Origin of the sequence: Listeria costaricensis, assembly GCF_900183385.1 — a bacterium.
In the GTDB taxonomy this organism is placed as follows: domain Bacteria; phylum Bacillota; class Bacilli; order Lactobacillales; family Listeriaceae; genus Listeria; species Listeria costaricensis.
Window position 1 is genome coordinate 1 of record NZ_FXUT01000017.1, and the last position, 53756, is coordinate 53756.

The window sequence follows — 53756 nt, forward strand, 5'->3', positions numbered from 1 at the left end:
GTCACATACGGAAACTGCTGCAATATAATTTGAAACAAAAAGTCTTTTTTTGTTTTATTAAACATTTTTTGTAAAATAAATATATTTTATTTGTTGTATAAATTATACGAAAATAAAATATGTTAGGATATATCATATAAGGTGTAGGAAATGCGCAAGAACTGTATCTAAGAGTTAATTTAGAATGTAATAGCAAGGGAAGTATTAGTAAAACCTCAAAATTAGTAAAATCATAAAGTTAAAATTAGGATGGTTGTTATGAAAAAAAGAGTCATTATTTTCAGTTGCATATGTTTTAGTGGAAATCTACTTTTGTATCTATTATATATAACTAGTTTTAGCATGAGTTTATTGTTTAGTGTGATTATGAACGTGCTGTTAATAACTGCTCTACTAACAGCACTCTATGTACTCATTGATTTTATTATCTGTCTAATATATCGGAAAATGAAAAAGCGAACAAAATCTTTCTAACGAGCTTTGTGTGGTTTTTGATATGCCCAAAGTATGGACTAGAAAAGTAAGCTTTGTCGTACGTATCTAAGCGAGACCAAATACCAATCAGATTTTTCTGGTCGGCATTTGGTCTCGCTATTTTTTTGTGTATTTTTATACAGGCTAAACTTATTGTTTAGTGCTTATTCAGGACTTTTTTCTGTTTGAAAAGGCTATTTAAGTTGAAATATGGAAAAATGGTGACAAAATCATATTATATATGTATATTTAATGTTTATATAATGGGGAATTCTTTTTTTATACGTATAAATAGTTAAAAGTGATTAAATCATTTGTGGAAAATCATTCGAAATATTAGAATATCGTATTTTTTTACTGTGATTTATAAGGGCTTTAAGACTGTATTGGTTATACAAGATACAGATATGTTAAAATAAATGAAACAACATAGAAAGAGGGACAAATAGGAAAAAGTCTTCATCTTTTTGTTAACGTTTGCATTTTGTGATTACGGGAGTTAAAACGATTAATAATACTAGCGATGTATTTAATTGTAAAAATAAAAGTCATACTAAAAGCTCCATTCGATGGGAAAAGATTCACTACTAGTTTAAATAAGGAGGACAACATGATGGAATGGATAATGCCTTATGTACCAATCGTTTTAGAAGTAGCGCTCGTTGCGGGATTAGTATTCATCGGATTGAAAATTTTTAAGAAATTCCAGTTATCAAAAAAGTAATTTTAGCAGAAAATGTGTAACTAAATTCATTTGACAAAATAAAATGAATTCATACGACGGTTTTGACTGAGTATAACACGAGGTCAAGCCGTCGTATTTTTATGCATTTAGGCGTAGTGCCCGACTTTTTTAGCCATTTTAAATGCTTTCTAAATCATCTAGCGTTATCAAGATTTCATCACACAAACATTCATACCATCACACAGGAAGTACCAGCAAAACGTCCAAATCAGCAAAACCGATTCCAAAAATTTTATCACTAGAACAGTTTTTTGAAAAAGTATTGCAACCGCTTTCTTAGCGTGCTAACATTGAATTAGATTCACAAGGATTGTTACCATTCGTTGGGCAAAACCTAAGTTGATCAGAGGGACACGTGTGTACTTTTGTACCGCTCGTCTTTGGATAAGCTTAGGTTTTTCTATTGCCCAAAAAACAAACAGAAAGAAGGGGTAAGGATGAATTATGAACCACTAGCAAGGGACATTCTAAAAAATGTCGGCGGGAAAGAAAATGTAGCAAGTGTTTTTCACTGTGTCACACGATTGCGATTTAAACTGAAAAATGAGAAGATTGCGAACTCGGAAGCGCTTGAAAAAATGGATGGCGTCATTTCGGTTATCAAAAGTGGTGGCCAGTATCAAGTCGTCATCGGCAATCATGTTCCAGATGTTTATAAAGCCGTTTTAGAAGTGGGTGGCCTTTCAGCTGAAGGAAGTTCAGAAGACGAAGCGACTTCCGGTGGCAATATTTTTAACCGTTTTATTGATATGATTTCTGGAATTTTCACACCGATTCTGGGTTTGCTCGCTGCGACAGGGATGATCAAAGGGTTTGCCGCCATGTTTGCGGCGTTCGGTTGGCTTTCAACGACTTCTGGAACCTATCAGATTTTATATGCAGCTGGGGACTGTTTGTTCTTCTTCCTGCCGATTTTCCTAGGCTATACGGCAGCCAAAAAATTCAAAGGCACGCCGTTCATTGGGATGGCGATTGGGGCGGCTCTCGTATATCCGGCACTTGCAGGACTCAGAGCGACTGAACCGCTTTACACCTTGTTCGACGGGACCATTTTCCAATCTCCTATTCATATTACCTTCTTAGGGCTTCCTGTGATCTTGATGACCTATTCCTCTTCCGTCATCCCGATTATTGCAGCAGCTTGGTTCGCCTCGAAAGTAGAAAAATGGCTACGCGGCATCATTCCTGATGTGGTCAAAACCTTCCTGATTCCTTTCTTTACACTACTGATCGTCATTCCGCTGACCTTCCTTTTAATAGGGCCTATTGCTACATGGGCAGGTCAATTGCTGGGAGCAGGGGTTATGTGGGTCTACAATTTAAGCCCAATGATCGCTGGGGTATTCCTCGGGGCTTTCTGGCAAGTATTTGTCATCTTCGGCCTTCACTGGGGACTTATTCCGATTGCGATCAACAATTTGACGACACTGGGATACGACCCGGTTCTCACCATGACATTTGCCGCTTCTTTTGCACAAATCGGGGCTGTACTGGCTGTCATGATCAAAACGAAAAACAAAAAACTCAAATCGCTCAGCGTACCAGCTTTCATTTCCGGCATCTTTGGTGTAACGGAGCCGGCGATTTACGGGGTCACTTTGCCACTTAAAAAACCGTTTATCATGAGCTGTATTGCAGCAGGTGTCGGCGGCGGGATCATTGGTTTTATTGGCGTGAAAAAATATATCATGGGTGGACTTGGCGTCTTTGGTATTCCGAATTTCATCAAGCCAGGCGCTGCAATTGAACCGGCATTCTGGTGGATTCTTGCGGCGATTGCGATTGCTTTCGTACTAGCCTTTGTACTTGTCATGGTAACAGGTTTCAAAGATAAGGAAGAAGCAAGCAACGAACCAGCACCGCAAATTCCGACAACGGAAACACTGATCGAGCGGGAAGTGATTTTGAGCCCAGTATCCGGTGAAGTCATTTCTCTCACCAATATCAAAGATGAAGCCTTTTCTTCCGGTGCATTAGGCCGCGGAATTGCGGTTCTTCCAACTGAAGGAAAACTATTCGCCCCAGTATCAGGAACTATTTCGATGATTTTTCCAACAGGCCATGCGGTGGGGATCACGACAAACGATGGGGCAGAAATTTTAATCCATGTGGGCATGGACACGGTGCAACTTAAAGGGAAGTATTTTACCGTACATGTGGCGCAAGGGGATAAAATTGAAGTCGGGCAGCTGCTGACAGAATTTGATATGGAAGAAATCACTCAAGCAGGTTATGATATGACGACGCCGATCGTGGTGACAAACTCGGAGCAATATTTAGATGTCCTGATCATCGATGAAAAGACAGTCAAAGCTTTTGACCGCCTCATCACCTTGGTCATTTAAATTTTACGGAAAAATAAAAAGAAGCCGAAAACTAGCATGCCCATTTCTACAAGGCAGCCAGCATTTCGGCTTCTTTATGATTATACGCGAAGTGCGCGAACTTTTTCTTCTTCCGGTGTCACGAAATAGGTGGTCTGGTTATCATAGGTCACATAGCCTGGCTTAGCGCCGTTTGGTTTCTTGACATGTTTGATAAGCGTGGCATCTACCGGGACACTGGCCGACAGGCGGGCTTTGGAGAAGTAGGCAGCGATCATTGCAGCTTCCAGAATGCTGGTTTCATCCGGGTCGCCAGATTCAATCACGACATGCGAGCCGGGAAGATCTTTGACGTGGAACCAGAGATAATGATTTTTTGCCCATTTATTCGTCAGATACTCATTTTGCTTGTTGTTTTTTCCGACAAGAATCGTTTGTCCGGTGCTAGAGCGATATTTTTCTAGTTTCGGAGCACTGTTTTTCTTGCGCATGCCTTTTTTCTGCCGATAACGCATGTAGCCCTGTTCGCCCAGCTCCTGCCGAATTTCTTCAATATCTTCCGTGCTGGCGGTATCAAGCTGTGCCTCAATGCCTTCAATATAGCGAATCTCTTCTTTCGTGAGGGCGATTTGTTCCTCAACAAAGTGGACGGCATTTCGCAATTTTTGATAGCGATTGAAGTAGCTCTGCGCATTTTGCGAAGGCGTCTTCCGCGTGTCAAGTGGAATCGTGACTTTGGCTAGCGCCTCATCGTAAAAATTCTCCACGGTGATTTCTTTCAGCCCTTTTTCCATTTGATAAAGGTTGGCTGTCAAAAGTTCCCCTTTTATCCGGTAATCATCGGCTTTTTCAGATTCAAGCAGCGTATTTTCCAGCTTTTCGATTTTCAAAAGATTTCTGGCACGTTCATTGGCCAACAATCGTTCCAGATCATGGGCAAGCTGATGAACGCGGTCACGTCTGGCTTTTCCAAGATAAAAGTGGTCGAGCAGCGCACTCAAATCAGTCGCCGTCTCGGCATCCGGATAAGTAACGAGCGGCATAAAGGTATAATCTTCACGATCCGCTTCTTGTAAATATTGGGGCAGCGGTTCTTGCGTATACGTCCGCACCTTGTCGAGCGTTTCAAAAAAAGCATTCGGCAGTGTCAGCGGCCCGGCCTCACCAGCTCTCGCCACAATCTCCTTTGCAATCAGCGGACTAAAGCCAGCAAAAGCCCGAACTAGCTGCTTGTCGACCTGCCCCGCCGAAAAATCAATGACAGAAAGCAGTGTCGTTTTGTCGGTCTGGAACGGATCCAGCTTATCTGCTTGCGGCGGCAGAATATAACTTGCACCAGGCAAAAGCGTCCGGTAACTGTTTTGCGCCGGCGAAACGTGCTTGATACAGTCGACGATCGTCTGCTTTTCCTGATCAACCAGCGTGATGTTGCTGTGGCGGCCCATGATTTCAATATAAAGGGTCGAACGGCGGTTTTCACCAATATCATCTTTGCCGCGAATATGGAACAGCAGCACCCGTTCATTTGGAATCTGCTCGATTTCTTCAATAATAGCGCCTTCCAAATATTTCCGCAGCAGCATGCAGAACATTGGCGGCTGAACGGGGTTTTCAGGTATGTCGCTAGTCCACTGAACGCGGGCATAGCTTGGATGTGCGGAAATCAGTAGCCGTTTATTTTCACGATTTTTTCGGATATAAAGGACCAGCTCATGTGAGAAAGGCTGGTGGATTTTCATTATTCGGCCACTTTCAGCAGAATTTTTTAATTCCGGCAAAAGGGCTGTCAAAAACATTGCATCAAAAGCCATTTTTTTCTTCTCCTTTAGGGTTCATCCTTTTATTTTAGCACGTCTTAAGGGATCCTCCAAATCAGATTTGACGAAACTTTCAGAATCACGCTAAAATGAATGGGAAAAGAAGGGAGCCGGACAGATGAAAGTGCTGATAGCGGATGACAATGCCTTTATTACAGGCGGACTTGAAATCATTTTAAATAGGGAAGAAGATATTGAAGTGGTCGGAATTGTGCAAAATGGGGAGGAAGCGGTCGACTTTTGCCAGACGGAGCCTGTGGATATTGCGCTTCTTGATATCCGCATGCCTAAAATGGACGGCGTGGAAGCGACAAAACGAATCACCGAAACGTCCTGCACCAAGGTGATTATTCTGACGACGTTTGACGATGACGCCTACATTATCAGCGCCATTCAAAATGGGGCGAAGGGCTATCTGCTGAAAAATAATGACCCGGCACGGATCATTCAGGCGCTGCGAAGTGTCAGCCAAAATCAAAGCATCGTTCAAGAAGAAATCTGGCTGAAAATGAAGGACTCACTTTCGGGACGGACAGATTACGCGGCAGTCATGGAACGGCTAGGCTTGACGAACCGCGAAAAAGACATCATGGCAGCAGTGGCGAAAGGATACAGCAACAAAGAAATCGCTCGTCTGCTTTTCCTATCAGAAGGAACCGTCGCCAACCATATCTCGACACTTCTTGGTAAGCTTGGACTGGAACACCGCACGCAACTAGCGATTCTTTACCTGACAGGAAAGGCGGGAGGCGAGACATGAATGAAAAAATCGGTCTCGATACGATCAGCGCGATTTTTCTAATGTGGTTGGTCTTTTTAGAGATTCCCAACCTGTTTACCTTTACGCTTTATTTAATTATCACGCTGTTTTATCTGGCGGCCCAAATCTTCCTGTCACTCTGGCGGCATGTGCAGCTAGTCGGCAGTTTGTTGGTTACAATGGGGCTACTATGGCTGATTGTCGCTGGGTTTTCACTGCTTTTCTTCCTGTTGCCGTTTGCAGCGGCTGGTTGTTTGTATGCCTTAGACATCCCGCGGCTTCGTTACCAGTTTGGGCTGTTTGCTGCGTGTCTGTTGCCCGCTTTTTTTGCGAAAGATCATTTGGCGACAATGGGGTATGCGCTTGTGACAGGTCTCGTTTTTCTATGCACGCATTATTTTTTGGAATTGCAACAGCTGCGGCAAATTCGCGCAGAGGAAACGATACGGCTGGAAGGAAGTCTCTATCAACTTGCACGGAAACATGAAACGATGGAACGCGGCTTTTTGACGCAGATTCATTTGCTCCGTTTGGAAGAACGCAATCAACTAAGCCATAAAATCCATGATCAGCTCGGGCACTCTTTGACAGGCGGCTTGTTGCAGCTTGAAGCCGCGAAAACGTTACTTCAAACAGATCCCCAAAAGGCCGGGCAACTGCTCGATAATGCCATCAAAATCAGTCAAGAGGGGATCGAGCAGATCAGGCTGACATTAAAGGAGACCAAGCCGGAGCAGGAAAGTCTGGCGCTCGATCGGCTCAAATTTCAGCTGGAAGAATTTGAACAAAAAGCAAGTAAGCGGACAATGCTTCAAATCAGTGGGAACCTAAGCCGCATCACGCAGGAAATCTGGTATGTGATCAGTCAAAATCTGACGGAAGGATTAACGAATATTCTCAAATACAGCGAGGCGACCAACGTCCAAATTGGGCTGGAAGTTTTCAATCAATTCATCCGCTTTGAAATCAAGGATAACGGCATTGGCGTGCGGAAACTTGAAAAGAGTCTCGGCTTGATCGGTATAGAAGAACGAACGGCAGCGCTCGGCGGGCAAACGACATTTAATCATCGAACGGGTTTTGCCATCGTGATGATTTTCCCGATAAAACATGAGAATTTCACGGTCAAAAAGTGAGGAATTGCACTGGGAGCAGCCTCGCTTTTTTATTATACTGAACCTATCAATTAAAAAAGGAGCGGGAAAAATGAAAATCGTAGAAATTCGTCAATTAGTGAAAAAGTTTGATCAGACGATTGCTGTAGATCATTTGGATTTAACGATTGAGTCCGGTCAGATTTTTGGACTGCTCGGCCCAAATGGTGCGGGGAAAAGTACGGCAATCAGTATTATTTGCGGACTTTTGCGCCCAACTGACGGTACCGTGCGCTTATTTGGAGAAGAAAGCAACGGACAGAATACCGCCCATAAAGCAAGAATCGGGCTGGTCCCACAAGAGATTGCGCTTTATCCCGATTTATCCGCCTATGAAAATGTGCGCTTTTTTGCCGGCCTATATGGCTTGCGCGGCGAGGCGCTTGAACAGGCTGTGCAGCAAGCATTGAAGTTTGTCGGCTTGGAAGAAAAGGCCAAACTGCGCCCGAAAACCTTTTCCGGCGGGATGAAAAGGAGGCTCAATATTGCCTGCGCGATTGCCCACCAGCCGTCGCTAATCATTATGGATGAACCAACTGTCGGCATTGATCCGCAATCACGCAACTATATTTTAGCCTCTATTCGTCGCCTGAATCAGGAAGGAGCAACGATTATCTACACTAGCCACTATATGGAAGAAGTGGAGGAGCTCTGTGATCAGATAGCCATCATTGACCAGGGACGTGTGATCGCTGAGGGCAGCAAAGAAGCGCTGATTGGCCTTGTGACAGACGTGAAGGAAACCATCATCACAGTGGCTAATGCAGAAAAGGTTGATAAAGAAGCCTTGCTGGCGATTCGCGGGACAGTGGCCGTTCAGATGGAGGAAAATACCATTCGGCTGACCACGAAAGCAGAAATCAATCAATTGAATGACATGCTTGCCTATTTGCTTGCACATGACATTGAAATATTGACAGTGGAGCAGCAGAACTTGAATCTCGAAACAGTCTTTTTGAATTTAACCGGCCGTTTGCTGCGGGATTAGGGAGGAGGCTTTTATGAAACTATTTCAAATCGCATGGAAGGAATTCAAGCTGAGCCTGCGCGACCGCCAATTTTTCATCTATTCGCTGCTTTTTCCAATTGCGCTCATTTTTGTTCTGGGCAGCGTGCTCCAAAATGCTTTTGATGATGACATGACCTTTGAAAAAGTAGATGCCGCCTATACCCTTCAAACGGACAAGGAAAGTGCAGCGGCTTTTCAAAATTTTGCCAAACAGGCAGATGGAGAGCTGATTCATTTTACAAAGATTGATCAGGAAAAAGAGGGACGAGACTTAGTGGCACACGGAAAAAAAGATGCCCTTATTATCATTGATGATCAAAAAATCCAAGTGGTCACCAACATGCCGGATAAAGTGACCAAAACCGTGTTGGACAACTATATCCAAGCCTTTTCCAGTCAATACCAGCTGGCGGCAGGAATTGCTCAAGTCGATCCGACCCAAGTCCAGCCGGCTCTACAGAAAGCCTATTCGGAGAGTGCAAAAATCACGACAGCCAAGCCGCCTTCCGGGAATCAGGTCACCTCTTTTCAATATTATGCGATTGCTTTGATCGCCATGGCAATGATGTTCGGCGTCATGAACGGGGCCAATACGTTCCGAATCGAAAAAACGCTACACACCTATACACGTCTGCAAATTGCCCCTGTTTCCAAGATGACCGTGCTCGGCGGGAATTTCCTCGGGACACTGGGCGTCAATACCTGCGCCCTACTCATTCTCATGCTTTTTTCCGGTTTGTTCTTTGATGTCGACTGGGGAAGACATGCCGGCTTTATTTTCTGCATCTATTTATCCCTGCTACTCTTCTCCGTTGCCCTCGGGATACTGCTGGACATTGTTTCGGATAATAATCCAGCCGTTCTAGGCGCCGGAAACCTGCTCGTCCAAGTATTTTGTTTTCTTGGCGGCGCTTATTATCCAATGGTCGGGGAGATCATGCCGCGTTTTTCGCCGGTCGGCTGGTTGAATATCGGCGTGCGCAATCTGCTTTATCAGAACGAATGGCAAGATGCGGCACTGGCACTTGCAGGGAACCTTATCTTTACAGCCCTCTTTATCGGCATCTCACTGATTTTGATCAGACGAAAGGAAGTGTATTGAGATGAAACAGATCGGCTGGTTATTTCACCATCATTTCACCACTCTGCGCTCCAATAAATTCAAACTAATCACGATACTTTTTTTCCCGATTCTAAGCATTCTCATCTACTTCTTCGCCTATGATCTGCAAGGAGATACGTCAGGCGCCTCGATTCGCGTTGCTAATGACGATGCCGGCACCTATACGACAGCGCTTGTTTCAATGCTGGAAGAAAAGGGCATCCAGTCTGTTTCAGTGGAAAAAGGGAAGCAGCAGCTTGAGAGCAGTCAGATCGACGCCCTGATTCTTCTTCAAAAAGGCAGCAATCAAAGCCTGAAAGAAGGAACCCCCGCCCATTTTCAAATCGAGTCCATGCAGGGGGAAGATGTGGTCAAAACGGTGAAGATGACCTTGCAGGCAACAATCGCCCAGGTGGAAGCTTTGCTAGCAGCTGGCGGCCCTGATCAATTCGCCACCTATCAGGCATCCTATCTGTCGGCAGCCCTTCCCGTGGAAAATGTCAGCTTGAATGACAAAACCGACCTGGCCAAAATGATGAGCGCACAAATCCTCGGCTTTCTATGCATGATGCTTCTTTATGCCGCCGGGAATGTCGGTGAACTGATTTTACAAGAAAAAGAAGACCGGACCTATCAGCGTCTGATGAGCACACCACTGTCGGCCAACCAGTATTTGATCGGTAGCAGCCTGTTCGGCTATCTAGTCGTCCTTTTTGAAGTTTTTGTCTGTCTGATCGCGATGAAATTCATCTTCCAGATTGACCCGGGAACTTCCTATCTGGCACTTTTTAGCATCATGAGCCTGTTTTCTCTGATGGCCATTTTCCTGTCACTGGCATTTGGCTTTGCGGCGAAAAGCAGACGCAGTATTAGCGCCCTGCAAATGATTATTTTCACACTGTCGACTCTTCTGTCCGGCGCCCTGATTCCGATCGCAATCATGCCCGACATCATGCAGAAGGTGGCTCATTTTATGCCGCAATATTGGGTGATGCACGCCATCAGCATCTTGCAAAATGGCGGCGGACTGGCAGAACTTTTCAGCTCAATCGCCGTGCTGCTCGGCTTCACCGTCCTTTTTGCCAGCATCGCCATCTTCCAGTACCGCAAAAAAGAACAAGAAACCGTATTTATGTAAGAAAAGGAATGAAGAGGCTTGAGGATATGCCTGCCGCGCCCGGAAACCATGTTTGTCCAGCGGCATGTGGCAGCTCCTCTCAAACCTCTTTTTTCTTTTTTCATAAAAATGGCTGTATTTTTAGCCAAGATTTGCTATAATGATTAGATGAAATCGTGATTCGAGGTGTCTTGTAATGGTAAAAAGCATGACCGGATTTGGACGTGCCAGTCAGGAAACGGCAGATTTTAAAGTAACCGTCGAACTGAAAGCCGTCAATCATCGCTACTTAGAATGTCTATTTCGGATGCCAAGGCAGTTTAACTTTTTAGAAGGCAGCATGAAAAAAATGATCGCAAGCGTGATTCGGCGCGGCCGGGTCGAGTGCTTTTTCTCTGTAGAGGGCACACATATCGCCAAACAATCGCTCGTTGTGGATTGGGATCTGGCCGATCATTATTATCGCTTTTTGAAAAAGGCCAAGGCACGTTATTCCTTTGAATCTGAGCCCACCATGCAGGATTTTCTGACGGACGCTGCCTATTTGGAAGTAAAAGAAGCACAAGAAGTCAGTCCTGAACTGGAGCCACTTTTTCTGAAAGCCTTGGAGAAAGCAGTGAAACGGCTGGATGATATGCGGCAAACAGAAGGGAACGAACTCGCCCTCCATTTTAAGACGCATGTCACAACCTTGCAGCAGGCGCTTCTAGTGGTGGAAGAAGAGCTCCCGAAAAATCGGCTTTATTTTGAAGAAAAGTTGCGTTCTCGACTGGAACAGCTTGCGGGAACTGAGTTTGATCAGCATCTACTTTTTTCAGAACTGGCGCTTTTACTAGAAAAAGCGGACATCAACGAAGAAATTGAGCGGCTTGGAAGTCATATCAAGCAATTTGAGAGCATCCTTCTGAAAGAGGAGCCCATCGGTCGCAAACTCGATTTTCTCATTCAAGAAATGAACCGTGAAGTCAACACGATCGGTTCAAAAGCCCAAATGCTCACCATTACTGAAAAAGTGGTCGAAATGAAGACAACACTTGAAAAAATTCGCGAACAAGTACAAAATGTGGAATAAGAGAAATGAGGGAAATAAATGTCAGAACGAGGACTGTTGATCGTTTTATCCGGCCCTTCAGGCGTGGGGAAAGGAACCGTTCGAAGCGCCATTTTTGCCGATCCGGAAACGAATTTTGATTATTCGATTTCGATGACAACAAGAAGCCCGCGGGAAGGCGAACAAGACGGAATCGATTATTATTTCCGCAGCCGCGAGGAATTTGAAACCGCAATCCATGCGGGTCAAATGCTCGAATACGCGGAATATGTCGGCAACTACTACGGTACGCCGCTAGAATACGTGGAAGAAAAGCTCGCTCAAGGCATTGATGTTTTTCTTGAAATCGAAGTGCAGGGCGCTCTCCAAGTGAAGGAACGGATGCCGGAAGGAGTTTTTATTTTCCTGACACCGCCAGATCTTTCCGAGCTGAAAAATCGGATTATCGGGCGTGGAACAGAATCAATGGAAGTCGTGAATGAGCGGATGGAAACCGCCCGCAAGGAAATCGAACTGATGACAAGCTATGATTATGCCGTCGTCAATGACTTGGTACCTGAGGCAGTCCGCAAAATCAAAGGAATTATAGAAACAGAACATTTAAAAACGGAGCGAGTCGTACATCGCTACCAAAAAATGCTGGAGGGATTAAAATGATGTTATATCCATCAATTGACAACCTATTACTAAAAATCGATTCAAAATATTCACTGGTAACAGTGGCAGCAGGACGTGCTCGCAACATGCAAGCGACGGATTCAAAAGGAACACTTCCAAGCTATGAATCGCACAAGTATGTTGGGAAGGCACTAGAAGAAATCTATGCCGGCAAACTTGTCATTGAAAAATAAGCTGACTTTGAGCGCAAAGAAGCTCTGTTTAAAGCGGGAAACCAGCTTTAAGCAGAGTTTTTTTATACCGAAAGCATGAATTCCAAAGCCGTTCTATTGTATAATAAAAACAGATGCACGCGGAGCCTGTATCCATTTTTACGCAAACCGCTCCAACAAAAGTGATTGAGGTGAAAAACATGCAAGGAAAAAATATTTTACTGGCCGTCTCAGGCGGGATCGCCGTTTATAAAGCGGTCGCACTGACCAGTAAACTCACACAAAAAGGCGCAAATGTCAAAGTCATGATGACTGAGCACGCCACGCAGTTTGTTCCGCCGCTTTCTTTTCAAGTCCTTTCCCGAAATGATGTTTATACAGATACTTTTGATGAAAAAGAGTCGAAAGTTGTTGCACATATTAATCTAGCCGACTGGGCAGACCTCGTCATCGTAGCCCCTGCAACGGCCAACCTGATCGGCAAAATGGCGAACGGAATAGCAGATGATATGGTTACGACCACATTGCTTGCAACAGAAGCGCCTGTCTGGGTAGCGCCAGCCATGAATGTTCATATGATCAGCCATCCGGCAGTCGTCCGCAACATTGAGCGGCTATATCAAGACGGCATCCGTTTTATCGAACCGGACGAAGGCTATCTGGCTTGCGGCTATGTAGGTCGAGGTCGCTTGGAAGAACCAGAGAAAATCGCCGCACGAATCGAAGAATTTTTTAGAGAAGATCAGACGGAACTTGCCGGCAAAAAAGTGCTCATCACAGCAGGCGGTACACGTGAAAAACTAGACCCAGTCCGCTATTTTACCAACCGTTCGAGCGGTAAGATGGGTTTTCAGATTGCCGAACAAGCCATGCTAAAAGGTGCCGACGTGACCCTTGTGACCACCACGCGTGAACTACCCGTCCCGCCTAATATGAAAGCCGTCTATGTCGACTCAGCCGAAGAGATGTATCAAGCCGTGACAAGTGTCAAAGAGCAGCAGGATGCCTTTGTTATGGCAGCAGCCGTCGCCGACTATACACCTGTCGAAGTGCACGCGCATAAAATCAAAAAACAGCCCGGCGATCTGACCATTCAACTGAAACGAACCAAAGATATCCTGCTTTCTGTCGGAGAAACCAAACGTCCTGATCAAGTGGTTGTCGGCTTTGCCGCGGAAACGCAAAATGTGGCCGAAAATGCCCGCGCCAAACTGCACAAAAAACACGCCGATCTCATCGTTGCCAATAATGTCGCAGAGCAAGGGGCAGGCTTTGGCGTTGATACCAATATCGTCACCTTCTATTTCGCAGATGACCAAGAAATCGCTCTACCACTTTTGGATAAACGCGACGTGGCCGCACGAATCACGACGGAAATCAGCCGCGTACTGGAAGCCAAGCACAATGGTTAATGTCGCAGAAGTGATCGTCGATGTCCCGGCCATGCAAGTGGACCGACCGTTCGACTATCTGATTCCAGAAGAGTTGACCGACGTCGTAACAGCCGGCATGCGCGTGATCGTGCCATTTGGACCGCGCACCGTTCAGGGATTTGTCATTCAAACCAAAGTGACCCCCGACAATCATAAACTAAAGCCAATTCGTGAAGTTATGGATCTTTTGCCCGTCCTAAGTACCGAACTTTTAGCGCTGGGTGACTGGCTGGCAAAAGAAACGCTATCGTTCAAGGTTTCAGCCTATCAGGCCATGCTGCCGGCACTTCTCCGCGCCAAATATGAAAAATATTTTGTCCGCCTAGACGAAGAGGACGCAGAGCTTGAAGCGCTTTTTGAAGGCTATGAAACACTCGACTGGAAAAAAGCCGAAGCAAACGGACTCCTCAAAGTCATTCAAAAATACCTGAAAAACGGTCAAGCAGAAGTCATTTACCAGGTGAAAAATAAGATTACCAAAAAGAAAGCTCGCTACGTTCATTTGAAAAAGGATCCAGTCCAACTGGAAGAGGCCCTGCTCGATTTGCCTAAAAGCGCCAAAGCACAGCAAAAAGTTTTACGTTATTTTATGCAGACAGGCGAAACCAAAATCACCCAAAAAGCCCTGCAGGAAAGAGCGGGAGTCACGACTGAACCAATCAAAAAACTTGCCCAAGTCGGCATTTTGAAAATTGTCGATCAGGAAGTGGCACGCGATCCCTATCAAGGACGGGTTTTTGAAAAAACGACCGCACTGCCGCTTCTTGACGGGCAGAAACAAGCTTGTGACCAAATCATCGAGGCGGTCGAACAAAACCGAGCTGAGACCTTTCTGCTTCATGGGGTGACGGGCAGCGGGAAAACTGAAATCTACCTGCAAACCATCGAACACGTCTTAAAGAAGGGGCAGGAAGCGATCGTACTCGTACCGGAAATCTCCCTGACCCCACAAATGGTGAATCGCTTCAAAAGCCGTTTTGGCGATGAAGTGGCCGTGCTGCATAGTGCCTTGTCCTCCGGTGAAAAGTATGACGAATGGCGCCGAATTGAGAAAAAAGAAGCCCATGTGGTCGTCGGTGCCCGTTCAGCCGTTTTCGCTCCTTTTGAAAATTTAGGCATGATCATCATTGACGAGGAGCACGAGGCCACCTATAAACAAGAAGACAATCCGCGGTATCATGCACGTGACGTAGCCATCTGGCGTGCGGCCCGTGCGAATATCCCCGTTGTTCTGGGCAGCGCGACCCCCTCCATGGAATCCTTTGCCCGCGCCAAAAAAAATGTCTATACACTGCTTTCACTGCCCGATCGAGTCAATCAGCAAGACCTGCCCGAAGTCCACGTTGTCGATATGCGCGATGAACTCAGACAGCAGAACAGGACCGAGTTTTCACGCATCCTGCTCGAAAAAATGAAAGACCGGCTGGCAAAAGGCGAGCAAACCGTCCTTCTGCTCAATAAACGCGGCTATGCGTCCTTTGTGATGTGCCGTGACTGCGGCTATGTCGTCGAGTGCCCCAACTGTGATATTTCTCTGACCTACCATCAGGCGACTCACAAGATGAAGTGCCATTATTGCGGTCACGAGGAAGCCGTTCCGAATCACTGCCCATCCTGCGAAAGCGAGCATATCCGCTATTTCGGCACCGGTACGCAAAAAGTCGAGGAGAGCCTGACCAAGCTGCTACCAGAAGCACGAATTATTCGCATGGATGTCGACACGACCCGGACAAAAGGAGCCCATGAGAAGCTCCTGCAACGTTTTGCTAATCATGAAGCCGACATTTTGCTCGGGACACAAATGATTGCCAAAGGACTGGATTTTCCGGACATCACGCTAGTTGGTGTTTTAAATGCCGATACAATGCTATTTTTGCCAGACTTCCGTTCAGCCGAGCGGACCTTCCAGCTACTCACTCAGGTCAGCGGACGAGCTGGACGACACGAACTCACCGGGGAAGTCATTGTGCAAAGCTATACACCCGAGCACTACAGCATTCAGTACGCCAAAAAGCATGACTATCTGGGCTTTTATGAACATGAAATGCAGATGCGTTATCGCTATCAATATCCACCGTTTTACTATTTGACGCTGATCGGGGTCAGTCATGAAGATGAAATGACCGTCATCCGAACGATTCGACAAATTGCCGACTATCTGCGTTCCAAGCTGCATCAAAATGCGCTGATACTCGGCCCCGTACCCAGCACGATCAGCCGGATCAAGAATAAATACCGCTACCAATGCATGATCAAATATAAAGTCGAGCCTGAACTGCAGGCCGAATTAAAAAGCATTTTGGAACACTATCAAAAAGACCAGCAAAAAGGACTCACGATCTCGATCGACGTGCAGCCCTATGTGCTGATGTAAGAAGGAGAACACATGAAAAAAATTCTATTTATGGGCACACCCGAATTTTCCGTTCCGATTTTAGAACGCCTGGCGAAAGACTATCAGGTCATCGGCGTCGTCACCCAGCCAGATCGCCCCGTTGGCAGAAAACGCGTTTTAACCCCGCCACCAGTAAAAAAGAAAGCACTTGAACTAGGATTAAACGTCTACCAGCCGGAGAAACTTCGCGATTCAGCAGAACTGGCAGAACTAGTCGAGTTAGACATGGACCTGCTCGTAACCGCTGCCTATGGTCAAATTTTGCCCGTTTCATTATTAGAAGCACCGCGATTTGGCTCAATTAATGTTCATGCATCGCTACTGCCAGCATATCGCGGCGGCGCACCCGTGCATTATGCCGTGCTTGACGGACAGCCGGAAACCGGTGTGACAATCATGTATATGGTCAAGCAACTGGATGCCGGCGATATGCTTGCCCAAAGAAAAATACCGATTACAGATCAAGATGACACTGGCACCATGTTTGATAAACTAAGCCAGCTTGGGGCAGAACTCTTGATGGATACTCTGCCTGAACTTTTTGCCGGCCATCTGGAAGCCGTTCCGCAAGATGCTGAAAAGGTGACCTTTGCCCGCAATATCAGCCGAGAACAGGAGAAAATCGACTGGAACAAAACCGCCCGTGAAGTATTCAATCAGGTTCGTGGCCTGAGCCCGTGGCCTGTTGCCTATACAACTTTGACCGAAAAGCCGTTTAAAATTTGGCAGGCAAAACTCACAGAAGAAACGAGCGCAGATCCTGCCGGAAGTTTTTATCCACTTGGAAAAAATCGACTAGGCATTACAGCAGGAGATGGAAAAGTTGTCGAGCTGCTCGAGGTACAACCGGCCGGAAAGCCCAAAATGCCCACTGCAAGCTTTATGCAAGGAGCAGGACGCACTCTAAATGAAAAAACAAGGTTTGGTGATTAAATGAAAACTGTGCGTGAATTAGCACTTGAATCGATCCAGAAAATCGAAAAAAACGGCTCCTACAGCCATTTGCTTATTAATGAAGTCTTAAAAGGCCAAAATATCAAGCCTGTTGACAAAGCCCTCCTGACCGAGCTGGTTTATGGTACGATCCAGCGCAAGTTGACGCTTGATTTTTACCTGTCGCCATTTTTGAAAAAGGAACCAGAAGACTGGGTGCGCAATCTTTTACGCCTGTCCGTCTATCAAATGGTCTACTTAGATAAAATTCCCGCCCATGCGATCTTACATGAAGCAGGAGAAATCACGAAAACAAGAGGGCACCAAGGAATCACGAAATTTGTCAACGGCGTCCTCCGCAATATCGAACGGAAAGGACTGCCGGCATTCAGCACGATCCAAGACCCGGTCAAACGTCTGGCCATCCAGGCGAGCCTTCCAGAGTGGCTGGCAGAGCGCTGGATCCATCAATATGGTCCTGAAAAAGCAGCCGCCATTGGGGAAGCTTTTCTCACACCGCCGCATCAAAGTATCCGCGTCAACAAGTGGCGCACCAGTCGTGAAGCCGTCCAAAAGGAACTGGCAGAAGCGGGTATTGAGACCACACCCTCTGCCTATATTGAAGAAGCCCTCCTAGTCGACCACGGTACGATTGCAGAAACGCCTCTTTTTAAAGACGGCCTTATCAGCATTCAAGACGAAAGCTCGATGCTTGTTGCTCATGCACTCCGACTGGAAGAAGGCTTGCAGGTTCTGGATGCCTGTGCAGCGCCCGGCGGAAAAACGACCCATATTGCCGAAAAAATGCGAAATACCGGCCAGGTAACAGCACTCGACATCCACGCCCATAAAACCAAGCTAATCCGTCAAGCCGTCAAGCGAATCGGCCTGCGGAACGTCCAAACGAAAGAAATAGATGCAAGAACGGCCAGCCGCCATTTTGAGCCTGCCAGTTTTGATCGCGTCCTTGTCGATGCCCCGTGTACTGGATTTGGCGTCCTGCGCCGCAAGCCGGATATTAAATATCAAAAAACGGCAGAGGATATTCACCGCTTGCATGATATCCAACTTGCGATTTTAGCTGATGTTAGCCAACTTGTAAAAGATAATGGTATATTAGTATATAGCACATGCACGATCGATCAAGAGGAAAATCGCCAAGTGGCAGAAGCCTTTCTAGCGGCCCACCCATCCTTTGAATTAATTGATGTGGCGCTCCCTGAGAAAATCGCGCATCTGCAAAAAAATGGTTATCTGGAACTTTTACCGACGGACATAGATAGCGACGGATTTTTTGTCGCGAGTTTCCAAAAACGCAGTTAAGAAATGGAGAGATGTACCCGATGCATGCAGAATTCCGAACAGACCGAGGTCGAATCAGACATCATAATGAAGATAATGGCGGCGTATTTGAAAATAAGACCGGCGACCCGATCGTAATCGTAGCAGATGGCATGGGTGGTCATAGAGCCGGAGATGTCGCTTCTGAAATGGCCGTCCGCCTTTTAAGCGAAGCGTGGCAGGAAACCGAAGCCTTTTTACTTACGGAAGATATCGAAAATTGGTTGAAAGAAAACATTCAAAGAGTCAATCGCCAAATGGTCGAATATGCCACTGAGAATGCTCAGGATTTAAAAGGAATGGGCACGACACTTGTCACAGCCGTTTTCACACGTAGTCAGGTCGTAGTGGCCAATGTGGGCGACAGTCGCGGATACCTACTCAAAAATGGCGAACTGCTGCAAATCACAGAAGATCACTCACTTGTCAATGAACTTTTACGCAAGGGGGAGATTTCTAAAGAAGCGGCCCAAAACCACCCACGAAAAAACATTTTGCTTCGGGCGCTAGGCGTGGAGGGCAAGGTGGAGAGCGATACCTTCACACTTTCATTTAGTACGGGGGATCAGCTGCTGCTTTGTTCAGACGGCTTGACCAACATGGTGCCAGAAGAAGAAATGCGGGCTATTTTAAATAGTAAACGAACGCTTGCCGAAAAAGCAGATGCCTTTATAAGTAAAGCCAATGCATACGGCGGCGAAGATAATATTACCGTACTCCTGCTGGAAAGAAGTATTGGAAACAAGAGGGGGAATGAAGCATGATGATTGGTAAGCGGCTAAGCGGTCGTTATAAAATTATTAGTCCAATCGGCGGCGGAGGCATGGCAAATGTTTTTCTGGCGCGCGACATGATTTTAGATCGCGATGTTGCCGTCAAAATTTTACGCATCGATCTGGCTGATGAAAGCAATCTGATCCGCCGTTTCCAGCGTGAGGCGCAGTCAGCAACCAGCCTCGTTCACCCGAATATCGTCAGCATTTATGATATTGGCGAAGAAAATGACCTGCACTATATCGTCATGGAATATGTAGAAGGCATGGACTTAAAACAATATATCCAAGAAAATCATCCGATCCCGTTTGACAAAGCAGTGGATATTATGAGCCAGATCGTCTCGGCGATTTCTGCGGCCCATCAGCATCACATTATTCACCGGGACGTCAAGCCGCAGAACATTCTGATCGATCATGAAGGTATCGTGAAAATTACAGATTTTGGGATTGCAATGGCACTATCTGAAACGTCAATTACCCAAACAAACTCCCTGCTTGGATCGGTTCACTATTTATCACCGGAACAAGCGCGCGGCGGTATGGCCACACAGAAATCCGATATTTATTCGCTGGGAATTGTTTTTTATGAACTTTTGAGCGGCAGCGTTCCCCATGACGGTGAATCGGCCGTATCGATTGCCATTAAACATCTGCAAGCGGAAATTCCATCCGTGCGTGCGCAAAATCCCAATATCCCACAAAGTTTGGAAAATATTATTATTCGAGCCACAGCGAAGGATCCCTTTCAGCGCTATCAATCAGCTGATGAAATGGAAGCAGACCTCAAAACCTGCCTAAATCCAGAACGACTGAATGAACCCAAATATGAACTGAATGGGGACGATGGCGATACAAAAACGATCCCCGTCATCAATTCTAAAAATACCTTGCGCAATTTAGATGAAACCATGGTGCCGGAAACTAGTGTGGTAGCAGAAGAAGCGGTGGAGGAAAACAAGAATAATGACCCTAAAAAGAAGAAAAAAAGCAAGAAAAAGAAAGTCATTTGGATCGTCTCCATCGTGATTTTACTCTTTGCCGCGCTCATCATTGGACTATGGCTATTAGGCAAATCACCTGATGAAATCAAAGTGCCTGATGTGACAGGCAAAACAGAATCGCAAGCACTCAGCATTCTACAAAAAGAAGGCTTCAACATCGGTAAAACGATCGAGACCAACAGCGATACAGTGGCAGAAGGAAAAGTGATCAAAAGTAATCCAGAAGCCGGTGAAATGAAAGAAAAAGGCTCCAAAGTCAATCTTTACATCAGCATCGGCTCCAAAATGATCAAAATGGACGACTACACCGGTCGCAGTTATGATGAGACGGCTGCCACGCTCAAAGATCAGGGCTTTAAATCTGTCAAAAAAGAAGAAAGTTACAGCAGTACCGTTTCAGAAGGTATGATCATTTCACAAGATCCTGGTGCTGGAGATGAGGTCGTCGCCAAAGATACCGTTGTGACATTGACCGTCAGCAAAGGAACAGAACCCGTCACCGTCAAAGATCTGAGCGGTTATAATGAACGAGCATTAGAAGATTACTCCAGCAGTACAGGGCTCGTCATCAATAAGACCGAAGAAAACTCAGATACCGTTGAAAAAGGCCAAGTCATTCGCCAATCACCAGCTGCCGGCACGGAAGTTAGCCCAGGCAGTACCGTGAATGTGGTGATTTCGAGCGGGCCGAAAGAAAAAGAAGTAAAAAGTGTTAAAAAGACGTTCGACATTCCGTATCAAAAACCGGATGACAGCAGTCAAACAACCACGAATCATATCAAAATCTATATTCAAGATAAGAATCACAGCATGACATCTCCTTATCGTGAAATGGATATTAGTAAAGATACCACCGAAACGATCACATTTGAAATTGAGGAAGGCACAGAAGGCGGCTATAAAATCATGCGCGATAATACCGTCATTGATGAAGGAACCGTCGCCTATCCGAATTAAAGAAAGGAAGAGGCGCTCTGGAAGGTCAAATTATCAAAGCACTAAGCGGCTTTTATTACTGCTACCATGAGGGGAAAGTCTACCAATGCCGGGCACGCGGCAATTTTCGAAAACGCAAGCTGACACCGCTTGTTGGTGACGATGTAGTTTTTCAAGCTGAAAATGAAACAGACGGTTACATTATGGAGATCCTTCCGCGGGAAAATGCCTTAGTGCGGCCGCCCGTCGCCAATATCGACATTGCCATCCTTGTTTTTTCAGCAGTCGAACCAGCTTTTTCCACCAATTTGGCCGATCGCTTCCTGGTCGCCATCGAACATGAGGATATCCGCCCAGTGATCTGCATCAGCAAAATGGATCTGGCGGATGAAGCGGAAACGGAAAATATTCTTCAACTAGTCGACATTTACCGGGCAATCGGCTATGAAGTCTTTTTAACCAGCAGGGAAGTCGATAAAGAGTCACTGATCGAGCGGATTGAAGGAAAGACAGCCGTCATCGCCGGACAAAGCGGTGTCGGCAAGTCCACCCTGCTCAATCAACTCAATCCGAATCTATCACTTGAAACAGGCGCCATATCGGATGCGCTGGGACGAGGCCGCCACACCACCCGCCACGTCGAGCTGCTCCCAATTGGCGCGGGCTTCATTGCGGACACGCCGGGCTTCAGCTCCATCGAGTGGACCACAATCGAAGCGGCAGAACTCCAATTCAGCTTTCCAGAAATCGAAGACCGGCGCAGTGGCTGCAAATTCCGCGGCTGTCTGCACGAAAATGAACCTTCCTGTGCCGTAAAAGTAGCCGTTCAGGAAGGCGAAATTGCATCATTCCGTTATGAACATTACCTGCAAATTTTGACAGAAATCAAAAATAGAAAGCCGAGGTATTAAAAATGGGAAAAATTGCACCATCGATTTTAAGCGCAGACTTTGCGAATCTTGCCAGAGATATCAAGGAAGTGGAACAGCTTGGCGCCGATTATCTGCATGTGGACGTCATGGACGGACATTTCGTTCCAAATATTACGTTTGGCCCCGACACCGTTAAGGCGATCCGGCCCAACACCAAGATGCCAATCGATGTCCATCTGATGATTGAAGATCCAGATGCCTACATTCCGCAATTTGCACGAGCAGGTGCCGACTATATTTCCGTTCACGTGGAAACATGCAGACATCTGCACCGCACCTTGCAACATATCCGCTCATTCGATGTGAAAGCAGGGGCGGTGCTCAATCCAGCCACACCGATCGACACGATTCAACATGTGCTCTCTGAACTGGATCTCGTGCTCTTTATGACCGTCAACCCAGGCTTCGGCGGGCAATCCTTCATCCCCGAAGTGACAGAAAAGATTGCCGCTTTCAGAAAAATCGTGGACGAACGCGATTTGAAAATTGAAATCGAAGTGGACGGCGGCATCAATCATGAGACCGCTAAGCTCTGCCTAGATGCAGGTGCAGACGTTTTTGTTGCCGGCAGCTATATTTACGGCAGTAAAAATCGGGCGACACCGATCGACAAACTGCGTCACGTGATTGGCGAATAACGGATGGCAGAAAGACTTGGCCGTGCACTTTTCCAAGTCTTTTTAAGGAGTGAAAAAAATGATAGTCATTCATATTATGGTTGGCGGGCCGGAAACCGAACTGCCCGACTTGACACCTTATCAAAACGAAGCGGCCATCTGGCTAGGCGTCGACCGAGGGGCAATTAGGCTCTTAAAGCGAAGCATCACACCAGACAAGGCGATGGGCGACTTTGATTCAATCACCAAGGCTGAACTGGCGGATTTGAAGAAAAAGGTAGCAGACGTCGAGCTTTTCCCCGCCGAAAAAGACGAAACCGACACCGAGATCGGCCTTGGCTGGGCGCTTAAACAAGCTCCCGACAAGATTCGGATTTTCGGTGCTACAGGCGGGCGAATCGACCATCTGCTTGTGAATTTGATGATGCTTTTGAAGCCAAGATTTAAGCAGGCCATCCCACTTGTTGAAATCATTGACCGTTATAACTATATCCGCATGTACGAGCCGGGCACTTATCAGGTTCAAAAACGCCCCGAAATGAAATATGTCGCTTTTACAACGATGACCGATGTGACCGGCCTCACCCTGCGTGGCTTTAAATATCCGCTGGAAGAGGCAGACTATCCCGCCGGCTCACCGCTTTCAAGCAATGAATTTACAGAAACGGAAGGCCTCTTTTCATTTAAAAGTGGACTGATCTTGTATACAGAAAGTCGAGATTAGGATGGCGTATACATGCAAAAATCCCCCAAACAGCAAACGAATGCCAAGCTGTTTGGGGGATTTTTTGTAAAGAAAAAATGCACCGAATCAAAATGATCGCTGCATTTGCTTCTTATGATTAAATTAAACACGTTCAACTTTACCAGATTTAAGCGCGCGAGTAGAAACCCAAACTCTTTTAGGTTTACCGTTAACAAGAATCCGCACTTTTTGCAGGTTAGCTTTCCAAGTACGTTTGCTGTAGTTCATCGCGTGGGAACGTTTGTTACCAGAACGTGATTTACGACCTGTGATTACACATTCTTTTGCCATCTATAACCCCTCCTTACAAGGCTTTCTCGAAAAGAACTTAAACCTTAAGTTCCATTTCTTATTTCATACACTAGATTAATTTATCATACCTCGAACGCTATTGCAAGTCTATCAGCGAAATTCCTGCAAAGAATTTTTCCTTGACAGTATAATAAAGGCGGGAGTAGGCGAGACAATTAAAAACTTTTCATCCTTTAGATAGTATAGTAAAATAAAAGGGAATGGTTAAAAACAACCTGAGAGAAACGATAGTGAAAATGGCTCAGAATTGTACTAAGGAGGAACCAATATGTCACTTGAAATAGAAACAAAACATGGCAAAGTCGATATTACCAATGAAGTGATTGCAACGATCGCAGGCGGGGCAGCCGAAGAAAATTTTGGTATCGTCGGTATGGCGAGCCAGCATCAAATCCGTGATGGCTTGACCGATATCCTGCGTCGCGAAAATTTTACAAAAGGTGTGATTGTCCGCCAAGAAGAAGACGGCTTGCACATTGATATGTATATTATCGTAAGCTTTGGAACAAAAATTTCAGAAGTCGCACATAACGTGCAAGAACGTGTCAAATACACACTTGAAAAAACACTTGGACTTTCCGTTGAAACGGTCAATATCTACGTTCAAGGTGTCAAAGTACTGAAGGAAGCATAAGGAGGATTATTTGACTTGGAAACTTATCAGTTAAATGGCGAAAAATGGGCAGCGATGATTACACAAGGAGCAGAGAACTTAACGAGAAACGCTGATTTCGTTGATTCCCTCAATGTTTTCCCCGTCCCGGACGGTGACACTGGAACGAATATGAATCTTTCAATGACAAGCGGTGCCAAAGAAGTGGCAAGTTTTGACGCGAGTTCTGTCGGCGAAGTAAGTGCCTATTTGGCGAAAGGCCTTTTGATGGGGGCACGCGGCAACTCAGGTGTCATCCTTTCACAGCTTTTCCGTGGCTTTAGTAAAGCAGTCAGCGGTAAGGCAACACTAACACCAGCTGAACTAGCTGAAGCTTTCAGAAAAGGCGTTGAAACGGCCTATCAAGCAGTGATGAAGCCAGTTGAAGGAACAATTTTGACGGTTGCACGTGAAGCCGCCAAAGCTGGACTTGAAGCCGCCAAAAACGAAGACGCAACGATCGAAAGTGTCATGGGTGCGGTTCTTGAGCAAGGCAAGATCGCTCTTGAAAAAACTCCCGAGCAGCTGCCGGTTTTAAAAGAAGTAGGCGTTGTTGATAGCGGTGGTCAAGGCCTGATCATTATTTATGAAGGCTTTTACGGCGAGCTGACTGGCGAAATGGAATTACCGGACTATATGAAATCCATGAATGAACTCGTTCAGGCGGAACATCACCGTCACGTACAAGACTTCATGTCGACAGAAGATATCACATTCGGCTATTGTACGGAAATCATGGTACGCATTAATGAAACAAAGCCCGGACTAAAACCGTTCGATGAAGAAGTCTTCCGTGATGATCTTAGCAAAATGGGCGATTCCCTTCTCGTTGTAGCAGATGACGAAGTGGCTAAAGTCCATGTGCATACGGAACATCCTGGTGACGTTTTTAATTACGGTCAGCAATATGGCAGCCTGATCAAGATGAAAGTAGAAAATATGCGTGAACAGCATGATAATATTGTGAACAAGCCAGAAGAAGCAGTCGGACCGGAAACAGAATTCGGAATTGTGACAGTTTCAGCTGGTGCCGGACTTGAAAAACTTTTCAAGAGTATGGGTGCGACCGTTGTCCTATCAGGCGGTCAAACGATGAATCCAAGCACGGAAGATATCGTAAGTGCAATAAAAGAAGCCAATGCCAAACAGGTTTTCGTGCTTCCGAACAATAAGAATATTTTGATGGCGGCTGAACAAGCTGCGGCGATTCTAGGGGAGGAAAAAGTACAGATCAACCCGACAAAGACGATCCCACAAGGACTTACGGCACTGCTTGCTTTTCGGGCGGATCACGATTTTGCCGCCAATACAGCTGGAATGTCTTCAGCAATCGGCGATGTCGAAAGTGCACAGATTACAACCGCTGTGCGTGATACGACCGTCGAAGGGGTTACCATCCAAAAAGACGACTATATCGGCATGATTGAAGGCAAAATTAAGGTGGCGGAAAAAACGCTCGAACAGGCTGCAGTCCATACTTTGCAGACAATGCTCGATGAAGATAGCGAAATCGTCACGATCATCTTTGGCGAAGGGGCTTCCCAAGAATCAGCTGAAAGTTTGGCCGAACAAATCGAAGTAGATTTCCCAGATGTTGAATTTGAGATTCATGAAGGCAACCAACCCGTTTATCCGTATATTTTTGCCGTAGAATAAGGACGGCTAGGCAGTAAGGAAGAAAGGATGAAGTGAAATGAAGTATAGCAGTGTTTTTGATATCATCGGGCCGGTGATGATCGGACCTTCCAGTTCCCATACAGCAGGTGCGAGCAAAATCGGCAAGATTGCCAGAGACGTATTCAATGACGTACCTTCGCAGGTGGACATTCATCTTTATGGTTCCTTCGCCAAAACTTACAAAGGACACGGAACAGATGTGGCGCTGATCGGCGGACTTTTGGGCTTTGAACCAGATGATCCGCGCATGAAAGAATCGCCTGAGCTTGCTCAAAAAGCGGGCATTCATATTCAATTTATCGAAGAAGAGGAAGAAGCACCCCATCCGAATACCGTCAAAGTCGTGCTGAAAAAAGGCATGACCCAGACCACGCTGATTGGCGCTTCGATTGGCGGTGGAAAAGTCGAAATCATCCGTCTGAACGAGTTTGAACTTGAATTTACCGGTACGGCACCAGCTTTGATTATTCTGCACCGTGACCGTTTCGGCATGATCGCTTCTGTATCGCGAATTATTGCCGACAACAAAATCAATATCGGACAAATGAAAGTATCCAGAAAAGTCCGTGGGGATGAGGCGCTGATGGTCATTGAGGTTGACCAGACTGTCGAGCAGTCGCTTCTTGATGAAATCAGCCAGATCCCGGATGTTTATCAGGCAGCCAGCATCACAATTTAAGATGCTGCTGCTTTTAATAGAAAGTGAGTGAACGTCATGTTTCGTACTGTTAGTGAACTGGTTGATCTAGCAACACGTGAAAATAGAAAAATCTCGGACATCATGATCGAACGAGAAATGAAAGTCTCCGGTTCGTCGCGCGAGGAAATTATCGGCGTAATGGCCCGCAATCTGGAAGTCATGGAAGAAGCCATTCTAAAAGGTGAAGCAGGCGTCCAGTCGACCACTGGATTAACCGGTGGCGATGCAGCCTTAATGAAAGCCTACATTGCAGAAGGGCGTTTTCTGTCAGGGGAAGTCCTACTCGAAGCCGTCACAAAAGCAATTGCAACGAATGAAGTGAATGCAGCGATGGGCATCATCTGTGCCACTCCGACAGCAGGAAGTGCGGGAGTTGTGCCAGGTGTGCTTTTTGCTGTCAAAGAGCAGCTCGGTTTATCCAAAGAAGCCATGATCGACTTTTTATTTACGGCAGGGGCATTCGGTTTTGTTGTCGCCAATCAAGCCTTTATCAGTGGGGCGGCTGGCGGTTGTCAAGCAGAAATCGGCTCAGCCAGTGCGATGGCCTCAGCAGCCGTTGTAGAAGCAGCAGGTGGAACGCCCGAACAAGCGGCCCATGCGATGGCGATGACCATGAAGAACATGCTAGGCCTCGTCTGCGATCCAGTGGCCGGCCTTGTAGAAGTTCCTTGTGTGAAACGCAATGCACTGGGGGCGTCTCAGGCGATCATTTCAGCCGATATGGCGCTTGCCGGTGTCAAAAGCCGCATTCCGTGTGATGAAGTCATTGAAGCCATGTACCGAGTAGGGCTGCAAATGCCTAGCAGCCTGCGAGAAACAGCAGAAGGAGGATTGGCCGCAACCCCAACAGGCAGAGCAATCCAAGCGAAAATCTTTGGGCTCGCGCCAGAGAATCCAAGTGAACACGAATCTTAATACACTGCCCGTCACGTCTATCAAAGGTATTGGCGGGGAAACGGCTAAGACACTGAAAGAACTCTCGATCGAGACCGTCTACGATTTATTGTGGGACTTCCCGTACCGCTACGAAGATTATCGATTGAAAGACTTAACGGAAGTAGAGACAGGCGAACGGATTACGGTGGTAGGGGAAGCTCTTACCGAACCAACCGTTGCCTATTACGGACGCAAAAAGTCAAAGCTGTCGTTCCGTCTTTCAGCGGCTGGTCAAATCTTGAAAATTGATTTTTTCAATCAGCCTTATCTAAAAAGTAAATTGAACATTGGTGATACGGTGACTATTTCCGGGAAATGGGACCTGAATCGTGCCCAAATTACAGCCACGAAATTTCAACTAGGTGAAAAGTCAAATGAAGAAGCGCTGGAAGGTGTTTATCGACTAAAAGGCAATCTGCGTAATAAAACGATGCAAAAATATGTCCGGCAGGCTTTTGAAACCTATCAAGATGCGATCGAAGAAGTAATTCCGGAAACCTTACTGGAAAAATATCAGCTGGTCAGCCGCAAAGAAGCCGTCCGCATGTTGCATTTCCCGAAAGAAGATCAGGAACTGAAAGCAGCTAGACGACGTATGGTCTATGAGGAATTTTTGCTTTTCCAATTGAAAATGCAGTTTTTCCGGAAAATCGAACGCGAAAAATCCGGTGGCATTTCAATCGACTACGATGTGCAGGAGCTGCGTGCTTATATTGACAAGCTGCCGTTTCCGCTTACAGATGCTCAAAAGCGCGTGGTCAATGAAATCTGCGGGGATATGAAAAGTCACTTCCATATGAACCGACTCTTACAAGGGGACGTTGGCTCAGGTAAAACCGTTGTGGCGTCGATCGCCATGTTTGCAGCAGCCAGAAGCGGCTTTCAGAGTGCCCTCATGGTACCAACCGAAATTCTAGCCGAACAACATGCAGACTCTCTTGTCGAACTGCTCAGCCCATTTGGCATCACAGTTGGCCTCCTGACGAGTTCCGTCAAAGGCAAGCGGCGCCGTGAACTCCTCGCACTCCTTGAAGATGGACAGGTGGATGTCCTTGTCGGCACGCACGCCCTGATTCAGGATGAAGTCATCTATCATAAGCTTGGCCTGGTGATTACAGATGAACAGCACCGCTTTGGTGTTGGACAGCGTCGGATCCTCCGTGAAAAGGGCGACTATCCGGATGTCCTCTTTATGACCGCCACGCCAATCCCGCGGACCCTGGCGATTACCGCTTTTGGAGAAATGGACGTTTCGATCATTGATGAAATGCCCGCTGGTCGAAAAGAAATTGAAACCTTTTGGGTGAAACATGACATGCTTGATCGTGTCATCCGTTTTATAGAAAAAGAAATCGAAAAAGGGCATCAGGCTTATGTCATCTGTCCGCTCATCGAAGAAAGTGAAAAACTAGATGTGCAAAATGCCGTTGATTTTTACAATATTCTGCTGCAAAAATGGCAAGGGCGATTTACACCAGGGCTCATGCACGGCAAACTGCTGCCGCAAGATAAAGACGAACTGATGCGCGCATTTAACCGCCATGAAATCGACTGTCTCGTTTCCACAACCGTTGTGGAGGTTGGAGTGAATGTGCCCAATGCGACCATGATGGTGATCTATGATGCCGACCGCTTTGGACTGGCACAGCTTCATCAGTTGAGAGGGCGGGTTGGCCGGGGAAGTGATCAGTCTTACTGTATTCTGATTGCCGACCCTAAAACAGAAGTCGGAAAAGAACGGATGTCGATCATGACAGAGACCGGCGACGGTTTTCTGCTCAGTGAACGCGATCTTGAACTGCGCGGCCCGGGAGACTTTTTCGGCAAAAAACAAAGCGGGATTCCAGAATTCAAAGTAGCCGATATGGTGCATGACTACCGCGTGCTGGAAGTGGCCCGCCAAGATGCTGCACACCTCATTTTTGAAGACAACCTGCTGGAAAACGAATCACTTGCCAAACTGCGTGATTTATTGGAACAAAATGGCGTTTTCAGCGAGCAGAAGTTGGACTGATCAAGAGGAAAAAACTTGCAACAAACCTTATTTTTTTATAACATAAAAAGAGCGAGCATGAAAAATCTTTAGGCAAACGTTACAGGAATCAGCACAACATAAAGAGGCTCAGCTCTTTTTTTAGCTGAGATTTAGTAGCTGGTACTAGTAGCGACTTTAAACGGAAAGATGGGAATTGGTATGAAAAAATATCCAAAAAAGGAACGTCAGATCAGGCTGCAAGCGGCAATTGAAGAAAATCCTTTTACAACAGACGAACAACTCGCAGAGAAATTTGCCGTTAGTGTCCAAACGATTCGACTAGACCGGGTGGCTCTCTCCATTCCTGAGCTTCGCGAACGCATCAAGCATGTGGCAAGCGAAAACTATGCAGACGCCGTGAAAAGTTTGCCAATTGATGAAGTCATCGGAGAAATTATCGACATTCAGCCAGGGAAAAGTGCCATCTCGTTATTTGATGTCAGCCCGGAGCATGTCTTTAAACGCAACAAGATCGCTCGAGGGCACCATTTGTTTGCCCAAGCGAATTCTCTTGCAACAGCCGTCATCCCAAATGAACTGGCACTGACCACCCAATCGACTGTCCGCTTTGTTCGCTCAGTTCGAGAAGGGGAACGAGTTGTCGCCAAAGCAAAAGTTCGTCCAAAAACGGACACACGAGCCATCACCGTCGTGGATATCAAAAGTTATGTCGGTGATGAAATCGTCTTAAAAGGAAAGTTTGAGATGTATCATGCCACGGAAAAAAGTAAAAAGGACTGACAAAAATGAAAATAGCGATTGATGCCATGGGCGGCGATCATGCACCAAAAGAAATCGTCGAAGGTGTGATGAAAGCAGCAGCCCAGTTTAAAGATATTGAATTTCTGCTCTTCGGTAAAGAAAGTGCCATTCGTGAATATCTCACAGATGAAACCAGAATCAACATCATACATACAGATGAAAAAATCGAAAGCGACGACGAACCAGTCCGAGCGGTCAAACGTAAAAAACAGGCATCCATGGTTCTCGCTGCACAGGCCGTAAAAGACGGCTTGGCAGATGCTTGCATTTCAGCCGGCAATACAGGTGCGCTCATGTCGACAGGACTTTTTGTTGTCGGTCGTATCAAGGGAATTGCCCGTCCGGCACTCGCTCCAACGCTGCCAACAATCAGCGGTAAAGGCTTTGTCATGCTGGATCTTGGTGCCAATTCTGATGCCAAGCCCGAGCACCTGCTACAATTTGGGCTGATGGGTTCGATCTATGCAGAAAAAGTACGAAAAATCGAAAAACCACGAGTGGCTCTCCTTAACATTGGCACAGAAGAAACCAAAGGGAACGAGCTGACGAAAAAAGCCTACCATTTGATGAAGGAGCAAGATGCGTTTCATTTTATCGGCAATATCGAATCGCGCGACCTTCTGATGGACGTGGCCGATGTGGTGGTCACAGACGGCTTTACTGGCAATATGGTGCTCAAGAGTCTGGAAGGAACCGGCGCAGCCTTTTTCTCCATGCTTAAAATGAGCCTTCTTAGCGGCTTTAAAAATAAACTGGCGGCCAGTTTCCTGAAAAAAGACTTGATGGAACTGAAAAGCAAAATGGATTACAGTGAATATGGCGGTGCCTGCTTGTTTGGCGTTAGCGCACCAGTGATCAAAGCACACGGTTCATCAAATGCTTTCGGGATTTTCACGACGATCCGCCAAGCACGCGACATGGTTGAAAAACAAGTCGTTGGCACAATCAAAGATGAAATTGATAATGGAAAATTAGGAGGAACAAGCACTCATGAGTAAAATAGCCTTTATATTCCCCGGTCAGGGTTCGCAAAAAGTTGGAATGGGACAAGATGTCAAAGAAACTTATCCAGAAGCAGCAGCCGTCTATCAAGCAGCTGACGAACGCCTAGGTTTTTCACTCACGAATCTGATTACAGAAGGCCCAATCGAAACATTGACGAAATCTGAAAATGCACAGCCGGCACTTGTCGCAACAAGTGTGGCAATTTTGCGCGCACTGGAAGCGGCCGGAATTCAAGCGGATTATGTAGCAGGACATTCCCTAGGTGAATATAGCGCCTTAGTGGCTGGCGGATTTTTGCGTGTAGAGGATGCCGTCTATCTAGTACACCGTCGCGGTCAGTTGATGGAAGCCGCCGTACCAAATGGAGCGGGCGCCATGTCGGCCGTCCTTGGAAGTGATGCAGAAACAATCACAGCGGTCACAGAAGAAGTATCGGCCAATGGGGAAGCCGTCCAAATCGCCAACTACAACTGCCCAGGACAAATCGTCATTTCCGGCACCAAAGAAGGCGTCCAGCAGGCAACAGAAAAACTCAAAGAAGCAGGCGTCAAACGGATCCTACCGCTTGCAGTGAGCGGTCCTTTCCATTCTGAATTAATGCGTCCAGCAGCCGAACAATTTGCGGACGTCCTGAATGAAATCACTTTCCAAGATGGCGAGGTGCCGATTGTCAATAATGCCGATGTCGCTTTCACAGAAAAAGCCGCAGATTTGCCGGAAAAACTAATCAAACAAATCTATTCACCAGTTCGATTTGAACAAACCGTGAACGCACTTATCGAAAAAGGGGTCGACACATTTGTTGAAATCGGTGCAGGAAAAGTATTGTCCGGCCTCGTTAAAAAAATCGACCGCAATGTGACAATCCTTTCCGCAAGTGATACCGCTTCGATCGGCTCAGTCATCGAAGCCCTAAAGGAGGAAAACTAAATGGCGACATTAACAGGAAAAGTAGCCGTCGTAACAGGTGGCTCACGCGGCATTGGTCGTGAGATTGCGCTGAAATTGGCAAAAGAAGGCGCGAATATTTTCTTCAATTATGGTGGTCGTGCCGATGCAGCTAAAGAAACACTCGATCTTTTATCAGAAATCGGTGTGGAAGCAGAAGCAATGAAAGCCGATGTGTCCAGCGAAGAAGATGTGACCGCTTTTTTCAAAGAAGTCATGAACCGCTTCGGCCGGATCGACATTCTGGTCAACAATGCCGGAATCACGCGTGACAACCTTCTCATGCGCATGAAAGTCGATGAGTGGGATGACGTTATCAATATTAATTTAAAAGGAACATTCCTGTGCACCAAAGCTGTTTCACGGACGATGATGAAACAGCGCGCTGGGAAAATTATCAATATGGCGTCCGTTGTTGGCCTAATTGGCAATGCCGGACAAGCAAACTATGTGGCCAGTAAAGCAGGCATGATCGGTCTGACAAAAACGACTGCTCGTGAACTTGCACCGCGCGGCATCAACGTCAATGCAGTGGCACCGGGCTTTATCCAAACGGAAATGACCGATCAACTGGATGAAGCAACCAAAGAAGCCATGCTCGCTCAAATTCCGCTCGGCAGCTACGGAAAAACAGAAGATATCGCGAACGCCGTGGCCTTTTTGGCAAGTGATGCAGCAAGCTATATCACGGGGCAAACCCTCTCCGTTGACGGCGGTATGAGTATGATTTAAATTTTTGTTTACTCGGGACCGATAATCCTATATAATACTTGGAGGGAGGTGAAGTAAAAATGGCAGAAGTATTAGAAAAAGTTACAAAAATCATCGTTGACCGTTTAGGCGTCGAAGAATCTAAAGTAACTTTGGAAGCTTCCTTCAAAGATGATCTAGGTGCTGATTCTCTAGACGTCGTTGAACTTGTAATGGAACTTGAAGATGAGTTTGGTGTTGAAATCTCTGATGACGATGCTGCTGAAATCGCAACAGTTGGTGATGCAGTGAAGTACATAGAGGAAAATGCCTAATAAAAATGTGACAAGAATAAATGAGGGTGTCCGTTCGCTTTGTTCGGCAGTGTCTGCAAAAGACTTTGAACAAAGCGGTAGACAGCCTCTTTTTCAACATTTCTCAAAAAAAGCACAGTTCATTTTCTAAGCATCTCGACTCTGGGCTGTTTAGAAAATGAACTTGTCAGCCTTTTAACTTGAAAGGAGCAAGGAAAATGAATCAATGGGAAGAACTAGAAGAAAGCGTCGGCTATACGTTTTCAGATCTTGAACTATTAAAAACAGCCTTTACACATTCCTCTTATGTGAATGAACATCGTCATGAAAAGGTCCGTGACAACGAGCGGCTCGAATTTCTCGGAGACGCAGTTTTAGAATTAACCGTTTCAGACTATCTTTTCAATAAATATCCAGACATGGCGGAAGGCCAAATGACCAAAATGCGGGCAGCAATCGTCTGCGAACCTTCCCTAGTGGAATTTGCCGATGCCGTCCATTTCTCCAAATACGTCCGTCTCGGAAAAGGGGAAGAAAAAGCGGGAGGCAGAACCCGACCAGCGCTCCTTGCCGACGTGTTTGAATCGTTTATTGGAGCTCTCTATCTGGATCAGGGACTGCCAAAAGTCATCCATTTCCTAAAACGCGTCGTCTTTCCTAAAATCGATGCAGGCGCATTTTTAGAAACAGTGGATTATAAAACACAATTGCAAGAAATTGTTCAGCGCGATCGAGATGTGCTGATTCAGTACGATATTTTGGGTGAAACGGGCCCTGCGCACAGCAAAGCCTTTGAAGCCCAAGTCGTCGTAAACGGCCAAGTACTCGGAAAAGGCGCCGGCCGAACCAAAAAACAAGCAGAACAAAACGCGGCTGAGTATGCCGTTCGACATATTTTCCACAAGTAACCGAACGAAAAGGAGGTGCCGGACTTGCTACTAAAACGACTCGAAATGAATGGTTTCAAATCTTTTGCTGATAAAGTTGCAATTGATTTTGTGCCGGGCATGACAGCAGTTGTAGGACCAAACGGCAGCGGTAAGAGTAACATCACCGAAGCGATTCGCTGGGTACTAGGCGAACAATCCGCCAAAAGTCTCCGCGGTGGACGAATGGGCGATGTCATCTTTGCCGGAAGCGACACGAGAAAACCCATCAACTTTGCCGAAGTGTCCCTCGTTCTAGAAAATGAGGACCATTTCCTACCAGTTGATTACACAGAAGTTTATGTAACAAGACGGATCTACCGAAATGGCGACAGTGAATTTCTCATCAATAAACAAAGCTGTCGACTAAAAGATATCGTCGACCTATTTATGGATTCAGGCCTCGGTCGAGAATCATTTTCCATCATTTCACAAGGAAAGATTGATGAGATCCTAAACAGTAAGCCAGAAGAACGCCGCTCTATTTTTGAAGAAGCAGCGGGGGTACTCAAATATAAGCATCGCAAGAAACAGGCAGAGAATAAATTATTTGAAACCGAAGAAAATCTCAATCGTGTCAGCGATATTTTATATGAACTGGAAGATCAGTTGGAGCCGCTTGAAATTCAGGCTTCCATCGCCAAGGATTATCTCTATCAACAGGAAGAGCTGGAAAAGTTTGAAGTCAGCCTGCTTGCCAGTGAAATCGAGCAGATCCACGAAAAACTCGAGGACGACCGCCGGACATTTGGCGAGCACCAGACAGCGCTGATTGCTATCCGCGAACAGGTTAGCACGCTTGAAAGCAAGACCGCAGAGAAAAAACGACTTTTGACAGAAACAGACGCTGAGCTCGATTTATTACGCAACAAGCTTCTAAGCGAAACCGAACGACTCGAACAGCTGGAAGGCGAACGCAACCTCGTCCTGGAACGGAAAAAGCACGGCAATGAAAATGAACAAGCCTTACGTGAAACCTTGCAGATCCTTGACGAAAAAATTGCCCACTTATCCGAGCAGAAGAAGAGCCTCGAGACCGACTATCGGCAAAAAGAGGCAAACCTGATTGTCACAAAGAAAAGCGTTGACGAACTGACTGAGAAGCTTGCTCGCTATGAAGACCTATCCGAAGCAGCGATTGAAAACAAAAAAAGTGACTATATCGAGCTGCGTCACGAACAGACAACCGTCAGTAATGACCTCGGCTATATCGACCGCCAGCTCGCGCAAAACCAGCACCGCATGACAAAACTGGAGCAGGATAACAGCCAATACGTCCATGAACGCAAGGACCTGAGCGAAACCATCCAGCTGACCGAAAACCATTTGGAAGAGCTAACGAAGCAACTCGAAGAACAACGTGAAATTTACAGCGAGGCCAAAACGATCCTCGAAAAGAAAAGTCAGGTCTTTGAAAAAGAAGAACGCGATCTTTATCGACACTATGAGAAAGTTCAGCAGCTCAAATCGCGCAAAGACACACTGGAAGAACTAGCCGATGACTATGCCGGCTTTTTCCAAGGTGTCCGCGAAGTGTTGAAAGCGAAGGACCAGATTGGCGGCATTCATGGTGCCTTTATCGAGCTAATCCAAATACCTGAACAATATCAGAAGGCTATGGAGATTGCCCTAGGTGCCTCTGCGCAGCATGTTGTGACAGAAGATGACCAAGCTGCCAGACGAGCCATTGAATTCCTGAAAAAAGCACGTGCCGGTCGGGCCACCTTTTTGCCACTTACGACCATCCAGCCACGCGTAATGCAGACGGCGACACGTAATACGCTGCAAAATCAACCGGCCTTCATCGCGATGGCCAGCGAAGTTGTCGCCTTTCCAGCAGCAATCGAGCCGGTCGTCATGAATGTACTCGGAACGACCATCCTTGCCAAGGACTTAAAAGGGGCGACCAGTCTGGCGAAGCTAGTAGGCTACCGCTACCGGGTCGTCACACTTGATGGCGATGTCGTCAATGCTGGCGGTTCGATGACAGGTGGGGCCGCTAAACAAGGACAAAGCTCAATCATGACCCGTAAAGCAGAACTGGAACGACTGAAAAAAGAATTGACACAATTAGATGAGCAAACCAACCAGTTTGAAATTCAAGTTAAAAAAGCCAAAGAAGGCCTTGCACTGAAACGAGCAGAACTTGAAGAAGCGCGAGTCGTCGGCGAAGAACTCCGCGTCCGCGAGCAGGAGCTAATCGGCAAACGGACACGTGAACAAGAAGCCCTCGACCGTGTCAATAAGCAATTGTCGCTATATGACCTTGAAAAAGAAGAACATCTTGAAGAAGTCACGCGGCTTGAAGAACGAAAAGCTGCCTTGCAGACAAAAAATAGCGAACTAGAAGAGCTGCTCACCAAAACCGACGAAGAAATTACCGCCATGACGACGGAATCAAAAGCGCTTGAAAGTAAGCTGAAAGCCGATGAAGAAGCCCTCGCAGAACGAAAAACAGAACTTCTCATCCAAAAAGAAAAGCTTCAGACAGCCAAACAAGAAATGATGCGCGTCGACGAAGTTTTACAAGAAAATTATCTTCAAAAAGAAACGACCGAAGAAAAAATCACGGCCCTTACGACCAATCTGACCGCCGTCCATACAAGCGAAGAAGAGACCAGTGCCTACATTGAAGAGATGCGCCAGTCGAAAGAAGAAACGACACGCTTACTGGAAGAAGCCGGTCAAAAACGTAGTGAGCTGACGGCCCAAATTGATACACTGGAACAAGAATTAACGCAAAAAAACAACCAAGCAAGTTTCTATTTAGAACAAAAAAATACGGCTGAGATCGCAATCGGCAAAAGTGAAGTGGACCTAAAAAATCGTACCGAGCGATTAAGTGAAGCTTATACACTAACGCCGGAAGAAGCTTCTGCCAAACGGATTGATGGACTTAATCTGGAAGAAACACGCAGTAAAGTCCGCCTGTTCAAGCGCTCCATTGAAGAACTAGGCGTTGTCAATATCGGCGCAATCGAAGAGTTTGAACGGATTGACGAACGCTTCCAATTCCTGACGGGTCAAAAAGAAGACCTACTGACGGCGAAGGAAACACTCTTCAAAGTGATGGACGAGATGGATGACGAAATGAAAAAACGCTTTGGCGAAACTTTTGAAGCAATCAAACATGAATTTGCCATCGTTTTCCCTGAACTATTCGGCGGTGGGAAAGCAGAGCTGATGCTGATCAACCCGGATGACCTTTTAACGACCGGGATCGATATTTTAGTTCAGCCACCTGGGAAAAAATTGCAAAACCTATCCCTACGCTCCGGCGGGGAACGGGCACTCACCGCAATCGCCCTATTGTTTTCAATTATCCGCGTCAGACCAGTGCCGTTCTGTATTCTGGATGAAGTCGAAGCAGCACTTGATGAAGCGAATGTCGTCCGGTTCAGCCGTTATCTGAAACAATTTGAATCACAAACCCAATTCATCGTGATCACGCACCGCAAAGGCACGATGGAAGAAGCCGATGTGCTCTACGGCGTGACCATGCAGGAGTCCGGTGTTTCCAAACTGGTATCCGTCAGACTGGAAGAAACCGCAGAACTTATCAAATAAAGGAGAGGCGATCATGACCTTTTTTAAAAAAATAAAAGAAAAATTAACGCATCAAACAGATTCCGTTACCGAAAAATTCAAAGACGGCCTATCTAAAACACGCAATAATTTTTCCGGTAAAATGAATGAAATGATGGCACGTTACCGCAAAGTAGACGAGGATTTTTTTGAAGAACTAGAAGAAGTTTTGATTGGTGCCGATGTCGGTTTTGAAACAGTCATGGAACTGATCGATCAATTAAAGCAAGAAGTCAAACTGCGGAATATCAGTGAACCCAAAGAAGTAGAACAAGTCATTGTCGAAAAACTCGTGGATATTTACCAAGGGGAAAGAGACAGTGAGCCCGCGATGAACATTCAAGAAAACGGCCTAACAGTCATTCTATTTGTTGGTGTCAATGGTGTCGGCAAAACAACAACAATCGGCAAATTAGCCCATCTTTACAAGTCTCAAGGCAAGAAAGTCATGCTGGCAGCGGGCGATACTTTCCGCGCAGGTGCCATTGATCAGCTGGAAGTTTGGGGCGAACGTAACGGTGTGGACGTCATCAAGCATGCAGAAGGCGGCGATCCAGCAGCCGTCATGTTTGACGCCGTTCAGTCGGCCAAAGCCAAGCAAGCGGATATTTTACTTTGCGATACCGCTGGACGTCTGCAAAACAAAGTCAACCTGATGAACGAGCTCGAAAAAGTCAAACGAGTCATCACGCGCGAAGTGCCAGATGCCCCACATGAAGTGCTGCTCGTTCTTGATGCCACCACCGGTCAAAATGCCTTCGTCCAAGCGAAACAGTTCAAAGAAGCAACCGATGTGACCGGAATTGTTTTGACAAAGCTTGATGGAACAGCAAAAGGCGGCATTGTGATTGCGATTCGCAATGAGCTTCACATCCCCGTGAAATTTATTGGCCTTGGCGAAAAGATTGATGATCTGCAGCCGTTTGATGCCACTGAATATGTATACGGCCTTTTTGCAGATGTGATCGATGCGGAAAAAGAAGAAGCCTGACAACAAGGTACAGCCTGCCATTTGTGGGCTGTCTTTTTCTTTGTTTGACATTGAACGGATTTACACGTAATCTAAATAAAGAGAGGTGATTCGTTTGTTTGAAAAGACGACGCGAATGAACCTGTTGTTTGATTTTTACCAAGGACTCTTGACCGAAAAGCAAAAAGCGTATATCGCGCTTTATTATTTAGATGATTTCTCCCTCGGCGAGATTGCCGAAGAATTTGAAGTCAGCAGGCAAGCCGTCTATGATAATATCAAGCGAACAGAGGAAAGTTTAGAAAAATATGAAGAAAAACTAGGCATGCTCACCATGTATTTGGAGCGGGAAAAACTATTTGATGAACTCACCGCCTTGCTTCAAGAGGAAAATGCCTATTCTGAAAAAATTGAAACGCTTCTCGGAGCACTTCGGAAAACCGATTAGGAGGTAAAAAAATGGCTTTTGAAGGATTATCAAGCAGACTTCAGGAAACCATGAACAAAATTCGTGGCAAAGGGAAAGTCACTGAAGCTGATGTCAAAGAAATGATGCGCGAAGTCCGTCTGGCATTACTGGAAGCCGACGTTAATTTTAAAGTAGTCAAGACATTCATTAAAACGGTCAGTGAACGAGCTGTCGGAGCAGACGTGATGAAGAGTCTGACACCAGGGCAGCAAGTCATCAAAATCGTTCAGGAAGAACTGACCAACCTGATGGGTGGCGAAGAAAGTAAAATCGCGGTAGCCGATCGCCCGCCGACAGTCATCATGATGGTAGGTTTACAAGGGGCCGGTAAAACCACGACCACAGGGAAATTAGCCAATCTGCTTCGTAAAAAACACAACCGGAAGCCGCTTCTCGTGGCAGCCGATATTTACCGTCCTGCTGCCATCAAGCAACTCGAAACACTTGGCAAGCAGCTTAGCATGCCGGTCTTTTCACTGGGCGACCAGATCAGTCCAGTCGAAATTGCCAAACAAGCAATCGAAAAGGCCAAAGAAGAGCATCTCGACTATGTGATCATTGATACCGCCGGACGTCTCCATATTGACGAGACGCTGATGGACGAACTAAAAGAAGTCAAAGCCGTATCAAATCCATCCGAAATCTTCCTCGTGGTCGATTCAATGACCGGGCAGGACGCTGTCAATGTCGCAGAAAGTTTCAATGAACAGCTCGGCATTACCGGTGTCATCTTGACCAAACTAGATGGCGATACACGTGGCGGGGCCGCATTGTCGATTCGTTCCGTTACTGGAAAACCAATCAAATTTGTCGGGATGGGCGAAAAAATGGAAGCCCTTGAAGCCTTCCACCCCGACCGAATGGCCTCCCGTATTCTAGGAATGGGCGATGTGCTTTCTCTCATCGAAAAAGCTCAAGTCGACGTTGACCAAGAAAAAATGCTCGAAATGGAAAAGAAAATCAAAGAAAATTCCATGACCTTGGATGATTTCCTAGAACAATTGCAGCAGGTCAAACAAATGGGCCCGCTTGACGAGCTGCTCAAAATGCTGCCCGGCGCTGGAAAAATGAAAGGCCTCGATAACCTGCAAGTCGACGATAAGCAGTTAGGCCACATTGAGGCGATTATCAAATCCATGACCAAGACTGAAAAGGACAACCCGGACATCATCAATGCCAGCAGACGGAAACGGATTGCACGAGGCAGCGGCCGACCAATCCAAGAAGTCAACCGCCTTTTGAAACAATTCAATGAAATGAAAAAAATGATGAAGCAAATGTCTGGCGGCATGGGCGGAGGCAAAAAGAAAAAAGGCCGCAACCCATTCGGGAATTTCAAAATGCCTTTCTAACGACAAACAGCTAAAAAGCTTGCTCCTCCTTGGGCCGCTTCCAAAAAAGCCGGTCAATGGGGGGAGCGGCTTTTTTTGAGAAAAGATTCATCATACAGCGCAAATTGCCAGATCAAAAAACGCTGAACGATAAAAATTTGCTCTGTAAAGAAAAAACACTTTACAAACAAATCCTTTACTGGTAATATATATACTTGTGTAAGACTTTATGGAGGTGTAATAACAAAATGGCAGTTAAAATTCGTTTAAAACGTATGGGTTCTAATAAAAAACCTTTCTATCGTATCGTTGTTGCTGATTCCCGCTTCCCGCGTGACGGCCGTTCGATCGAAACTGTAGGTACGTACAACCCACTACTTAATCCAGCTGAAGTTAAAATCAATGAAGAAGCTGTACTGAAATGGATGCAGAACGGTGCAAAACCTTCTGATACAGTTCGTAATCTTCTTGCTAACGAAGGCATCATGGAAAAATTCCATAACCAAAAATTAGGCAAATAAGGAGGCTTCCGCGTATGGAGGATTTGATTCTCGCCATCGTGAAACCACTTGTTGACCACCCGGAAGATGTAACCATCAAACTTGATGAAACAGATTCCACTTATTTCTACAAATTATTCGTCAATAAGGCCGATATGGGACGTGTGATCGGCAAACAAGGTCGGATCGCGAAAGCCATTCGCACACTTGTTTATGCAAGCACGACCAAAAGCGAAAAGAAAGTTCGGCTTGAAATTATAGAATAAGACAAAGAACTCGTCCAAAAAGACGGGTTTTTTGTTTGGCGCAATCAGGTAAACAGCTTTCTCGCGCGTTCTGTTGTAAAATAAAAAATGAATGGAGGAGTTGCAAATGAAGCCAGTGATTGGAATTTCAGGAAATCGACTTGTAAAAGGAGTCGACGTATTTTACGGACATCGTGTCACCTATACGCAGCAGCGCTATATAGACGCGATTCAACAAGTAGGCGGCTTGCCGCTTGTCATCCCGATTGATAATCCAGCAAGTGCAGAGCAGTTCTTAAGTCTTGTCGACGGGCTTCTTCTGACTGGCGGTCAGGACATCTCGCCACATTTTTATGCACAGGAGCCCAGTCCGGCAATCGGTGTGTATTCCCCGCCGAGAGAAGAATTTGAAGTCAGCCTGATTCGGGCAGCGATTGCCCATAACAAGCCGATTTTCGCAATTTGCCGAGGCATGCAGATCCTCAACGTCGCACTTGGAGGCACCCTTTATCAAGATATATCAGAGGTTGAGACACCGCTAGTCCAGCATTTGCAGCGTGTAGATGAACAGCTAGGCTCCCATACGATTGATATTCAGCCGGATAGCCAGCTTGCCACTATTTCCGGAACGAAAAAATTAGTCAACAGCCTGCATCATCAATTTTTACGAGAGCTGGCAGATCCGCTTCAAGTCACAGCCAGAAGTAAGGACGGCATGATTGAGGCCGTTGAAACACCGAATATGGAGCCGTGGATTTTAGGCGTACAATGGCATCCTGAACTGATGTACAGTCAAGATAAAGAAAGTGAAGCTTTGTTTGCCTTGCTAGTAGAAGAAGCGAAAAAACATAAAGAATAACCCGACAGCGTGTTTTATACACACTGTCTTTTAAAAACAAAGCTTTTCTTAAAAATCTCCTTGAAAAAGCTTAAAATAATCCCTCTATAATGAAAAAAAGACTGATTTCATGGAGGGAAAGAAAAGAGATGAAGAAAGTGCTGATAATTGGTATTGCCCTTGTGACGATTTTTTGCATCTATGTACTCATCGTAGCTGGCTTTATGGTTTACGGAGCCAAGCAACCAGCAACAACCGAGCCCGATACCATCCTAGTGCTTGGCGCAAAAGTAGATAAACACGCGCCAAAACCAAGCAAAACGCTAAAAGCTCGACTGGATGCTGCCTATCGTTATCACCAGAGCCACCCCGATACGATCATCATTACAAGCGGCGGGCAAGGGGAAAATGAATATGCAGCAGAGGCTGATGTGATGAAACAATACTTGGTAAAAAAAGGCGTCCCGGAAAACAAAATCAAAACAGAGTCTAAGTCGACCCGGACCGAAGAAAACCTGCGTTTCTCGAAAGAAAAATATACACTCGGGAATACCGTCATCGTCACAAGCAATTATCATCTTTATCGCGCCCTTTTTCTCGCTGAACAAGAAGGCATCCAGGCGACCGGAGTTCCTGCCAAGTCCTACTCATTTAAAGGCTATCTTCGCGAGGTGCTTTCAATCAGTTACGCATGGGTTTTTGACCGCTAACGGCAGATAACCTTTGGAAAGCTTTGCAATTACTGCTACAATAAAAGTAATGCGAAAAAGTGTTTCAAAGGAAGCGGGTGAAAGCATGAAGATCATTCAAAAAGCAACTGTCAAACAAGTGTTAACGGAGCGCAGCAAAGAAGAACTGCTGATCTACTACGCCAAACAAAAACGGCTGCTAGAACAAGAGAGTGACCAGCTCCACTTTGAAAAAAAGAAAGTCGAACGAAAAAATAAATTTCAATCTGAGCAGGTCGGTGCCTATTTTGATCGTGAAATCGACCTGCGCCATGAAAAAATCAAACTGGTCGACTTTCAAATCGAACAGCTGGAGACACTTCCGCTTGGCAGTGAAATCAAGGAACGAGACATCGAGACATTAATCGAAATAAATGTTGGTGATGCATGGGATGAATCCCTTTTTCAAAAAACGATCGTTGTAAGAGACGGTACGATAATCGAGATACGCTAGAGGTGACTTATGGAAAAAATGTTTAATGTTGGAAAAATAGTGAATACACATGGCTTGATGGGAGAAGTGCGCGTTATTTCCCGAACGGATTTTGCAGAAGAGCGCTATCAAAAAGGAAGTAAACTCTATCTGTTTCGGAAAGAGGCGACAACCCCCGAAGAACTAATCATCAAAAGTCACCGCAAACATAAAAATTTTGATTTGCTGACATTTGAAGGCTTTACCAATATCAACCAAGTCGAAAATATGAAAGAAGGCCTGCTCAAAGTCAAAGAATCCGAACTGGGCGAGCTGGAAGAAAATGCCTTTTACTATCATGAAATTATTGGTTGCGCGGTCTACACGACAGATGGCACGCTTATCGGTAAAATCACTGAAATTCTTTCCCCAGGTGCCAATGATGTCTGGGTGGTCAAACCTGAAAAAGGCAAAGAAATCTATCTGCCATACATAGAAGACGTTGTCAAAGAAGTCGATCCGGCGGAAAGCCGCGTTGTGATCGAACTGGTGGAGGGATTACTGGACTGATGCAAATCGACATTTTGACCCTGTTTCCTGACATGTTCAGCGGGGTAACCGGTTCATCCATCATAAAAAAAGCCATTGAAAAAGAGCTAGTCCAGGTTCAGGTAACCGATTTCCGAGCCTATGCAGAGGGCAAACATCAAGTTGTCGACGACTATCCTTATGGCGGCGGGGCAGGGATGCTACTTAAAGCACAGCCGCTTTTTGATGCTGTCGAGGCGGTGAAGCAAGCCGAAAAACAGCCGCGTGTCATTCTGATGGATCCGGCGGGACGGCCTTTCAATCAGGCGCTGGCAGAAGAATTTGCCGAAGAAGAGCAGCTGATTTTCATCTGTGGGCATTACGAAGGCTATGACGAACGAATCCGCACGTCGCTTGTGACCGATGAAGTCTCAATCGGGGACTACATTTTGACAGGCGGTGAAATTGGTGCCATGGCGATGATGGACAGTGTGATCCGCCTTTTGCCCGGTGCACTCGGCAATCAGGAATCCGCTGTCACCGACTCATTTTCCACCGGACTTTTGGAGCATCCGCATTATACGCGTCCCAGCGAGTTTCGCGGCATGAAAGTTCCAGACGTTCTCCTAAGCGGAAATCATGCCAAAATTGCCGAATGGCGCCACGAGGAATCGCTCAAACGGACTTTCCAGCGACGGCCAGACCTTTTGGAAAGCTATCCGCTTACCGAGAAAGACCGTGCCCTCATTAGCGACTGGCAGAAGGAGGGCGCCCATGATGATCCCCTGGAATAGACTCATTTCAAGTTACGGAACAGCCGAAGAAATCCCCGACTTGTTAAAACAGGCGAATGCTGACAGCCTCAAAAGAATTGCCGAACTGATTGAGCATCAGGAAACTTTCTGGCAGGCGACCCCGTGGACCGTGCAGGCGCTCGTTCGGCAGTTTGACAACTGGCAAAATCGGGAACAAATTTACCAGTTGTTCTCCGTTTTTGCTGAAATCATTTACTGCCATACCCGCATGTGGGACATTGCCTATCTGTCCGCGCCTGAAAAACTCCTTGCAGAAACTCGGCTCTTACCAGAAAACAGTACGGCCGCAGAGCAGGAGCAGTTTTGGGAAGACGATGAAATCAGTGAGGCCGAATTTGGCAGCTATTATTACTACACATTTCAGGAGATGCGGTATTTGATACCAACGGCTCTTCAAAACCAGCCGAAAAACAAGCAGGAAGAGGTAGCAGCAAAGCTTTTTCTTGAAAGCATTAACCCGGGAATAATTCCGGCGACCTGCATCCTTTATCCCGAACAAACAGGCGGCAGAAAGTCGTTACCTGATCTGACAACAGGCAGCTACCGGCCACATCTAAAATTATTTGAAGATGAAACGCTTTATGGCATCCAGCTTTTCAGCGAAGAAACGCCCGTCTTTGAGGCGGAATTCCAAGTCGAATTGACCTGCCTTTATCGCGACCGTCTGGATTATACGCCGCTTACAGAAGCAAGAAAAGGGTATCTATATGAAGGGGCTAACCGAATCGGCGAGCTTTATTTTGAACCCGTATTCGTCCAGTCCACAGATGAAAAGGATGTGTGAAAAATGGCTATTTTTGGTTCCAATAATGAAGAGAAGGAAGTGCGCGATCGTGACCGCGAGGAATATTTAGCAGAAAAGAATAATCAGAAGCGGATCGGTCAAAAATGGCAGGATGTGCAGGTTTCAACTGGGCCCATCAATGTCAATCATGATGTCTTGACTGTTGTTTTCGCCAAAAGTGTCCGACCTAAAATTGAAAGCGAAGATGAAACCATACTTTCCACAAATGGCTTTGAAAATCTGCTTCAAGAATTGCAGAAAAAAGCACTCGACGCCGGGGGAAACGGCCTGATCCACTGCCATTTCACCGAACAATTTATTGAAAATCGTGTGTACCAGCTGGCATACGGAACGGCCGTCAATATTAAAATTACACGCTTCTAAAAAAATCGATGAAAACCAGTTAAAAGGTTTTCATCGATTTTTTTGCATGCTGCGGGCCTGATCGAGCGCATCCAGCAAAGCCGTTTCCGGATTGTCGAGCAGCCGTCCATGTCCAGTAGCAAGCAGTGTAGGCTGATAGGAAAGGATCTTTTGGACAGAAGCAATCGATGTTTCGAGATCCCATGAGCCCATCTTTGGAAACGGAAAACGCCAATTCGGTACCCCACAAATCGTCAGCCCGCCTCGAGTCTGGAGCAGATCCCCGACAAACAGATGTCCGTTGCGTTCATCATACAGCGAGATCGATCCCGGCGTATGACCCGGCGTTTCAATCACAATCAATGAACCAATCATGTCGCCGTCTTTTAACAAGCGGTCAGGTCTGACTGGTAGCCCCATTTTAGGAAAGCTGCCCCTAACAGGCTGCTGTGCTTCAAAAGCGAACAAGTCTTTCTGCTTAAAAAGTTTGACTTCCCGTTTGGAAATGGCCACCTCTGCATCTGGAAACGCCAGAAGAATCTCTTTCAAACCGCCAACGTGATCACTATGACCATGCGTCAAAATGATATGTGTCAAATTCGCACCCGTTTTTTTGATTTCCTCCACGATCCCTTTACCCGAGCGCCCAATCCCCGTATCGATCAGAGTCAAACGATCATCTTCCGGGATTAGATAGGCATTGATAGGGAAAAAGAGCGGAAAAGTAGTCAGCTGCCAAAGTTTTTGCTGCCGAACGATTTTCATGAAGTCGCCTCCTTTACGCCTATATGATACCCGATTCCCTTCAAAATATCCCTTTAAAAAGAATCAAGAAAAAAACTTTACACCAAAACGGCATTGTGGTAATCTATATTAGTGGCTGGACAAATCCAGCCTGATAACGATATTCCGCTGCGCAGCAAGACTCGCGCATGAGTGTTTGTTGGAAGGAGAGAACAAGATGAATAAATTAATTGAAGAAATCACAAAAGATCAATTAAAATCTGATATCCCAAGCTTCCGCCCAGGTGATACAGTGCGCGTACATGCGAAAGTAGTCGAAGGTACACGTGAACGTATCCAGCTTTTCGAAGGCGTTGTTATCAAACGTCGCGGAGCAGGAATCAGCGAAACTTTCACTGTTCGTAAAATTTCTTACGGTGTAGGTGTGGAACGTACTTTCCCAGTACATACTCCACGTATTGCTAAACTTGAAGTGATTCGTCGCGGTAAAGTTCGTCGTGCGAAACTTTACTACCTGCGTAATCTTCGCGGTAAAGCAGCTCGTATCAAAGAAATTCGTTAATTCTACTGGACAAAGGGTACTCGGTCTCGGGTATCCTTTTTCTATGTGAATCACAGAATTTCAATTTGACACCCGAAAAAACTTATGCTATAGTAATAAAGGTTATTAAACAAGAAAGAAGGAGCAGCCCGCTTCTCGCCTCGTTAACGAATTGTTTTCAGGCCAAAAATTCGAAATGTATCGCATGAAGATGTGATTTTGAATGTGCGGGTTGCCATGTGCAGCCCGTATTTTTTTGCCTTAACCGGTAAAAGAGTTGCTTTTCTCTTGTTAGCCAAAAATTGATGGAGGTGGCTCACCATTAGCAAAGACATGTTGGTAAACGATGGGATTCGTGCACGTGAAGTAAGATTGATCGATCAACACGGTGAACAATTAGGTGTGAAAAGTAAATTTGACGCCTTAGGTATTGCTGAAAAGGCTAATCTTGATCTAGTGCTTGTTGCTCCGAATGCAAAACCGCCAGTAGCCCGTATCATGGACTACGGTAAATACCGCTTCGAACAACAGAAAAAAGAAAAAGAAGCCCGCAAAAACCAAAAAGTCATCGTGATGAAAGAAGTTCGACTCAGTCCAACGATTGACGAACACGATTTTAACACGAAGCTACGTAATGCACGCAAGTTTCTTGAAAAAGGCGATAAAGTCAAATGTTCGATTCGCTTTAAAGGACGTGCTATTACCCATAAAGATATCGGTCAGAAGGTGCTCGACCGCTTTGCTTCTGAGTGCAAAGACTTAAGCACGATTGAACAAAGACCAAAAATGGACGGACGTTCTATGTTCCTAGTCCTTGCACCACTTCAAGAAAAGTAAAGTTTTGAGGAGGAAACATTCATGCCAAAAATGAAAACCCACCGCGGTTCCGCTAAACGTTTCAAAAGAACAGGATCTGGTAAATTAAAACGTAGACACGGCTACACAAGCCATATGTTTGCAAACAAATCACAGAAACAAAAACGTAAATTGCGTAAATCTGCAATGGTATCGGCCGGCGATTTCAAACGTATCCGCCAAATGGTCGCTAAAATGAAATAATCAAAAATACTAAATGGAAAAATTCTAGGAGGTTGACATTATGCCACGCGTAAAAGGCGGAACAGTAACTCGCAAACGTCGGAAAAAGGTCATCAAATTAGCCAAAGGATATTATGGCTCTAAACATACATTATTTAAAGTAGCAAACCAAGCGGTAATGAAATCTTACCAATATGCTTACAGAGATCGTCGTCAGAAAAAACGTGATTTCCGTAAACTTTGGATTGCACGTATCAACGCAGCAGCTCGTTTGAACGATCTTTCTTACAGCAAATTGATGCACGGCTTGAAACTTGCAGGAATTGACATTAACCGTAAAATGCTTGCAGATCTAGCTGTCAATGATGCAGCTGCTTTCACAACACTTGCAGATGTAGCAAAAAAAGAACTAGCTAAATAAAACTGCAAAAACCGCCTTTTCTGGTAATCAGGAAAAGCGGTTTTTTTTATGGGAAAATTTTCGCCTGATAGGAAGGATTTTCTAAATAAAAGGCGAATAATAAATTAAAGGTTAATCGTGAGCTCAACTGGACAATGATCCGATCCCAGCACATCAGCATGGATTTTAGCCGCTTCAAGCTTAGGCTCCAACCGATTTGAGACAACAAAATAGTCGATCCGCCATCCTGTATTTCGCGCCCGAGCATTGCCACGATATGACCACCAGGAATAGGCCTCTTCAAGAGTCGGATAAAAATAACGAAAACTATCTGTAAAACCAGCTGCAAGCCACTCAGTGAATTTCCCACGTTCCTCGTCTGTAAAGCCAGCATTTTTACGATTGGTGCGCGGGTTTTTCAAATCAATCTCCTGATGCGCTACATTCAAGTCGCCACAAACAATGACAGGCTTCTGTTGATCCAGCGCTTTTAAATGTACAAGAAAAGCCTCTTCCCACGTCATCCGGTAAGGAAGTCGTTTTAATTCGCTTTGTGAGTTTGGCGTATACACCGTAACCAGATAGAAATCATCGAATTCTAGTGTAATGACCCGTCCTTCTTGATCATGTTCAGGCATGTCCAGCCCATATTGAACATGGAGCGGCTCTTTTTTTGTAAAGACTGCTGTTCCAGAATAGCCTTTTTTGACCGCATAATTCCAGTAAGCATAATAACCATCTGTCGGCAAGTCAATTTGTCCTTCCTGCAGTTTTGTCTCCTGCAAGCAAAAAATATCTGCATCAGCTGCATCAAAATAATCAATAAAGCCCTTTTTAACAGCAGCTCGAAGTCCGTTCACATTCCAAGAAATAAGTTTCATTCTCTTCACCCTTTCAATTTGATAGAATGATATTATTATACCTTAAAGAAAGCACCACCTAATACTAACTCGATCGAGGTGACGAAATGAAATACATTATTTTCTTACGTGCAATCAATGTTGGCGGCAGAAACAAGCTATCAATGGCAGAACTTAAAACGGTGCTCACAAATAACGGTTATCAGCAAGTAGAGACGTATTTGCAGACAGGCAATCTTTGTCTGACGGCTTCAACACCCGATGCCCTCAGTCGTTTAAAACCAATCTTATTTGAAGCGTTTCGATTAAATCTAGATTTAATCATATATCCATTCGACCATTTTGCCGAGCTTGTCTCAAAGAATCCCTACAAAGATTATAATGCAGAAAAGGAAACCGTTATGCTGCTACTTACGAATGAGCATCTCGCTACCGAAACCACTGAAAGTAATCAGGCTGTTCTGACGCTGATGGATGAAGTGGTTTTCGTTAAGTACCATACAAAAGCTACCCATCAAGTCAATCTTCAGCCGCTTTTAAAAACAAAGCTACAACAGCCATACACAGCAAGAAACATCACGACCATTCAAAAACTTCTTGATAAGTGGCAGGATTAACAATGGTTTTTTTGAAAAAAGGGGACTATAATAAGGGAGAGAAAGATTAAAAGGAGTGTTACAAGATGAGAGAAGAACTAATCAAGCGCTTCACTACATACGTTCAAGTAGAAACGCAATCAAACGAAGACAGCACGACCTGCCCAACAACTGAAGGTCAGCTAGAACTAGGAAAGCTGTTAGTCAATGAATTAAAAGAAATCGGCATGGACGACGTGACTGTAGATGAAAACGGTTATGTAATGGCTACTTTACCAGCGAATACTGAAAAGACTGTACCGGTAATTGGTTTTCTAGCTCATTTAGATACAGCGACAGACTTGACTGGTAAAAATGTAAAACCACAAATCCATGAGAACTATGACGGCAAAGAGATTATTTTAAACAAAGAATTGGATATCGTCTTGTCACCTGAACAATTCCCAGAACTTAGCGGGTATAAAGGTCAAACGTTGATTACAACGGACGGAACGACACTTCTAGGCGCAGATGATAAATCTGGTATCACAGAAATCATGGTAGCCATGAACTACCTGATTCAGCATCCTGAAATCAAACATGGCAAAATCCGTGTTGCATTTACACCAGATGAAGAAATCGGCCGCGGCCCAGCAAAATTTGATGTCAAAGCTTTTGGCGCTGATTATGCATATACAATGGACGGCGGACCAGTAGGCGAGCTTGAATATGAAAGCTTTAATGCGGCAGCTGCCAAATTATATTTCAAAGGAAACAATGTTCATCCAGGAACAGCTAAAGGAAAAATGGTCAGTGCAATCAAAATGGCAATGGCCTTCAATGATAAGCTGCCTAAAGAAGAAGCACCTGAATTTACAGAGGGTTACGAAGGTTTCTATCATCTGTTATCCTTAGAAGGCGACGTAGAAGCAGCAAAATCCTACTATATCATTCGTGACTTTGACCGTGATGCCTTTGAAACAAGAAAGAAAAAAGTAGAAGAAATCACGAAGGACTTACAAGCACAATTTGGTGAAGAACGCATTCGCTTAGAACTAAATGATCAGTATTATAATATGCGTGAAAAAATTGAGCCAGTAAAAGAAATTGTCGATATCGCCTATGAAGCAATGAAATCCCTTGATATTGAACCAGACATTAAACCAATTCGTGGCGGTACAGATGGTTCCCAATTATCCTTTATGGGATTGCCAACACCAAACATTTTTGCCGGTGGAGAAAATATGCATGGTAAATTTGAATATGTAGCAGTAGAAAGTATGGAAATGGCGACAAAAGTACTTATTGAAGTTGTAAAAGGATTTGAAGCACGCGCCTGAACCAGTCAAAATTAAAAGAGGCGGAATCGCTCCGCCTCTTTTTTGTATCTAAACGTCAGAAAGTCGCGCATTTATTTCCGCAACAAATTCTTTAGCTTGTCCATTTTCAACGATTAATTGAAACACCGCTCCGTCTTCAAGTGTTAATTTTACTTGCTTCGTCATGGCCAGTAAATTAGCCTTTTGTGAAATAGCACGAATCTGCCTATAAGAAAACCTTTTTTCAAGCAGCAACTCTGTACTTTCGCTAAATAAAATCAATTCATCCCGTGTAGCAATCCACAGCCCGCGTATATCAGTTGGCTGACCATCGAGCGGATAAACAAAAGAACCAAATAGCAAAATTGTCTGTGCATCCAGCAGAGAGTGATCAATCGCCTTGGCAATCGAACTTTGATAAGTAATCATATATTCAAGCCTCCGACAAATAAGATAAACCTACTATATCATATTTTCAGCAGGATAAAGAGCGATTCGGTCACTCGAAAGATGCACAATTTTTACAGGTTTTTCATAAAAATCGGCTAAAGTCTGCTCAGTTAACAGACTTTTGGTTGCTCCCTAGGCAAAAATTCGTCCGTTTCGGAGGAGCAGGGTTTTTTTGAAGCTGGGGGATATCTCTTCTGAGTGGTGTGCGACAAAAATGATGGAAGGGGCCTCTTCTTTTTGGGCAAGCTGTTCAATTTTATACAATAATGATTCTCGAGCAAATAGATCAAGTCCATTACAAGGTTCATCCAAAATCAAAATGCGGGGTTTTGCCATCAATGCTCGTGCAATTAAGACGATTTGCCTTTCTCCTTGAGACAAGATTTGATAAGACTTACCAATAAGATTCTTACCACCAGCCTCTGTCAGTACTTGTTTAGCCAGATTCCATTCGTCAGATGTAGGCGAAATGTAGAGACCGATACTGGCATATTTTCCGCTGAGAACAATTTTTTCACTCGTATCACTATTTTTTAATTGCTGTTCCAGCGCTTTACTGACCCAGCCGATTGATTTAGGTAATTCTGGTAAAGCTGTCTGTCCGAAAGTCTCACCTAGAACGGAAATCCGTCCTTTTGAAGGCCAAATATATCCATTTAAAAGTTGAAGGAGAGTGGTTTTTCCGGAGCCATTGAGTCCTAACAATGCCCAATGTTCCCCGGTGTTTACTTTCCAGTTGATATTTGATAAGATCGTTGCATTTTTACGTTCATAAGAAACCTGTGAAAATTCAAACACGGATTCGACCTACTTTCATATGAAGTTTCTTTCATTTTACATAATTATCAGAAAAAAAGAAATATAAAGGAGAGAAAAAATATGTTATCAGAGGAACAAGTACTTCAAAAAGCAGCGTGTTGGATGGAAGAGCATTTTAAAAGTGACCAGACTGGCCATGCGTTTGATCATTTAAAACGTGTAGTGGCACTAAGTAAAAAAATCAGTAAAGAAGAAGGCGGCGACTTATTTACGATTCAATTAGGGGCTTGGCTACATGATTATGCAGATGCTAAGTTAACACAAAATCAACAAACCGCAAAAACAAAAATGAGAGAGTGGCTAAAAAAAGAAGGTTTAGCAATTGAAAAAGTAGAAGAAATCCTGCGGCTAACAGAAGCTGTATCCTACCGAAATGGTAACAACCCAATAAAGGCCATCACTTTGGAAGAACAAATTGTCCAAGATGCCGACCGTCTTGATGCAATAGGGGCAGTTGGTGTCGTTCGAACTTTTATATATGGCTCTTCGAAAGGAAAGGCTTTGTTCGATCGTCAAGAGACAGATTCAGTCATTCAACATTTTGATGATAAGCTATTTCGATTAAAGGATAAAATGAATACAGTAACCGGCAAAAAATTGGCAGAATCACGGCATCAATTTATGCAAAGATTTATTTCGCAATTAGGAAAAGAATTAGAAGAGGGAAGTTGATTATTTTCCTTGCATCTTTTCAAATAAAGTTATATAATATAAAAGCTCTCATAAAGAGCGTGTTAAGTAATTTTAAACTTTTGAAAAAAAGTTTAAAAAACGCTTGACTGTAACTCTTAATAATGGTATTATAAATGAGTTGCAGTAAGCGACTATGACCTTTGAAAACTGAACAAAACGAAGATGAAAAAGCGATGAGACATTATGTTTCACCATTAATTCATAAGGCAGGAAATGAAGAATCATTTCCAAATCAATAACTAGTTTTTAAGCTAGCAAAGTCAATTATGACGCACAGGAGCTTATTCACGGTGTTGAATA

Annotated in this window: 54 protein-coding genes, 1 pseudogene and 1 other annotated feature; of the genes and pseudogenes, 49 read left to right on the top strand and 6 right to left on the bottom strand. The window is 45.3% G+C overall.

Going from position 1 to position 53756, the window contains the following annotated elements:
- Positions 1-1656 precede the first annotated feature (1656 nt).
- Entirely contained in the window at positions 1657-3564 is a 1908-nt protein-coding gene (locus CS921_RS12180; protein WP_099224263.1) for a beta-glucoside-specific PTS transporter subunit IIABC, read from the top strand.
- Positions 3565-3644: 80 nt separating this feature from the next.
- On the opposite strand, the gene CS921_RS12185 is transcribed toward CS921_RS12180, so the two are convergent.
- Positions 3645-5354, bottom strand: coding sequence for an Rqc2 family fibronectin-binding protein (locus tag CS921_RS12185; protein WP_099224265.1), 1710 nt, complete (start codon positions 5352-5354; stop codon positions 3645-3647).
- 124 nt (positions 5355-5478) lie between these two features.
- Between CS921_RS12185 and CS921_RS12190 the strand changes: the two genes are divergently transcribed.
- The 17 genes from CS921_RS12190 (at position 5479) to CS921_RS12270 (ending at position 23471) form a co-directional block, all read left to right on the top strand.
- Positions 5479-6120 (top strand): response regulator transcription factor, encoded by a 642-nt coding sequence (locus tag CS921_RS12190; RefSeq protein WP_099224267.1) that lies wholly within the window; start codon positions 5479-5481, stop codon positions 6118-6120.
- Positions 6117-7256 (top strand): sensor histidine kinase, encoded by a 1140-nt coding sequence (locus CS921_RS12195; RefSeq protein WP_099224269.1) that lies wholly within the window; start codon positions 6117-6119, stop codon positions 7254-7256. The genes CS921_RS12190 and CS921_RS12195 overlap by 4 nt, the downstream gene beginning before the upstream one ends.
- Positions 7257-7326: 70 nt before the next feature.
- Positions 7327-8262, top strand: coding sequence for an ABC transporter ATP-binding protein (locus CS921_RS12200; RefSeq protein ID WP_099224271.1), 936 nt, complete (start codon positions 7327-7329; stop codon positions 8260-8262).
- Positions 8263-8275: 13 nt separating this feature from the next.
- The gene (locus CS921_RS12205) at positions 8276-9385 is read left to right on the top strand and encodes an ABC transporter permease (protein WP_099224273.1); all 1110 of its coding nucleotides are present in this window, start codon (positions 8276-8278) and stop codon (positions 9383-9385) included.
- Position 9386: 1 nt separating this feature from the next.
- Positions 9387-10523, top strand: a complete 1137-nt coding sequence (locus CS921_RS12210) for an ABC transporter permease (protein ID WP_099224275.1) — start codon at positions 9387-9389, stop codon at positions 10521-10523.
- A 175-nt stretch (positions 10524-10698) separates the two neighbouring features.
- Complete coding sequence (locus CS921_RS12215; RefSeq protein ID WP_099224277.1) at positions 10699-11574, top strand: YicC/YloC family endoribonuclease; 876 nt, start codon at positions 10699-10701, stop codon at positions 11572-11574.
- 18 nt (positions 11575-11592) lie between these two features.
- Positions 11593-12210 (top strand): guanylate kinase, encoded by a 618-nt coding sequence (gene gmk, locus CS921_RS12220; protein WP_099224279.1) that lies wholly within the window; start codon positions 11593-11595, stop codon positions 12208-12210.
- On the top strand, positions 12210-12404 hold the full coding sequence (rpoZ, locus tag CS921_RS12225) for a DNA-directed RNA polymerase subunit omega (RefSeq protein ID WP_099224379.1): 195 nt from the start codon (positions 12210-12212) through the stop codon (positions 12402-12404). Before gmk ends, rpoZ begins: the two co-directional genes overlap by 1 nt.
- 179 nt (positions 12405-12583) lie before the next feature.
- Entirely contained in the window at positions 12584-13795 is a 1212-nt protein-coding gene (gene coaBC / locus CS921_RS12230) for a bifunctional phosphopantothenoylcysteine decarboxylase/phosphopantothenate--cysteine ligase CoaBC (protein WP_099224281.1), read from the top strand.
- Positions 13788-16190: a primosomal protein N' gene (priA, locus tag CS921_RS12235; RefSeq protein ID WP_099224283.1), complete on the top strand. Its 2403-nt coding sequence runs from the start codon at positions 13788-13790 to the stop codon at positions 16188-16190. Before coaBC ends, priA begins: the two co-directional genes overlap by 8 nt.
- 12 nt (positions 16191-16202) lie before the next feature.
- Positions 16203-17144, top strand: a complete 942-nt coding sequence (fmt, locus tag CS921_RS12240; RefSeq protein WP_099224285.1) for a methionyl-tRNA formyltransferase — start codon at positions 16203-16205, stop codon at positions 17142-17144.
- Positions 17145-18467 carry a 16S rRNA (cytosine(967)-C(5))-methyltransferase RsmB gene (rsmB, locus tag CS921_RS12245; RefSeq protein ID WP_099224287.1) on the top strand — a complete coding sequence of 441 codons (1323 nt, stop codon included), beginning with the start codon at positions 17145-17147 and terminating at the stop codon, positions 18465-18467.
- Between the two features lie 20 nt (positions 18468-18487).
- Positions 18488-19249 (top strand): Stp1/IreP family PP2C-type Ser/Thr phosphatase, encoded by a 762-nt coding sequence (locus CS921_RS12250; protein ID WP_099224289.1) that lies wholly within the window; start codon positions 18488-18490, stop codon positions 19247-19249.
- Positions 19246-21219: a Stk1 family PASTA domain-containing Ser/Thr kinase gene (pknB, locus tag CS921_RS12255; RefSeq protein ID WP_099224291.1), complete on the top strand. Its 1974-nt coding sequence runs from the start codon at positions 19246-19248 to the stop codon at positions 21217-21219. The genes CS921_RS12250 and pknB overlap by 4 nt, the downstream gene beginning before the upstream one ends.
- A 17-nt stretch (positions 21220-21236) precedes the next feature.
- Positions 21237-22109 (top strand): ribosome small subunit-dependent GTPase A, encoded by an 873-nt coding sequence (rsgA, locus tag CS921_RS12260; RefSeq protein ID WP_099224293.1) that lies wholly within the window; start codon positions 21237-21239, stop codon positions 22107-22109.
- 2 nt (positions 22110-22111) lie between these two features.
- Positions 22112-22768: a ribulose-phosphate 3-epimerase gene (gene rpe, locus CS921_RS12265; protein ID WP_099224295.1), complete on the top strand. Its 657-nt coding sequence runs from the start codon at positions 22112-22114 to the stop codon at positions 22766-22768.
- Between the two features lie 58 nt (positions 22769-22826).
- The gene (locus CS921_RS12270) at positions 22827-23471 is read left to right on the top strand and encodes a thiamine diphosphokinase (RefSeq protein WP_099224297.1); all 645 of its coding nucleotides are present in this window, start codon (positions 22827-22829) and stop codon (positions 23469-23471) included.
- Between the two features lie 123 nt (positions 23472-23594).
- On the opposite strand, the gene rpmB is transcribed toward CS921_RS12270, so the two are convergent.
- Entirely contained in the window at positions 23595-23783 is a 189-nt protein-coding gene (rpmB, locus tag CS921_RS12275) for a 50S ribosomal protein L28 (RefSeq protein ID WP_099224299.1), read from the bottom strand.
- A 289-nt stretch (positions 23784-24072) separates the two neighbouring features.
- On the opposite strand from rpmB, the gene CS921_RS12280 reads away from it, so the two are divergent.
- From CS921_RS12280 to CS921_RS12395, 24 genes are all read left to right on the top strand, one after another.
- Positions 24073-24438: an Asp23/Gls24 family envelope stress response protein gene (locus CS921_RS12280; protein ID WP_099224301.1), complete on the top strand. Its 366-nt coding sequence runs from the start codon at positions 24073-24075 to the stop codon at positions 24436-24438.
- A gap of 15 nt (positions 24439-24453) precedes the next feature.
- Positions 24454-26112 (top strand): DAK2 domain-containing protein, encoded by a 1659-nt coding sequence (locus tag CS921_RS12285; RefSeq protein ID WP_099224303.1) that lies wholly within the window; start codon positions 24454-24456, stop codon positions 26110-26112.
- Between the two features lie 37 nt (positions 26113-26149).
- A complete protein-coding gene (gene sdaAB / locus CS921_RS12290) occupies positions 26150-26812 on the top strand; it encodes an L-serine ammonia-lyase, iron-sulfur-dependent subunit beta (protein WP_099224305.1) in 663 nt (220 codons plus the stop codon).
- 36 nt (positions 26813-26848) lie between these two features.
- A complete protein-coding gene (gene sdaAA / locus CS921_RS12295; RefSeq protein WP_099224307.1) occupies positions 26849-27748 on the top strand; it encodes an L-serine ammonia-lyase, iron-sulfur-dependent, subunit alpha in 900 nt (299 codons plus the stop codon).
- Entirely contained in the window at positions 27732-29783 is a 2052-nt protein-coding gene (gene recG / locus CS921_RS12300) for an ATP-dependent DNA helicase RecG (RefSeq protein ID WP_240422360.1), read from the top strand. The genes sdaAA and recG overlap by 17 nt, the downstream gene beginning before the upstream one ends.
- 180 nt (positions 29784-29963) lie before the next feature.
- The gene (gene fapR / locus CS921_RS12305; RefSeq protein WP_099224311.1) at positions 29964-30545 is read left to right on the top strand and encodes a transcription factor FapR; all 582 of its coding nucleotides are present in this window, start codon (positions 29964-29966) and stop codon (positions 30543-30545) included.
- A 5-nt stretch (positions 30546-30550) separates the two neighbouring features.
- Positions 30551-31564, top strand: a complete 1014-nt coding sequence (plsX, locus tag CS921_RS12310; RefSeq protein ID WP_099224313.1) for a phosphate acyltransferase PlsX — start codon at positions 30551-30553, stop codon at positions 31562-31564.
- On the top strand, positions 31557-32501 hold the full coding sequence (fabD, locus tag CS921_RS12315) for an ACP S-malonyltransferase (protein ID WP_099224315.1): 945 nt from the start codon (positions 31557-31559) through the stop codon (positions 32499-32501). The genes plsX and fabD overlap by 8 nt, the downstream gene beginning before the upstream one ends.
- Entirely contained in the window at positions 32502-33251 is a 750-nt protein-coding gene (gene fabG / locus CS921_RS12320) for a 3-oxoacyl-[acyl-carrier-protein] reductase (protein ID WP_099224317.1), read from the top strand.
- A 59-nt stretch (positions 33252-33310) separates the two neighbouring features.
- Positions 33311-33544: an acyl carrier protein gene (locus tag CS921_RS12325; protein ID WP_099224319.1), complete on the top strand. Its 234-nt coding sequence runs from the start codon at positions 33311-33313 to the stop codon at positions 33542-33544.
- Positions 33545-33741: 197 nt separating this feature from the next.
- Positions 33742-34431 carry a ribonuclease III gene (gene rnc, locus CS921_RS12330; protein ID WP_099224321.1) on the top strand — a complete coding sequence of 230 codons (690 nt, stop codon included), beginning with the start codon at positions 33742-33744 and terminating at the stop codon, positions 34429-34431.
- 24 nt (positions 34432-34455) lie between these two features.
- Entirely contained in the window at positions 34456-38016 is a 3561-nt protein-coding gene (gene smc, locus CS921_RS12335; RefSeq protein WP_099224323.1) for a chromosome segregation protein SMC, read from the top strand.
- 13 nt (positions 38017-38029) lie between these two features.
- Positions 38030-39025: a signal recognition particle-docking protein FtsY gene (gene ftsY, locus CS921_RS12340; protein ID WP_099224325.1), complete on the top strand. Its 996-nt coding sequence runs from the start codon at positions 38030-38032 to the stop codon at positions 39023-39025.
- Between the two features lie 94 nt (positions 39026-39119).
- Positions 39120-39452, top strand: a complete 333-nt coding sequence (locus CS921_RS12345) for a putative DNA-binding protein (RefSeq protein WP_099224327.1) — start codon at positions 39120-39122, stop codon at positions 39450-39452.
- Positions 39453-39463: 11 nt separating this feature from the next.
- Complete coding sequence (ffh, locus tag CS921_RS12350; RefSeq protein WP_099224329.1) at positions 39464-40825, top strand: signal recognition particle protein; 1362 nt, start codon at positions 39464-39466, stop codon at positions 40823-40825.
- Positions 40826-41052: 227 nt separating this feature from the next.
- Positions 41053-41325: a 30S ribosomal protein S16 gene (rpsP, locus tag CS921_RS12355; protein WP_099224331.1), complete on the top strand. Its 273-nt coding sequence runs from the start codon at positions 41053-41055 to the stop codon at positions 41323-41325.
- A gap of 14 nt (positions 41326-41339) precedes the next feature.
- On the top strand, positions 41340-41570 hold the full coding sequence (locus CS921_RS12360) for a KH domain-containing protein (RefSeq protein WP_099224333.1): 231 nt from the start codon (positions 41340-41342) through the stop codon (positions 41568-41570).
- Positions 41571-41676: 106 nt separating this feature from the next.
- Positions 41677-42408 carry a gamma-glutamyl-gamma-aminobutyrate hydrolase family protein gene (locus CS921_RS12365; protein ID WP_099224335.1) on the top strand — a complete coding sequence of 244 codons (732 nt, stop codon included), beginning with the start codon at positions 41677-41679 and terminating at the stop codon, positions 42406-42408.
- Positions 42409-42536: 128 nt separating this feature from the next.
- A complete protein-coding gene (locus CS921_RS12370; RefSeq protein ID WP_099224337.1) occupies positions 42537-43097 on the top strand; it encodes a YdcF family protein in 561 nt (186 codons plus the stop codon).
- Between the two features lie 85 nt (positions 43098-43182).
- On the top strand, positions 43183-43569 hold the full coding sequence (locus tag CS921_RS12375; protein WP_099224339.1) for a YlqD family protein: 387 nt from the start codon (positions 43183-43185) through the stop codon (positions 43567-43569).
- Between the two features lie 9 nt (positions 43570-43578).
- The gene (gene rimM, locus CS921_RS12380) at positions 43579-44097 is read left to right on the top strand and encodes a ribosome maturation factor RimM (RefSeq protein WP_099224341.1); all 519 of its coding nucleotides are present in this window, start codon (positions 43579-43581) and stop codon (positions 44095-44097) included.
- Positions 44097-44849, top strand: coding sequence for a tRNA (guanosine(37)-N1)-methyltransferase TrmD (trmD, locus tag CS921_RS12385; protein WP_099224343.1), 753 nt, complete (start codon positions 44097-44099; stop codon positions 44847-44849). The genes rimM and trmD overlap by 1 nt, the downstream gene beginning before the upstream one ends.
- Positions 44830-45654: a hypothetical protein gene (locus CS921_RS12390; RefSeq protein WP_099224345.1), complete on the top strand. Its 825-nt coding sequence runs from the start codon at positions 44830-44832 to the stop codon at positions 45652-45654. Before trmD ends, CS921_RS12390 begins: the two co-directional genes overlap by 20 nt.
- Positions 45655-45657: 3 nt before the next feature.
- Positions 45658-46038: a hypothetical protein gene (locus tag CS921_RS12395; protein ID WP_099224350.1), complete on the top strand. Its 381-nt coding sequence runs from the start codon at positions 45658-45660 to the stop codon at positions 46036-46038.
- A 30-nt stretch (positions 46039-46068) separates the two neighbouring features.
- Here CS921_RS12395 and CS921_RS12400 read toward each other — a convergent pair whose 3' ends face one another.
- On the bottom strand, positions 46069-46782 hold the full coding sequence (locus CS921_RS12400) for an MBL fold metallo-hydrolase (RefSeq protein ID WP_099224355.1): 714 nt from the start codon (positions 46780-46782) through the stop codon (positions 46069-46071).
- Positions 46783-46978: 196 nt separating this feature from the next.
- Between CS921_RS12400 and rplS the strand changes: the two genes are divergently transcribed.
- From rplS to rplT, 4 genes are all read left to right on the top strand, one after another.
- Entirely contained in the window at positions 46979-47323 is a 345-nt protein-coding gene (rplS, locus tag CS921_RS12405) for a 50S ribosomal protein L19 (RefSeq protein WP_099224359.1), read from the top strand.
- Positions 47324-47432: 109 nt separating this feature from the next.
- Positions 47433-47566 (top strand) — a sequence feature (ribosomal protein L20 leader region).
- Positions 47567-47623: 57 nt separating this feature from the next.
- Complete coding sequence (gene infC, locus CS921_RS12410) at positions 47624-48139, top strand: translation initiation factor IF-3 (protein WP_099224362.1); 516 nt, start codon at positions 47624-47626, stop codon at positions 48137-48139.
- A gap of 21 nt (positions 48140-48160) precedes the next feature.
- Positions 48161-48361 (top strand): 50S ribosomal protein L35, encoded by a 201-nt coding sequence (gene rpmI, locus CS921_RS12415; protein WP_099224365.1) that lies wholly within the window; start codon positions 48161-48163, stop codon positions 48359-48361.
- A gap of 40 nt (positions 48362-48401) precedes the next feature.
- Complete coding sequence (rplT, locus tag CS921_RS12420; RefSeq protein WP_099224367.1) at positions 48402-48761, top strand: 50S ribosomal protein L20; 360 nt, start codon at positions 48402-48404, stop codon at positions 48759-48761.
- 104 nt (positions 48762-48865) lie between these two features.
- Here the strand turns inward: rplT and CS921_RS12425 are convergent, their stop codons facing one another.
- The gene (locus tag CS921_RS12425) at positions 48866-49621 is read right to left on the bottom strand and encodes an exodeoxyribonuclease III (protein WP_099224369.1); all 756 of its coding nucleotides are present in this window, start codon (positions 49619-49621) and stop codon (positions 48866-48868) included.
- Positions 49622-49707: 86 nt separating this feature from the next.
- Here CS921_RS12425 and CS921_RS12430 point away from each other — a divergent pair, with 86 nt between their 5' ends.
- Both CS921_RS12430 and pepT read left to right on the top strand, forming a co-directional pair.
- A complete protein-coding gene (locus CS921_RS12430) occupies positions 49708-50217 on the top strand; it encodes a DUF1697 domain-containing protein (protein WP_099224371.1) in 510 nt (169 codons plus the stop codon).
- Between the two features lie 65 nt (positions 50218-50282).
- Positions 50283-51515 (top strand): peptidase T, encoded by a 1233-nt coding sequence (pepT, locus tag CS921_RS12435; RefSeq protein ID WP_099224373.1) that lies wholly within the window; start codon positions 50283-50285, stop codon positions 51513-51515.
- Positions 51516-51563: 48 nt separating this feature from the next.
- On the opposite strand, the gene CS921_RS12440 is transcribed toward pepT, so the two are convergent.
- Together CS921_RS12440 and CS921_RS12445 are read right to left on the bottom strand one after the other, a co-directional pair.
- Positions 51564-51923, bottom strand: coding sequence for a hypothetical protein (locus CS921_RS12440; RefSeq protein WP_099224375.1), 360 nt, complete (start codon positions 51921-51923; stop codon positions 51564-51566).
- Positions 51924-51956: 33 nt separating this feature from the next.
- Positions 51957-52742: pseudogene (locus CS921_RS12445) on the bottom strand (ABC transporter ATP-binding protein).
- Positions 52743-52823: 81 nt separating this feature from the next.
- Between CS921_RS12445 and CS921_RS12450 the strand changes: the two are divergent.
- On the top strand, positions 52824-53435 hold the full coding sequence (locus CS921_RS12450) for an HD domain-containing protein (protein WP_099224377.1): 612 nt from the start codon (positions 52824-52826) through the stop codon (positions 53433-53435).
- Positions 53436-53756: the final 321 nt, after the last annotated feature.

Excerpts from the sequence above, each read along its gene's own strand:
- CS921_RS12365 (WP_099224335.1), top strand. The coding sequence starts at position 41,677 with ATGAAGCCAGTGATTGGAATTTCAGGAAATCGACTTGTAAAAGGAGTC.
- ffh (WP_099224329.1), top strand. The coding sequence starts at position 39,464 with ATGGCTTTTGAAGGATTATCAAGCAGACTTCAGGAAACCATGAACAAA.
- rplT (WP_099224367.1), top strand. The coding sequence starts at position 48,402 with ATGCCACGCGTAAAAGGCGGAACAGTAACTCGCAAACGTCGGAAAAAG.
- rpsP (WP_099224331.1), top strand. The coding sequence starts at position 41,053 with ATGGCAGTTAAAATTCGTTTAAAACGTATGGGTTCTAATAAAAAACCT.
- CS921_RS12250 (WP_099224289.1), top strand. The coding sequence starts at position 18,488 with ATGCATGCAGAATTCCGAACAGACCGAGGTCGAATCAGACATCATAAT.
- CS921_RS12325 (WP_099224319.1), top strand. The coding sequence starts at position 33,311 with ATGGCAGAAGTATTAGAAAAAGTTACAAAAATCATCGTTGACCGTTTA.
- CS921_RS12180 (WP_099224263.1), top strand. The coding sequence starts at position 1,657 with ATGAATTATGAACCACTAGCAAGGGACATTCTAAAAAATGTCGGCGGG.
- CS921_RS12190 (WP_099224267.1), top strand. The coding sequence starts at position 5,479 with ATGAAAGTGCTGATAGCGGATGACAATGCCTTTATTACAGGCGGACTT.
- fabD (WP_099224315.1), top strand. The coding sequence starts at position 31,557 with ATGAGTAAAATAGCCTTTATATTCCCCGGTCAGGGTTCGCAAAAAGTT.
- trmD (WP_099224343.1), top strand. The coding sequence starts at position 44,097 with ATGCAAATCGACATTTTGACCCTGTTTCCTGACATGTTCAGCGGGGTA.
- CS921_RS12215 (WP_099224277.1), top strand. The coding sequence starts at position 10,699 with ATGGTAAAAAGCATGACCGGATTTGGACGTGCCAGTCAGGAAACGGCA.
- rpmI (WP_099224365.1), top strand. The coding sequence starts at position 48,161 with ATGCCAAAAATGAAAACCCACCGCGGTTCCGCTAAACGTTTCAAAAGA.
- CS921_RS12400 (WP_099224355.1), bottom strand. The coding sequence starts at position 46,782 with ATGAAAATCGTTCGGCAGCAAAAACTTTGGCAGCTGACTACTTTTCCG.
- pepT (WP_099224373.1), top strand. The coding sequence starts at position 50,283 with ATGAGAGAAGAACTAATCAAGCGCTTCACTACATACGTTCAAGTAGAA.
- rpoZ (WP_099224379.1), top strand. The coding sequence starts at position 12,210 with ATGTTATATCCATCAATTGACAACCTATTACTAAAAATCGATTCAAAA.
- rsmB (WP_099224287.1), top strand. The coding sequence starts at position 17,145 with ATGAAAACTGTGCGTGAATTAGCACTTGAATCGATCCAGAAAATCGAA.
- gmk (WP_099224279.1), top strand. The coding sequence starts at position 11,593 with ATGTCAGAACGAGGACTGTTGATCGTTTTATCCGGCCCTTCAGGCGTG.
- CS921_RS12280 (WP_099224301.1), top strand. The coding sequence starts at position 24,073 with ATGTCACTTGAAATAGAAACAAAACATGGCAAAGTCGATATTACCAAT.
- CS921_RS12205 (WP_099224273.1), top strand. The coding sequence starts at position 8,276 with ATGAAACTATTTCAAATCGCATGGAAGGAATTCAAGCTGAGCCTGCGC.
- priA (WP_099224283.1), top strand. The coding sequence starts at position 13,788 with ATGGTTAATGTCGCAGAAGTGATCGTCGATGTCCCGGCCATGCAAGTG.
- CS921_RS12450 (WP_099224377.1), top strand. The coding sequence starts at position 52,824 with ATGTTATCAGAGGAACAAGTACTTCAAAAAGCAGCGTGTTGGATGGAA.
- CS921_RS12430 (WP_099224371.1), top strand. The coding sequence starts at position 49,708 with ATGAAATACATTATTTTCTTACGTGCAATCAATGTTGGCGGCAGAAAC.
- CS921_RS12375 (WP_099224339.1), top strand. The coding sequence starts at position 43,183 with ATGAAGATCATTCAAAAAGCAACTGTCAAACAAGTGTTAACGGAGCGC.
- CS921_RS12185 (WP_099224265.1), bottom strand. The coding sequence starts at position 5,354 with ATGGCTTTTGATGCAATGTTTTTGACAGCCCTTTTGCCGGAATTAAAA.
- fapR (WP_099224311.1), top strand. The coding sequence starts at position 29,964 with ATGAAAAAATATCCAAAAAAGGAACGTCAGATCAGGCTGCAAGCGGCA.
- CS921_RS12195 (WP_099224269.1), top strand. The coding sequence starts at position 6,117 with ATGAATGAAAAAATCGGTCTCGATACGATCAGCGCGATTTTTCTAATG.
- coaBC (WP_099224281.1), top strand. The coding sequence starts at position 12,584 with ATGCAAGGAAAAAATATTTTACTGGCCGTCTCAGGCGGGATCGCCGTT.
- CS921_RS12425 (WP_099224369.1), bottom strand. The coding sequence starts at position 49,621 with ATGAAACTTATTTCTTGGAATGTGAACGGACTTCGAGCTGCTGTTAAA.
- pknB (WP_099224291.1), top strand. The coding sequence starts at position 19,246 with ATGATGATTGGTAAGCGGCTAAGCGGTCGTTATAAAATTATTAGTCCA.
- CS921_RS12270 (WP_099224297.1), top strand. The coding sequence starts at position 22,827 with ATGATAGTCATTCATATTATGGTTGGCGGGCCGGAAACCGAACTGCCC.
- ftsY (WP_099224325.1), top strand. The coding sequence starts at position 38,030 with ATGACCTTTTTTAAAAAAATAAAAGAAAAATTAACGCATCAAACAGAT.
- rplS (WP_099224359.1), top strand. The coding sequence starts at position 46,979 with ATGAATAAATTAATTGAAGAAATCACAAAAGATCAATTAAAATCTGAT.
- sdaAA (WP_099224307.1), top strand. The coding sequence starts at position 26,849 with ATGTTTCGTACTGTTAGTGAACTGGTTGATCTAGCAACACGTGAAAAT.
- rimM (WP_099224341.1), top strand. The coding sequence starts at position 43,579 with ATGGAAAAAATGTTTAATGTTGGAAAAATAGTGAATACACATGGCTTG.
- CS921_RS12390 (WP_099224345.1), top strand. The coding sequence starts at position 44,830 with ATGATGATCCCCTGGAATAGACTCATTTCAAGTTACGGAACAGCCGAA.
- plsX (WP_099224313.1), top strand. The coding sequence starts at position 30,551 with ATGAAAATAGCGATTGATGCCATGGGCGGCGATCATGCACCAAAAGAA.
- fmt (WP_099224285.1), top strand. The coding sequence starts at position 16,203 with ATGAAAAAAATTCTATTTATGGGCACACCCGAATTTTCCGTTCCGATT.
- CS921_RS12395 (WP_099224350.1), top strand. The coding sequence starts at position 45,658 with ATGGCTATTTTTGGTTCCAATAATGAAGAGAAGGAAGTGCGCGATCGT.
- rpe (WP_099224295.1), top strand. The coding sequence starts at position 22,112 with ATGGGAAAAATTGCACCATCGATTTTAAGCGCAGACTTTGCGAATCTT.
- CS921_RS12200 (WP_099224271.1), top strand. The coding sequence starts at position 7,327 with ATGAAAATCGTAGAAATTCGTCAATTAGTGAAAAAGTTTGATCAGACG.
- rpmB (WP_099224299.1), bottom strand. The coding sequence starts at position 23,783 with ATGGCAAAAGAATGTGTAATCACAGGTCGTAAATCACGTTCTGGTAAC.
- CS921_RS12440 (WP_099224375.1), bottom strand. The coding sequence starts at position 51,923 with ATGATTACTTATCAAAGTTCGATTGCCAAGGCGATTGATCACTCTCTG.
- sdaAB (WP_099224305.1), top strand. The coding sequence starts at position 26,150 with ATGAAGTATAGCAGTGTTTTTGATATCATCGGGCCGGTGATGATCGGA.
- CS921_RS12210 (WP_099224275.1), top strand. The coding sequence starts at position 9,387 with ATGAAACAGATCGGCTGGTTATTTCACCATCATTTCACCACTCTGCGC.
- CS921_RS12370 (WP_099224337.1), top strand. The coding sequence starts at position 42,537 with ATGAAGAAAGTGCTGATAATTGGTATTGCCCTTGTGACGATTTTTTGC.
- CS921_RS12360 (WP_099224333.1), top strand. The coding sequence starts at position 41,340 with ATGGAGGATTTGATTCTCGCCATCGTGAAACCACTTGTTGACCACCCG.
- rnc (WP_099224321.1), top strand. The coding sequence starts at position 33,742 with ATGAATCAATGGGAAGAACTAGAAGAAAGCGTCGGCTATACGTTTTCA.
- fabG (WP_099224317.1), top strand. The coding sequence starts at position 32,502 with ATGGCGACATTAACAGGAAAAGTAGCCGTCGTAACAGGTGGCTCACGC.